General features: G+C 41.7%; 58 protein-coding genes and 1 pseudogene (1 of these 59 running past the window's edge). 29 read left to right on the top strand and 30 right to left on the bottom strand.

The annotated features are described in order from the left end of the window. Positions 1–185, top strand: partial view of a magnesium transporter gene (locus DS891_RS07955; protein ID WP_174169439.1) — the end only. Its footprint begins 1150 nt before the window's first position; the window shows 185 of its 1335 coding nt (coding positions 1151–1335); the start codon falls outside the window, past its left edge; its stop codon occupies positions 183–185. A 57-nt stretch (positions 186–242) separates the two neighbouring features. On the opposite strand, the gene DS891_RS07950 is transcribed toward DS891_RS07955, so the two are convergent. Beyond that, positions 243–455 (bottom strand): cold-shock protein, encoded by a 213-nt coding sequence (locus DS891_RS07950; RefSeq protein WP_010369631.1) that lies wholly within the window; start codon positions 453–455, stop codon positions 243–245. Between the two features lie 475 nt (positions 456–930). On the opposite strand from DS891_RS07950, the gene DS891_RS07945 reads away from it, so the two are divergent. From DS891_RS07945 to DS891_RS07900, 10 genes are all read left to right on the top strand, one after another. Then, positions 931–2010, top strand: coding sequence for a DUF4150 domain-containing protein (locus tag DS891_RS07945; protein ID WP_174169438.1), 1080 nt, complete (start codon positions 931–933; stop codon positions 2008–2010). A 3-nt stretch (positions 2011–2013) separates the two neighbouring features. Beyond that, entirely contained in the window at positions 2014–5109 is a 3096-nt protein-coding gene (locus tag DS891_RS07940; protein ID WP_174169437.1) for a hypothetical protein, read from the top strand. Positions 5110–5111: 2 nt separating this feature from the next. Then, on the top strand, positions 5112–6053 hold the full coding sequence (locus tag DS891_RS07935; protein ID WP_174169436.1) for a hypothetical protein: 942 nt from the start codon (positions 5112–5114) through the stop codon (positions 6051–6053). Further along, complete coding sequence (locus tag DS891_RS07930) at positions 6050–6304, top strand: hypothetical protein (protein WP_174169435.1); 255 nt, start codon at positions 6050–6052, stop codon at positions 6302–6304. Before DS891_RS07935 ends, DS891_RS07930 begins: the two co-directional genes overlap by 4 nt. A gap of 32 nt (positions 6305–6336) precedes the next feature. Then, positions 6337–7152: a hypothetical protein gene (locus tag DS891_RS07925; RefSeq protein ID WP_254605763.1), complete on the top strand. Its 816-nt coding sequence runs from the start codon at positions 6337–6339 to the stop codon at positions 7150–7152. A gap of 366 nt (positions 7153–7518) precedes the next feature. Further along, positions 7519–8481, top strand: a complete 963-nt coding sequence (locus tag DS891_RS07920) for a hypothetical protein (protein WP_174169434.1) — start codon at positions 7519–7521, stop codon at positions 8479–8481. An 87-nt stretch (positions 8482–8568) separates the two neighbouring features. Beyond that, positions 8569–9531, top strand: a complete 963-nt coding sequence (locus DS891_RS07915; protein WP_174169433.1) for a hypothetical protein — start codon at positions 8569–8571, stop codon at positions 9529–9531. An 18-nt stretch (positions 9532–9549) separates the two neighbouring features. Beyond that, positions 9550–10491 (top strand): hypothetical protein, encoded by a 942-nt coding sequence (locus DS891_RS07910; RefSeq protein WP_174169432.1) that lies wholly within the window; start codon positions 9550–9552, stop codon positions 10489–10491. After that, positions 10488–10742: a hypothetical protein gene (locus DS891_RS07905; protein WP_174169431.1), complete on the top strand. Its 255-nt coding sequence runs from the start codon at positions 10488–10490 to the stop codon at positions 10740–10742. Before DS891_RS07910 ends, DS891_RS07905 begins: the two co-directional genes overlap by 4 nt. 32 nt (positions 10743–10774) lie before the next feature. After that, positions 10775–11734, top strand: a complete 960-nt coding sequence (locus DS891_RS07900) for a hypothetical protein (RefSeq protein WP_174169430.1) — start codon at positions 10775–10777, stop codon at positions 11732–11734. A 47-nt stretch (positions 11735–11781) separates the two neighbouring features. Here DS891_RS07900 and DS891_RS07895 read toward each other — a convergent pair whose 3' ends face one another. The 6 genes from DS891_RS07895 to DS891_RS07870 all read right to left on the bottom strand — a co-directional run bounded on the left by DS891_RS07895 (position 11782) and on the right by DS891_RS07870 (position 15228). Continuing rightward, positions 11782–12363, bottom strand: coding sequence for a hypothetical protein (locus tag DS891_RS07895; RefSeq protein WP_174169429.1), 582 nt, complete (start codon positions 12361–12363; stop codon positions 11782–11784). Positions 12364–12422: 59 nt separating this feature from the next. Then, entirely contained in the window at positions 12423–12962 is a 540-nt protein-coding gene (locus DS891_RS24500; RefSeq protein ID WP_227387766.1) for a hypothetical protein, read from the bottom strand. A 2-nt stretch (positions 12963–12964) separates the two neighbouring features. Beyond that, positions 12965–13282, bottom strand: a complete 318-nt coding sequence (locus DS891_RS07885) for a hypothetical protein (RefSeq protein WP_174169428.1) — start codon at positions 13280–13282, stop codon at positions 12965–12967. Between the two features lie 128 nt (positions 13283–13410). After that, positions 13411–14103: a hypothetical protein gene (locus tag DS891_RS07880; RefSeq protein WP_174169427.1), complete on the bottom strand. Its 693-nt coding sequence runs from the start codon at positions 14101–14103 to the stop codon at positions 13411–13413. Between the two features lie 9 nt (positions 14104–14112). Further along, positions 14113–14778: a hypothetical protein gene (locus DS891_RS07875; protein WP_174169426.1), complete on the bottom strand. Its 666-nt coding sequence runs from the start codon at positions 14776–14778 to the stop codon at positions 14113–14115. A gap of 141 nt (positions 14779–14919) precedes the next feature. Next, entirely contained in the window at positions 14920–15228 is a 309-nt protein-coding gene (locus tag DS891_RS07870; RefSeq protein ID WP_174169425.1) for a helix-turn-helix transcriptional regulator, read from the bottom strand. A 283-nt stretch (positions 15229–15511) separates the two neighbouring features. On the opposite strand from DS891_RS07870, the gene DS891_RS07865 reads away from it, so the two are divergent. Next, entirely contained in the window at positions 15512–15745 is a 234-nt protein-coding gene (locus tag DS891_RS07865; protein ID WP_010604282.1) for a hypothetical protein, read from the top strand. 75 nt (positions 15746–15820) lie between these two features. On the opposite strand, the gene DS891_RS07860 is transcribed toward DS891_RS07865, so the two are convergent. From DS891_RS07860 to DS891_RS07830, 7 genes are all read right to left on the bottom strand, one after another. Beyond that, positions 15821–16696 (bottom strand): MBL fold metallo-hydrolase, encoded by an 876-nt coding sequence (locus DS891_RS07860; protein ID WP_174169424.1) that lies wholly within the window; start codon positions 16694–16696, stop codon positions 15821–15823. A 76-nt stretch (positions 16697–16772) separates the two neighbouring features. Continuing rightward, positions 16773–17570: an ABC transporter substrate-binding protein gene (locus DS891_RS07855; RefSeq protein WP_102058492.1), complete on the bottom strand. Its 798-nt coding sequence runs from the start codon at positions 17568–17570 to the stop codon at positions 16773–16775. Positions 17571–18103: 533 nt separating this feature from the next. After that, complete coding sequence (locus DS891_RS07850) at positions 18104–20272, bottom strand: S9 family peptidase (RefSeq protein ID WP_174169423.1); 2169 nt, start codon at positions 20270–20272, stop codon at positions 18104–18106. Positions 20273–20401: 129 nt separating this feature from the next. Then, complete coding sequence (locus DS891_RS07845; RefSeq protein WP_010604278.1) at positions 20402–22354, bottom strand: methyl-accepting chemotaxis protein; 1953 nt, start codon at positions 22352–22354, stop codon at positions 20402–20404. A 182-nt stretch (positions 22355–22536) separates the two neighbouring features. Next, a complete protein-coding gene (locus DS891_RS07840) occupies positions 22537–23865 on the bottom strand; it encodes a sigma-54 dependent transcriptional regulator (RefSeq protein ID WP_017217572.1) in 1329 nt (442 codons plus the stop codon). Continuing rightward, entirely contained in the window at positions 23862–24398 is a 537-nt protein-coding gene (locus tag DS891_RS07835; protein WP_010604276.1) for a hypothetical protein, read from the bottom strand. The genes DS891_RS07840 and DS891_RS07835 overlap by 4 nt, the downstream gene beginning before the upstream one ends. After that, positions 24395–25765 carry a sensor histidine kinase gene (locus DS891_RS07830; protein WP_174169422.1) on the bottom strand — a complete coding sequence of 457 codons (1371 nt, stop codon included), beginning with the start codon at positions 25763–25765 and terminating at the stop codon, positions 24395–24397. The genes DS891_RS07835 and DS891_RS07830 overlap by 4 nt, the downstream gene beginning before the upstream one ends. Before the next feature lie 373 nt (positions 25766–26138). Here DS891_RS07830 and DS891_RS07825 point away from each other — a divergent pair, with 373 nt between their 5' ends. From DS891_RS07825 to DS891_RS07800, 6 genes are all read left to right on the top strand, one after another. Next, entirely contained in the window at positions 26139–26360 is a 222-nt protein-coding gene (locus DS891_RS07825) for an EF-hand domain-containing protein (RefSeq protein WP_010369619.1), read from the top strand. Between the two features lie 43 nt (positions 26361–26403). Continuing rightward, on the top strand, positions 26404–26625 hold the full coding sequence (locus tag DS891_RS07820) for a calmodulin (protein ID WP_010604274.1): 222 nt from the start codon (positions 26404–26406) through the stop codon (positions 26623–26625). A 65-nt stretch (positions 26626–26690) separates the two neighbouring features. Then, a complete protein-coding gene (locus DS891_RS07815; RefSeq protein WP_102058496.1) occupies positions 26691–26912 on the top strand; it encodes a calmodulin in 222 nt (73 codons plus the stop codon). Positions 26913–26969: 57 nt separating this feature from the next. Further along, complete coding sequence (locus tag DS891_RS07810; protein ID WP_174169421.1) at positions 26970–27191, top strand: EF-hand domain-containing protein; 222 nt, start codon at positions 26970–26972, stop codon at positions 27189–27191. Between the two features lie 57 nt (positions 27192–27248). Beyond that, on the top strand, positions 27249–27470 hold the full coding sequence (locus DS891_RS07805) for an EF-hand domain-containing protein (RefSeq protein ID WP_017217565.1): 222 nt from the start codon (positions 27249–27251) through the stop codon (positions 27468–27470). A 57-nt stretch (positions 27471–27527) separates the two neighbouring features. Beyond that, positions 27528–27749 carry an EF-hand domain-containing protein gene (locus DS891_RS07800; RefSeq protein ID WP_017217565.1) on the top strand — a complete coding sequence of 74 codons (222 nt, stop codon included), beginning with the start codon at positions 27528–27530 and terminating at the stop codon, positions 27747–27749. A gap of 926 nt (positions 27750–28675) precedes the next feature. On the opposite strand, the gene DS891_RS07795 is transcribed toward DS891_RS07800, so the two are convergent. The 5 genes and pseudogenes from DS891_RS07795 to DS891_RS07775 all read right to left on the bottom strand — a co-directional run bounded on the left by DS891_RS07795 (position 28676) and on the right by DS891_RS07775 (position 30723). After that, the gene (locus DS891_RS07795; protein WP_010379331.1) at positions 28676–29122 is read right to left on the bottom strand and encodes an Hsp20 family protein; all 447 of its coding nucleotides are present in this window, start codon (positions 29120–29122) and stop codon (positions 28676–28678) included. Between the two features lie 256 nt (positions 29123–29378). Continuing rightward, a complete protein-coding gene (locus tag DS891_RS07790) occupies positions 29379–29591 on the bottom strand; it encodes a 4-oxalocrotonate tautomerase family protein (protein ID WP_010379330.1) in 213 nt (70 codons plus the stop codon). Between the two features lie 23 nt (positions 29592–29614). Beyond that, positions 29615–29722 (bottom strand): annotated as a pseudogene (locus DS891_RS07785) (4-oxalocrotonate tautomerase family protein); the annotation flags it as partial. 10 nt (positions 29723–29732) lie between these two features. After that, on the bottom strand, positions 29733–30101 hold the full coding sequence (locus tag DS891_RS07780) for a nuclear transport factor 2 family protein (protein WP_174169420.1): 369 nt from the start codon (positions 30099–30101) through the stop codon (positions 29733–29735). Between the two features lie 7 nt (positions 30102–30108). Then, positions 30109–30723 carry a glutathione S-transferase family protein gene (locus tag DS891_RS07775; protein WP_174169419.1) on the bottom strand — a complete coding sequence of 205 codons (615 nt, stop codon included), beginning with the start codon at positions 30721–30723 and terminating at the stop codon, positions 30109–30111. A 124-nt stretch (positions 30724–30847) separates the two neighbouring features. Here DS891_RS07775 and DS891_RS07770 point away from each other — a divergent pair, with 124 nt between their 5' ends. The 3 genes from DS891_RS07770 (at position 30848) to DS891_RS07760 (ending at position 32273) form a co-directional block, all read left to right on the top strand. Continuing rightward, complete coding sequence (locus tag DS891_RS07770) at positions 30848–31729, top strand: LysR family transcriptional regulator (RefSeq protein WP_174169418.1); 882 nt, start codon at positions 30848–30850, stop codon at positions 31727–31729. Between the two features lie 78 nt (positions 31730–31807). Beyond that, the gene (locus DS891_RS07765) at positions 31808–31966 is read left to right on the top strand and encodes a hypothetical protein (RefSeq protein ID WP_019647622.1); all 159 of its coding nucleotides are present in this window, start codon (positions 31808–31810) and stop codon (positions 31964–31966) included. Between the two features lie 55 nt (positions 31967–32021). After that, positions 32022–32273: a TIGR03643 family protein gene (locus tag DS891_RS07760; protein ID WP_010604266.1), complete on the top strand. Its 252-nt coding sequence runs from the start codon at positions 32022–32024 to the stop codon at positions 32271–32273. Positions 32274–32277: 4 nt separating this feature from the next. On the opposite strand, the gene DS891_RS07755 is transcribed toward DS891_RS07760, so the two are convergent. From DS891_RS07755 to DS891_RS07745, 3 genes are all read right to left on the bottom strand, one after another. Beyond that, entirely contained in the window at positions 32278–32856 is a 579-nt protein-coding gene (locus DS891_RS07755) for a GNAT family N-acetyltransferase (protein ID WP_174169417.1), read from the bottom strand. A 61-nt stretch (positions 32857–32917) separates the two neighbouring features. Further along, positions 32918–34972, bottom strand: a complete 2055-nt coding sequence (locus DS891_RS07750; protein WP_010604264.1) for a S9 family peptidase — start codon at positions 34970–34972, stop codon at positions 32918–32920. Positions 34973–35106: 134 nt separating this feature from the next. Then, entirely contained in the window at positions 35107–35412 is a 306-nt protein-coding gene (locus tag DS891_RS07745; RefSeq protein ID WP_010604263.1) for a hypothetical protein, read from the bottom strand. Positions 35413–35508: 96 nt separating this feature from the next. Here DS891_RS07745 and DS891_RS07740 point away from each other — a divergent pair, with 96 nt between their 5' ends. Beyond that, entirely contained in the window at positions 35509–36414 is a 906-nt protein-coding gene (locus DS891_RS07740) for a LysR family transcriptional regulator (RefSeq protein ID WP_174169416.1), read from the top strand. Here DS891_RS07740 and DS891_RS07735 read toward each other — a convergent pair. Then, positions 36397–38997 (bottom strand): TonB-dependent receptor, encoded by a 2601-nt coding sequence (locus tag DS891_RS07735; protein WP_174169415.1) that lies wholly within the window; start codon positions 38995–38997, stop codon positions 36397–36399. The two genes, DS891_RS07740 and DS891_RS07735, sit on opposite strands and share 18 nt — an antisense overlap. Before the next feature lie 99 nt (positions 38998–39096). Here DS891_RS07735 and DS891_RS07730 point away from each other — a divergent pair, with 99 nt between their 5' ends. Beyond that, entirely contained in the window at positions 39097–41202 is a 2106-nt protein-coding gene (locus DS891_RS07730; protein WP_174169414.1) for a winged helix-turn-helix domain-containing protein, read from the top strand. Positions 41203–41237: 35 nt separating this feature from the next. Here the strand turns inward: DS891_RS07730 and DS891_RS07725 are convergent, their stop codons facing one another. From DS891_RS07725 to DS891_RS07710, 4 genes are all read right to left on the bottom strand, one after another. Next, a complete protein-coding gene (locus DS891_RS07725) occupies positions 41238–42566 on the bottom strand; it encodes a TonB family protein (RefSeq protein WP_174169413.1) in 1329 nt (442 codons plus the stop codon). Between the two features lie 258 nt (positions 42567–42824). Continuing rightward, positions 42825–45401: a TonB-dependent receptor gene (locus DS891_RS07720; protein WP_174169412.1), complete on the bottom strand. Its 2577-nt coding sequence runs from the start codon at positions 45399–45401 to the stop codon at positions 42825–42827. Positions 45402–45672: 271 nt separating this feature from the next. Further along, entirely contained in the window at positions 45673–46899 is a 1227-nt protein-coding gene (locus DS891_RS07715; RefSeq protein WP_017217546.1) for a threonine/serine exporter ThrE family protein, read from the bottom strand. 339 nt (positions 46900–47238) lie between these two features. Then, positions 47239–48249 carry a LacI family DNA-binding transcriptional regulator gene (locus tag DS891_RS07710; protein WP_010379361.1) on the bottom strand — a complete coding sequence of 337 codons (1011 nt, stop codon included), beginning with the start codon at positions 48247–48249 and terminating at the stop codon, positions 47239–47241. 137 nt (positions 48250–48386) lie between these two features. Between DS891_RS07710 and DS891_RS07705 the strand changes: the two genes are divergently transcribed. Continuing rightward, positions 48387–50870, top strand: coding sequence for a prolyl oligopeptidase family serine peptidase (locus DS891_RS07705; protein WP_174169411.1), 2484 nt, complete (start codon positions 48387–48389; stop codon positions 50868–50870). Positions 50871–51150: 280 nt separating this feature from the next. Here DS891_RS07705 and DS891_RS07700 read toward each other — a convergent pair whose 3' ends face one another. From DS891_RS07700 to DS891_RS24495, 3 genes are all read right to left on the bottom strand, one after another. Further along, a complete protein-coding gene (locus DS891_RS07700) occupies positions 51151–51999 on the bottom strand; it encodes a DMT family transporter (RefSeq protein WP_010604254.1) in 849 nt (282 codons plus the stop codon). 186 nt (positions 52000–52185) lie between these two features. Beyond that, positions 52186–52968 carry a Rossmann-like fold-containing protein gene (locus tag DS891_RS07695; protein ID WP_174169410.1) on the bottom strand — a complete coding sequence of 261 codons (783 nt, stop codon included), beginning with the start codon at positions 52966–52968 and terminating at the stop codon, positions 52186–52188. A 478-nt stretch (positions 52969–53446) separates the two neighbouring features. Continuing rightward, a complete protein-coding gene (locus DS891_RS24495) occupies positions 53447–53620 on the bottom strand; it encodes a hypothetical protein (protein ID WP_254605761.1) in 174 nt (57 codons plus the stop codon). A gap of 281 nt (positions 53621–53901) precedes the next feature. Here DS891_RS24495 and DS891_RS07685 point away from each other — a divergent pair, with 281 nt between their 5' ends. The 5 genes from DS891_RS07685 to DS891_RS24490 all read left to right on the top strand — a co-directional run. Next, complete coding sequence (locus DS891_RS07685) at positions 53902–54156, top strand: helix-turn-helix transcriptional regulator (RefSeq protein ID WP_174169409.1); 255 nt, start codon at positions 53902–53904, stop codon at positions 54154–54156. A 63-nt stretch (positions 54157–54219) separates the two neighbouring features. Next, complete coding sequence (locus DS891_RS07680) at positions 54220–54537, top strand: hypothetical protein (protein ID WP_227387781.1); 318 nt, start codon at positions 54220–54222, stop codon at positions 54535–54537. Next, positions 54503–55075: a hypothetical protein gene (locus tag DS891_RS07675; protein WP_174169408.1), complete on the top strand. Its 573-nt coding sequence runs from the start codon at positions 54503–54505 to the stop codon at positions 55073–55075. The genes DS891_RS07680 and DS891_RS07675 overlap by 35 nt, the downstream gene beginning before the upstream one ends. Before the next feature lie 294 nt (positions 55076–55369). Continuing rightward, a complete protein-coding gene (locus tag DS891_RS07670; RefSeq protein ID WP_174169407.1) occupies positions 55370–55717 on the top strand; it encodes a hypothetical protein in 348 nt (115 codons plus the stop codon). Then, the coding region (locus tag DS891_RS24490) for a contractile injection system protein, VgrG/Pvc8 family (RefSeq protein ID WP_368032188.1) at positions 55675–57671 on the top strand (1997 nt) is incomplete at its 3' end. The genes DS891_RS07670 and DS891_RS24490, both read left to right, overlap by 43 nt.

The following is a 57671-nucleotide window of genomic DNA, read 5'->3' as shown; positions in this document are numbered from 1 at the left end:
CGATGATATCGTCTCTTGTCATTGCGGGAAGCTCAGGTGCCATTGTACCAATAGCATTGAAAAAATTTGGACTCGACCCTGCGCAATCTTCATCAATTGTACTTACGACAATTACAGATATAGCGGGTTTTATGTCATTTTTGGGGATTGCGTTGTTACTGTCAGATATGTTGCCGAAAGGCTAAGTGAGGAGTGGGGGAGTTCGTAGAGCTAGTGCAGGCACTAGCTCTGAGCAATACGTATTAGTTAACTACTACGTTGCTTGCTTGAGGACCTTTCTGGCCTTCTTCAACTGTGAAAGACACTGATTGGCCTTCAGTTAAAGTTTTGAAACCGTCAGAAACGATAGCACGGAAATGTACGAATACGTCTTTACCGCCGTTTTCTTGAGTGATGAAACCAAAACCTTTCTCTTCGTTGAACCACTTAACTGTGCCGTTTACTGTGTTAGACATAATTGAAACCTTTTTCAAAAAATTAAATATGTGGTGAAAATCACCGATAAAGCGATAGATAAAACTTAGCTAGTAACGCATTGGTATATCTATAAACGACTTTTTAAAAAAAAGAGTATCAAGAAAAAACAGTGCAGCAGTAGTAAGTGCTCTAAGTATCTAAAGCCTGCATATAGTATAGCGTTCTGACGGCGCTGTCCAATGAAGTTTGCAACTTTTTTGTTTAAAAAGTGAGCGAAAATGAATTTTGAGCGGATTTATTAGTGTAACTTTGATTGGAATGGACGAATTTAAGTTAAGTATGTGTTTGCCTGCCTAATCGAATAGAAGGACTTACTACATCATCTTTTAAAACATTACCAACTTTAATCTTACGTTAATTTTTGTACGTTTAGGCTTTTGATTCATTCTTGATTAAGGCAACGATTTTGTGTGCTACATCAGGAAACAAATAGAGACTAACAAGGAGTGTGTTATGAGCTTTATCGCGGCAGTAAAAGGTAAAGAACCAGATTCGATTCAGTACGATCAAGATGCAATGTCTGCAACGCTGAGAGTAGGTGGGAGTGTGTCGTGGCGACATAATAATCCTGCATTGTTAAAGCTTACTATCGCAGCGAAAAATAATGGTGCCATTGGCTGTGTAAATGGGATAGCCGTATTTCCTGACAAAGCCAGCGGTGAAAACGCATTTATAGACGAGATTGCGCGCGCTAAATATGGCGATATGATGCTGGGTGAAATGATAACCGAGTTTGTCAGTGACTATATTGTCCCACCGCCCAAGTGGAACGACGAAAAAAACGAGCCAATTTTACCTCATCAAGAGCCAGAAACTGGCATGGATATGCACATGCCCATTGACAACCCTCGGGCATTTTTAGATTTGGTTGAGCGCAAAATAGGATGGCAAGCTGGCACTGAGGAACAAATTGAAAAAGATGTAGATAGCGAAGCACAACAAGTCGGTATCGTAAGCGGCCAAAACGTATTAATTAATGGTCGCACTGCAGTCCATAAAGACAGTGGTGGCATGCTAAATACCATAGATGTGTGCTGGACTAAAATTGGTAAAGTTGTCGTGCCAATTCCTTATAGCAATCTCGCTAAGTCGGGTGATGCAGCGAGCACCGCAAGCTCAGTAAAAATTAATGGTAACCCTGCAGCCAATATAAAAAGTAACTTTTCAAAAAGCACAGGTGACCAACCCGGTAAAAAGAAAGGCATTGCCAGCGGTACAATCAAAGGCAAAGCAGAGTTTATTACCAGCTCTTTTGATGTGTATATCGAAGGAAAACCCGCCGTGCGCCAAGGAGATCTTATGATCTCTAACAGCAAAAATACGCCACCTTCTCCCTTGAATCAACCTGGTGGTGCGACCCCTAGCTCACTGTCAGTGGCGAAAAGAGATGCAACGGGTACTGAACAAGATCCAATCCAAAGTGCATTTGGTTTAAATAATCAAAGTAGCCGTAGTCTTATCTCACAGGGAAATTTCGTGACAAAGCAAGGCGCAAACAAACAACAAAAAAAACTAGAACAGGGAGGGCAATAAAGCATGGGCGCACATATTTTTAATACGGAACTCAACGACGAGCAAGCACCTTGTACGCTGGAATTGCAACTTCAAGGATTAAATGGCAAAGATTGTACAGTGCCACTTGGTTTTGCTGAAGTTCAACGAGCGTCATCACCAAAACCGGATGACCAAATTCCTTTTGTAGAGACGGTAGAGTTACGTGTATTCTCAGAAGTGTCGCTTGATATTAATAAAGCAAAGGCACCAGAATACGTGCCCATGTTTAAAGATCAAAAAGAATTTCAAGAAGATGAGCCGGTTGGTTACTACTACTTTTTTGTTAATGGTTATTTGTGGCGAGAAATAGCTGCCATTTCAGGTGGCATGCTCAGTGAAGTTGACCTTCGCGAATATCACGGTCAAAGCTTCAGGCCCAACAACGGCACGCACATGCCAAGACTCACACTACCAATTCGCGCAAAAGGCCTCTTCTCAGACGCAACTTCTGTTGAAACCATGACTTATCAAGTTGCCTTTTCACGCGTGCAATGGTCGTGGGATTACATCAGCGCACTGGGTGATATGAAGCCAGATGACAGCCGCTTTGATAAAAAGCCGATGACGTCAAAATGCCCAGACGAAGGTAAAGCCTCGACCTATCGTAGCGAGCGGATGCAAACCATCGATTTTTCATCAGCCCCCAATTGGGACAGTATTGAAAACCTAAAAGCCAACGAAGACGGCGAACCCTGTATCTATTTGCATGACGTTTTGGGGATAGCGCAAAAATATTATTTAGAAGGGGAAGCTGCATTACATAGCCTGAGAAATAGACAAACTGAGCTGTCTAAAAATGGGTTTCAAAAGTCAGCATTAATTGCTCATAAGCTCCTTTTTGATGAGTCACTCTATGAAATTGATTACACAAAAATGAGAAACAGACTCGCAACAAACTTATATGAACAGAATGACAGTACTTCTAAAGTGCTCAGAAAGGCAGCAGCCTTAGTATCTGAGGATAAGTTAGAGCAATATCTTCTAGGCGAAAAACCACAAGAAGTTGTTAACGAATTGCAGTCAATAATTGATGCTAGAAATAACTTGTATGATATCTACAATAGAAAAATTGAGGCTCAGAACACTACACTTTCTAATCTTTGTTCTAGAAATAATATTGCGAGCCCGCCGACCCAAAAATCTGTACTAATTGACTTTAGTACACTCGAACAATCGGCATTTGATGATGGACTAGGACTCACATCCGAACATTTTTTACTATTAACTATGCCAGATGATTCTATACCTTTATACATTGATTCAATGGTAAATAAAAAAGAGTTAACACGAATCAGAAAAGACTTACAGCTTCAACAAAGTAAAGCACTAGAGTTTGTATGGCAACATTTTGACAATGAGAGTAGCTTTTTTAATGTTCTATTTTGTGCTCACCCAGATGCTTACGGAGATATGCTCAAGAGTTCCATTTATGACGAAGAGTTGATTTCCTCTGAGCTTGGCGAATTCACACCGAAAAAGTTTAAAAGTGATATCCAAGGTAATCAGCACATCAATATGGGAGGATCCATTTTTAATATTGCTAAAGGAGGGGTTGATATTTCACTAAAGGGTGTACAAGAGTATGTTGCACTTCAGCAACAGTTAGCTGTACTGAAATTTGAGAAGATCCCACCTAGTGAAAGACTATTACATATTGTTGGTGCAACGATAAAAGCGAGGTCTCCAAGTTGGTTTGGTGAACTAGAGATTCACTCTTTAGGAGCGATACCAAACGATAGAGTCGCAATTACTAAAGAATTCGTTGATTTGCCTGTTTTGCAGAAACTTGTCACGGGCGAGGCAAAAAAACCTTTTCAGCGGATACTCAGACAGGCAAGTAACGGAAAGCAAGCAAATATAGCAAAAAGAGATCTTGAAGTTGTTGCTGGTGCATTAAAGCTAAAAATTAAAGGGCCTGGAAACAAACCTCACAATGCTGAAATGTTAAAAAAGACCAAAGAGGTTATTATAGCTTTAGCACTGAGAGTTTCAGATATTAAGGAGGTTCAAGACACTGTGCTCAGAGGTAAAAGTGCGCTTACCATGCCAAAAACGTCACTGTATAAAGGTGGATTCGCTTTTAATGTGGCACAAGAGTTAGGCGGAGACTATTCCATTAATGGAATATCCTCTACAAAAGCAAACTTAGGTGCTCAGCTTATAAATAAATCTGTTGCCCATATTGTTTTTATGTTGGTTTCTTACAGTACCTATCTTGCTTATTCTGATTATAAAAAAAATTTTGAAGGCAAAGGGGAGAGTTATGAGGTCGAAAAAAATGTCGCGATAATTGGGGCTCAAATAGCAGCATCCGCTTCTCTTTTTAATGCAATTAATCAGGTTAAAGAAGTTGAACATACTGCTAAACTGTGGCGTTTTAGATTGTTATACACGAAACTTAGGCTGTTCAGTGGAGTTGTCGGGTTTGTAGGAGCTGACATATTATTAAAAGACGCCTTGAAGCTTATAGAGAGAAATGACACTGTAGCGGGTACGACAATGTTGATAGCTTCTGGCGTGACATTTTCTTCGGCGATGTATGGTATATTTGCTGCTAAGATGGGTCCGGTAGGTTGGGCTTTACTTGTCGGAAGTATAATAACCACAATAGTAGCTGAGTCATTAATCGAGTCAAAGTTAGAAATTTGGGCTAAAAATGGTCCCTTCTCAAAGTCAGGTGAAAATCTACCAGCTTTTACAAATCCTGAAAAGTATCATAATTATGTTAACTCTATACTTTTTGAGCCGAAAGTCTCAATATCCAACTTAGGAGACAATGCTTATTTGGTAAAGGTGTTAACACCAAGGTTTGAGATTGGGGTGTCTGATTTGAGTCTAGTTGTTAATTATGAGTATCGACATAAAGTGACACTTAATAAGCATAAAGGAACATGGGTTTATGGAACTCAAGATTATAATCCTACTTTTTCTAAAGAAAATGAGCATGTTTCAGGTGACTTCTATTTCAAGATTCCAGATGATGTAACTAGCATTAGTATAAGTCCTAAGTTGATTTTAGATAATTATACGACTCTCCCTATAGATTATGAAAGTTATGAGAGCGGTGGAGGTTACTGAAAGTGAGAAGTACACGTTATAATGGTTTTTTCGAAGAGTACAATATATTGCACTTTATGGGGGAGAGAAAAAAAGGGTTGGCTTTATTTGACAGTGAAACGGATGGAGAGGATTTTCAAACGATCCAGCGGGAAATGTGGCGATTTCACTTAGTGTTAGATGAAGGGGGGTTTAAACGGTTTTTGATGTTTTTACCTCTAGGTTTATGCGGTGGACTATGGTTTCTCTTGTTATTTAATATTGTGTTGTATTTTTTTTCGGAAGATATCACTAATGAAGGGTTAATTGAACTTTTTTCTGGGCGATTTTTATTTAACTTAGTTATTTCGCTTTTTTTACTGAATATTTATCCATACTTTTTGAGAATGTTGGGGCATAAATATGCCTACTTCGATAGAGTTAAACAAACCGTTAGTTTTAGTTTTGATGTTGGCTCAGACGAGCTGGATGAGTTTGGCAATCAGTGTTTTCCATGGCTGGATATAGAAGCAGAAATTTTTGAGCAAATTGGCGATATGGGAGTCCCACGTTTTTTTGTCCGTTTAGTGCACAAAGATCGTGATAAATACCCAAAGGTAAACCTTTGTATGGATGTTGTGGGAATACAAAATTCAGCTATGTACTGCCATTTAAGGTGGGAGCTGATAATTCGACATATGGATAATACCAAACCATTACCAGATATTCCTATCTATGAGCTTGATAGAAGCAAAGATGATTTGACGAGGGAGTTTGATAAGCAAAACAATCGACCAAAGCTTTTTTGGGCTGGGTTTAGTTTGGGAGAGCAGAGTCGATTAAAACGACTTTATGAAGAAGACGCTGCAGATTTTAACTTCACTTACGGCCCTGAACGTGAGGAAATTGTAAAGCCTTGGTTAAAGTGGAAACCAGATCTGACTCAAGAGCAGGTCAATAAAAAGCAAGAAGCAAAGATGATTTGACGAGGGAGTTTGATAAGCAAAACAATCGACCAAAGCTTTTTTGGGCTGGGTTTAGTTTGGGAGAGCAGAGTCGATTAAAACGACTTTATGAAGAAGACGCTGCAGATTTTAACTTCACTTACGGCCCTGAACGTGAGGAAATTGTAAAGCCTTGGTTAAAGTGGAAACCAGATCTGACTCAAGAGCAGGTCAATAAAAAGCAAAGCTTTATAAAAGTCGCGTTAATACAGATTCTAACAGGGTTACCATAACGGTTGCTACAGCTTTTTCAGGGAGGAAAATAGTGAACACACTTCAGAAAAATAGTTTCTTTAATCGGTTTTATAGTGAGCATAGTTTTAAAGGTGGGCTAAGTAAAAATAGGCATGGTTTGGCAGTTTATAGAAAGTTCCATAAACCAAATGAAAGTAGCTACTTTAATTCAAAGCAAAGATATTTGTACATAGCAAATCCTCAAAGTTTAAGATTGATTCTGCTTCTTCTTCCTGCTTGGATTTCTGTCGCATTTTGGCTCTACCTATTTTTAAACTTATTGATTCTTATGGTCGAGGGTGAATCATTTTTTTGGGGTATACTGGTTGTCATACCAATGTATTCTATTTTAGTTCTAAATTTTACAGGTTTATTTTATGATCGAATAAAATATAAAGGAGCTTATTTCGATCGAGTAAATGGAATGGTGAGCTTTACATGGGATATAAGTAATGCTGAAGAATTTGATGGTTTTGGTAATCCAACATTCGATTTGGATAATATAGAATGCCGAATTAAAAATGAGTTTGGAGCGCTAGGTATTATGAAAGCGTTTATTGAAATCAGACATAAAAATTTAGATCTTTACCCTAATGCAAAACTTACAATAAATGCCTCTGGTGATACATCAAACCCAGTACGATGTTTTATGGAGTGGGAGTCGATTGTTAGGCACATGGAGCAAGATAAACCTTTACCCGATACACCGGAATACGAGCTGTATCGAGAGTTGGATCCAATCACTAATCTTTTGATGAAAGTAATGGTCGACCAAAAGGCTTTTGGACACAATTCAGCCTTGAACAGCAAAGAGAAATTGAAGAGCAAATATTTCGAGAGGCTTTAAAATTTGACTGGTCTGAGGGCAAAGTTCAACCAGAAATTACAAAACCGTGGGAAGTATGGACCCCTGACCCCAAACGGCCACCCAAGCCAAGAGGTATGTTCACCATGATAATGTTACAGCTAGTATTTTGCTATCCGGAATAGGGTTTATAGTTATAACTGGCTTCAGACTTGATGCCAATGACTGCCAAATTAATCGTATGGATGTATGGTAGGAATTAATCATAATAAGTGGTTCTTTGTTGACTAAAAAAGTTAAGAAAATTAAGGAATTAAAAATATAAGGATATTAAAAAATTAAAAATATAAGGATATTAAAGAATTAAAAATATAAGGACATTAAGGGATTAAAAATATAAGGAGATTTATGCTTGATTCTTTTAATTACAATTACTACTTAAATGTTAATACTTTTGGGTTTTATAAAAAGAGGGCTGGGATAAGTTTCACCGTAAATCTGATTGGCGGAAGGTATGCAAAGAGGTTTTTAAAGCCCTATAGGTATAAAAGTTATGGTAGTGGAGACTCAGTTGTCAGATTGATATTGTTGACACCTTTTTTAATATTGTCTCTTTGTATGTTTATTAATGTTTGGATTTTTATTGAAGAGCTATTTTTAGGAGGTGACTGGTTAAGTTATTTGAAAGTCATAGGTTGGCTTTTTTTGATCAATTTTCTGGTTGTAAATATGGTGCCGTATTTATCAACTTTAGTAAAAGGTAAATATGTTTATTTTGACAGAGAAAAACAAAAAGTATCGTTTACTTTTGAGATACCTCATTGTACTGAGCGAGATGAGTTCGGGAATTGTTGCTTTGATTACTCAGAGATAAACTTACGCTATCAACGTGTTTATACCAATGAATATGGTGCAATGACATACGCACCAATAATCAGCCATAAAGATGGACAGAAGTTCCCAAAAGCCAAAATTACCGCCATCATAAATGAAAATGGAAGGACGCCGATAGAATGCCTTATGTTATTTGAAGATATCCGCCGCTTTATGGATAAAAGTAAACCACTTCCTGAATCGCCAGAATATGAGGGGTTTAGGCATCTAGATCCAGTTACAGCGGAGCATGATAAAGTGATAGGAAGACCTGCGAGCTATTGGAGCGAGATGTCACTCGAACAGCAGTTAGAGATAGCGAATAAAATATATGAACCAATCTACGAGCTTAATGAGGAATTTCCTAAAAAGCCACTGCCAGAAATGAAAGAGCCGTGGAAGCACTGGAAATCAGATGGTAAAAAAGGAGAGGGTGAAGGGTTGAAGCATGAGATCCTACTAATCGCCATGCAATTATTTACAGCAAAACCAATGTAAAAACAGACTCAAGATCAGTTAAGCTGATGGTAGTCAAAAAAGTGTAGAAGTTAAAAACTTCAAGGAACAAAAAATACAAGGAGAGTTATGCTTGATTCTTTTCATTACAACTGCTACCTGAATGCAAATACATTTGGAGCTTACAACAAAAGGGCTGGCGTAAGCTTTACAGCAGGCATGATTGATACCATTTATGATAAGAGGTTCCATAAACCCCACCGTTTCAAAAGCTACATTAGCGGCAATTCTGTTGTTAGGCTAGTACTACTTGCTCCTTTTCTTTTATCTACAACCGCACTATTAGGTTCTTTAAGCACTATTATTGTTTGTTTATTTGAAGGTATACCGTGGATGGAATATTTAACGGTAATAGGCTGGTTAATGTTATTAAATTTTGCTCTGGTCAATCTTACTCCTTACCTGTCGACCTTTGTTGGAGAAAAATGCGTTTATTTTGACAGAGAAAAACAAAAAGTATCATTCACTTTTGATATACCTCATTGTACTGAGCGAGATGAGTTCGGAAATTGTTGCTTTGACTACTCAGAGGTAAACTTACGCTATCAACGTGTAACTACAGACCAATATGGTGCAACGACTTATGCACCAATAATCAGCCATAAAGATGGACAGAAGTTCCCTAAAGCGAAAATTACCGCCATCGTAAATGAAAATGGAAGAGTGCCGATAGAGTGCCTTATGTTATTTGAAGATATCCGCCGCTTTATGGATAAAAGTAAACCACTCCCTGAATCGCCAGAATATGAAGGGTTTAGGCATCTAGACCCAGTTACAGCGGAACATGATAAAGCGATAGGAAGGCCTGCGAGCTACTGGAGCGAGATGTCACTTGAACAACAATTTAAGGTAACAAATAAGATATATGAACCAATCTACGAGCTTAATGAGGAATTTCCTAAAAAGCCACTGCCGGAAATGAAAGAGCCATGGCTACACTGGAAACCAGATGGTAAAAAAGGAGAAGGGAAAGGGTTGAAGCATGAGATCCTACTAATCGCCATGCAATTATTTACAGCAAAGCCGATGTAAAAGTGGCTCGGTATTAGTATGAGAAGTACACGTTATAATGGTTTTTTTAGGACTTTCGACTTTAGGTTCTCTTCTAACAATGAAAACAATGGCTTGGCTTTTTTTAGTAACCCTGAGCCTGATAAGGTATATTCAAAAGTAGAATCTGAAAAGTGGCGGTATCATATTGTTTTAAAAGAAAATGATGGGAGGAAATTTTTTGATTTTCTTCCTCTTGCGTTGTGTCTCACTCTTTGGGGATATCTCGCATTCACCTTGATATTTAACATCTTTTCTTTTGAGGTTTCTAGAAAAGAGTACTTTGAAAGCTTCCTTCAACTTTTCTTCACTAATTTATTTTTTTCTCTCTTTTTCTTAAATGTTTACCCACTATTTTTAAATAAAATTGAACGTAGATACGCCTACTTCGATAGAGTTAAACAAACCGTTAGTTTTAGTTTTGATGTTGGCTCAGACGAGCTGGATGAGTTTGGCAATCAGTGTTTTCCATGGCTGGATATAGAAGCGGAAATTTTTGAGCAAATTGGCGATATGGGAGTTCCACGTTTTTTTGTCCGTTTAGTGCACAAAGATCGTGATAAATACCCAAAGGTAAACCTTTGTATGGATGTTGTGGGAATACAAAATTCAGCTATGTACTGCCATTTAAGGTGGGAGCTGATAATTCGACATATGGATAATACCAAACCACTACCAGATATTCCTATCTATGAGCTTGATAGAAGCAAAGATGATTTGACGAGGGAGTTTGATAAGCAAAACAATCGACCAAAGCTTTTTTGGGCTGGGTTTAGTTTGGGAGAGCAGAGTCGATTAAAACGACTTTATGAAGAAGACGCTGCAGATTTTAACTTCACTTACGGCCCTGAACGTGAGGAAATTGTAAAGCCTTGGTTAAAGTGGAAACCAGATCTGACTCAAGAGCAGGTCAATAAAAAGCAAGAAGCAAAGATGATTTGACGAGGGAGTTTGATAAGCAAAACAATCGACCAAAGCTTTTTTGGGCTGGGTTTAGTTTGGGAGAGCAGAGTCGATTAAAACGACTTTATGAAGAAGACGCTGCAGATTTTAACTTCACTTACGGCCCTGAACGTGAGGAAATTGTAAAGCCTTGGTTAAAGTGGAAACCAGATCTGACTCAAGAGCAGGTCAATAAAAAGCAAAGCTTTATAAAAGTCGCGTTAATACAGGTTCTAACAGGGTTACCATAACGGTTGCTACAGCTTTTTCAGGGAGGAAAATAGTGAACACACTTCAGAAAAATAGTTTCTTTAATCGGTTTTTTTGTGAAAATAGCTTTAAAGGTGGGCTAAGTAAAAATAGGCATGGTTTGGCAGTTTATAGAAAGTTTTACACTCCAAAATTGGATGTGTATTTAAATACTAATGAACGCTACTTTTATGAAGAAAAGCCTAGTAGCACAACCTTTTTTCTATTTTATTTACCATGCGGTATTTCCTTTGCTATTTGGGTCTTGCTACTTTTGAACTTTCTTGTTGTTATTTTTACTGACGGAAGTTTCTACTGGCCGATTCTATTGATAATTCCAATATACTCCTTTATAGCGGTTAATTTTTTAGGCTTAACATATGATCGTGTCAAGTTTAAAGGAGCTTATTTTGACCGCAAAGATCAAAAAGTCAGCTTTACGTGGAAGATAGAAAACGCTAGTGAATTTGATCGATTTGGTAATCCAACATTCGATTGGAAAGACATTGAATGTCACACTAAAAATGAATTTGCAACTTTAGGTATTATGAAAGGGTTTATTGAAATCAGACATAAAGACTTAGAGCGTTACCCGAATGCGAAACTAACAATAAATGCCTCTGGTGATACGTCGAAGCCTGTACGGTGTTTTTTGGAGTGGGAGTCGATTGTTAGGCACATGGAGCAAGATAAACCTTTACCAGATACACCGGAATACGAGCTGTATCGAGAGTTGGATCCAATCACTAAGTCTTTTGATGAAAGTAATGGTCGACCAAAAGGCTTTTGGACACAATTTAGCCTTGAACAGCAAAGAGAAATTGAAGAGCAAATATTTCAAGAGGCTTTAAAATTTGACTGGTCTGAGGGCAAAGTTCAACCAGAGATTACAAAGCCTTGGGAAGTATGGACCCCTGATCCCAAACCGCCACCCAAGCCAAGAGGTATGTTCACCATGATAATGTTACAGCTAGTATTTTGCTATCCGGAATAGGTGTTGTGGATAGCTTTTAACTTCTGATGCTTTTATCGAGCCTTTAACTACTTGTACCTGTTGATCTCGACCCGGATCACCCCATCTTCGGGCGTTGAATTAAAATAGAAGGGGTGATCTTGCCAGCGTTCATCACTCCCAAATATTTCACCAACAGCCGCTGCGGTTTCGATTGGTTCGTCTTTATTGATATATATATCCACTCTACAGGCCGTTTCACGGCAATCAATATTAGTTACGCGCAGCTTGTTTAGGATTTCGTTTTCCATGAAAAAATAATGAATTTGATCGGAAAATTCGAATGCCCAGGTTTCGTCTACAGATTGCTCGTTAAACCCTTTATCTTTTGAAGGCGTGATTGTTCTTTCGTCACTTTCTTTAGGTGTTTTAATTTCAGTATATTGGTTAGTGCTTTTCTCATCTGCAAACTTACCATTAGGCTTTGGCTTGCTGATAGCTACTTCTTCGAGGTGTGGCTTTACATTGTCGGAAGCCTTAATGTTGCTGGAGAGAGCTGCGATACGCTCCTCCAAATTATCTCGCTCAAGCTCTAAGTCTGAGATTACCGTATTCAGATAGATAGAGTAAGCAGCTAATAAAATAGTCCCTATTGCTGTAAGGTATCGCATAGTAAATCCTTGTTTATTTTTTAATTATTATATTTTTAATAGTTTTTTATATCATTCAGTCATGGTAAACGGAACTGAGCTAATAGTGTTTTAGCTTCTAAACTATCAAATTGCCCACCAATATGCAGTATGTGTTGGCTAGATTTGTTAAAGATAAAAAGCTCATCAAAACTACGAGTGTTGTTGGTCAGCGATACGGCCAGCCAGTCTCCAGTGTTAAATATGGCAATGTCGTTAGGTGATAGAAGCTCATGGACTTGATAGGCAATATTGTAATCAATGGCTGGCTTATCTTTGTTTTTCAATGCGATAAAATAAGACGCAAGATCAAGTTCATACTTGCTATGTAGACCACCGGTAATATTCTCAGCCGTTTGTAACTGAAAAATGAGTTCGCCATGCTCCGTTGTAACGGTGAACGAGGGTAACTCTGAATGAAGAATATTGAGATGAGTAACGTTTTGCTTGGGGATACAGAGCTTCACAGTACTAAATTCAAGCCAGTATGGTTCGTCTTGGCATTGTGGTTTAGGCCAGTTTTCTGCATAGCTAGAGGTGGGTAATAGCGCAAAAAGTACAATTGATAATAATAACTTCATTGTTACACTCCAAGAGAAGCTAGCTTCATTGGAGATTTATAATTTAATATCACCTTTTTCGCACACGAAAGCGATTGTTCTTCACTTAATTGACTAATAATACTTTGTGTAAAGCTTTTAGCGATCCAACCTATTGTTGCTTTAGCACCTGTTGGTTTAGGCACCCATTTTAAAGCGGTTGTGCACTGTCGCGTTTCTTCAATCATTTTGCCAAATATTTCAGCGACTTTAGGGTTTACTTCACCTGAAAATTTTAGGTCAACGCCTGCACCTTTATAAAAGGCATTAATGGCATCCTTGACTGATTTTTCTTCGTTCATTGGTCATCTCCTTTGTGAACCATATACATTCTTAAAGAAAACAGATAAGAGGTGAACTAATGCTGAACGAGGAGTTTGGGCTTAACGCTGGCAATAGATGATAACTAGATACCTAACAACAAAAGCCATTACGGCTTTTGTTGTTGATCTGTTTTATGTATTACTTCATCGCTGTCATCTTCATCATCATCTTCCTGTTCGGGCCGTTGATTCTCTACAAAAATGGTGGCGAGTAAGATAGTTACAACACAAGAAAGCAGAATACTTTTTGCGTAGGGGTAACTTTTGTAAACCCAATTCCAGCTCCAGAAGGGCTTAGCCGTTGCCTCTGAGACGCCAAAGATATAATCCATATTTCTCAGTAAGTGCTCACCTAAAACAAGTAAATCCACCACGATAAAAGCTAAGTAGACACCATATAAAAGGATATCTGCATGAGTGGTGTAAATGTATTGCCATTTCTTTGGTTGAAAACGTTTAACAAATTGAAGCGAAAATCGAACTCGGTATTTAAGAATTCTAAAAACTATGATGTCTAATACTAAATGGGTCGTAAGTAAGTACGAGTTCACGATATAAGGTGGTTCACCAGAGGAGAAGAAACTCGCCAAGAGCTTAAAGATTGCAGCCTCTACTATCAGTGATATTAAAATAAGAGAAATAATATGCTTCATATTTTCTTGATATTTTATGAGCAAAGAGACCAATAGTAGAGCGCCAATTAGGAGAGGATGTACTTGATCTACTAATTGAAGGTGTACAAATGACACTACACCTGAAAAAGTAATACAAAACAATAAAAAATAACTTGAAGTTGGCATCATCCGATCCTAATTCTCATCTGCATTATCGTATATGAGCGCAGACCTCGTGACTTCACTGTCTTGACCTTCTGCTCTGGGATCTTCGAAAATAACACCAGTACTTCCCCCTACAATTTTTGCTAGCTGTGTGGCATTTAACTCCGCACCATATACAAGTGAACTGGTAGCTCGGTCGGTTGAAGTCGCTGATGCAACTTGTTCTCCCTCCGCTCTTGGATCCTTTATCAGTGCACCAGTGCTTCCCCCTACAATTTTCGCCAGCTGCGTGGCATTTAAAGTATGTTGAGTCAATGCTGGAGCTGTTTTGCCGCGGATTAATTCCCCGTTTTTGTCGACTCTGCGTGGATCATCATAGTGATGCCCACCAGAGCCACCACTAACCTTATGCAGCTCTTGTACATTAAGATCTACCGTTACCGTATTGTTAATCTGTTTACCTCGTGGATCTTTATAATGGTCTAAACCCGAACCACCCACTATTCGGTACAGTTGTGACTCCGCCATAGTATTACCGTTGCGATGGCACTGCGTTGTTACAGCGCTTTGTTTGTTACGACTAGCGTGATTAAGTAAGCGCACGCGAGTGCCTTGTTTTATTTTACTCACAAATTGTTTTATCGTGATAAAGCAAAAGGTTAGTATGCCTGCTGTCACATTTTTGAATAGCTGCATGTTGATTTCCCTTCAGGATTATTTTCGGTGTTTTGGTTAGCACTACTCTATCGCGAAACGTCAAAAATGAGAATAACTTGTTGCTTATTTTGTAAACAAGTGAAACTAAAGATGTTGTATTAAAAGGTGGATGTTAACACACTAATCTTCCTGACCTTTTCGGTTTTTGCGCTTTTTTGCAGGAGAAGGGCTTTCTCGCCAGAGCTTTACGTCTTGCATCTTTGTGCGTAGGTCCATAAAGTAGTCTGTAATTGGATTAACATCCATACCACAGTATGTACTCCATTCTAAAAAGTACTCGAATGAAAATTTCCGAATACCTTTTTCATACTCTTCATAGGTTTGTCGCCGGATCCCTACTAAGTCAGCCATCTGCTGGGTGGTTTTATCAGCCGACATGCGCAGTCTTCGAAGATCATCACCTGTACACTTAAATCGGGTTCTGCCCACTCACTTAATCCTTTTTCACTCGGGCTCGCGGATATGCGAAAGTTAAATTTTAACGCCGTTACTGTTTCTATTTTGTAAAATTTGGATTGTAACCGCATGTACCAAATTTGCAAGCTTGTTTTGTTTTTATGTTGCTAAAATGATTTTATTAAAATGTAAGTTATTGAATGATGGTGTTTATTTAAATTTTTGTTGTGAATTTTTTTGTTCGACAGAATTTTCAGGCGAAGTTTTTGATAAGCTCAGCTTTATAGAATATCGGTTGGTGACAAAGGATTATTATATGGATTACTTACGTCAGTATAACGATCTTAATATTTATTATGAGGCGTTAAAAAAAGCAAGTAAGCAAGGCTCAGATGTGCCAGAGTCCACGGCTAAATGGTTAGCGTTAGTGGAAACCACACTATTTGAGCTACAAGAGCTTGCCTATATGGAGAAAGCATATATGCAAAAGTCTAAAACAATGAGTAATTTAGTCGACCTTGTTTATGCCAGTGCACCAACGATGGAGTAGTGTTTTTAAGCCAAGTATTTTCGGTGGAGGGGATGTGCATTACTGGCATCCCCTTTTTTAAAATAGGTTAGCAGTTTATTTTACTGGGGGCGATTTCAAACTGCGATAAAATAAAGTGGTAACGCGCTCTTCTGGTAGCCAATTAGCATAGTTAAGATTAAGTACTTGTAGCGGACGCGCGGCTACAACTTCTTCCAAGCTTGTATTATTTTTCATTGCATCTAGCATAATCGTTTTCGCTTTTTGTAATAGTGCCAGATAATCTTGTAAATTTTGTTTATCTGTTACAGGGCCATGGCCCGGTATGACGGTGGTCTTGTCGCCTATTTTCTCTATCACATCTTGTACTGCTGCAATTATCCCGTTTAAGGAGCCGCCGCTGTCGACATCGACAAAAGGTAAGCTGCCTAAATTAAAATAGATATCGCCCATATGTACGGCATTTGCTCGGTCAAAAAAGATCACTGCATCGCCATCGGTATGGGCGTGATGATAATGCCACAAGTGAGCATGCTCTTGGTTAAAGTGGAGCTTCATATCACTGCCAAATGTCAAGGTTGGCAAGTAGTCAGAACCGTTACCATGTTTTTGTTCTAACCGCTTGTATACATTGTGATGCGCGATAACATGGCTGCCCGCTTGTGCGAAATTTTCGTTGCCTCCTGTATGGTCGCCATGATGATGGGTATTAATAACAAACTCAGGTGCATTGGGTTGGATTGTTTTGATTTTTGCTTTAATTTGTTCACTGAGTTTAGCGAACTGATCATCGACGATATAAACGCCATCTGAGCCCGAACTTATGGCAATATTACCGCCTTGCCCAAATAGCACATGAAGGCCCCTTGCAACCTCTTGCAACTTAAACTCAACGTCATCAGCTTGTGCGTTTGAAATGTTTATCAATCCAAGCGCGATCGCAGTGAATGAATTTCTTACTAATTTAATCATGATCCATCCTTTTTGTTCTATTTTTTGTTTATTTCTATAAAGCAGTGGCTTAAGGTGTTTTATCATGCGTGCAGATTCATTCGTCTGCCGCTGCTGCGTTGTCTATTACCTGCCTCAATGCAGCATCCATCTTTAGGATAAAATCTTGTTTAAATGGATATTTTTCTTCAAACCCTTTCAAGTACCCAATGTGGGCAGTGCGACGCATTACTATTTTATCTTCAACAATATTACTGGTGTTTAAACTTGGTGTTATCTGCGACATTTTATTAATACCAAGTAAAGTGGAAAGTCGATCATTGACGTAACAATCAACGCGCCCACGTGCGAGCTTTTCGATATTTGAACGTGTGCTTTTGTTTTCCCAAAGTTGAATAAGTCCTTGTTTTTGCGCTTCCATTAGGCTTTCATCTAAGATGATATAACCGGCATTAATGCCAATATTAAGTACTCTTTCTGGTTTTACATGAGGCAAGTGCTTTAAGGTGATCCCTTGATTGCAAAAGGCAACCACCACCTCTTCTTGAAGGGGAATGGAATACGGCCAGATATAGGGGCGTTTTTTGATATGAATATAAGGTGGCATTAATGCCATTGCTTCGCCGGATGCCATTGAGGAAACGCCTCGCTTCCATGGTACCGCTTGCAAGTTAACTTGATATTCATGACTCAGCAAACGCGCTGCTTGCTTTACAATATCGACATAGATGCCATAAAGCTCGCCGTTAATTTGATAACTATAAGGCGGATAAGCATCGTCGACCAAAATGGTTACCTTGATAGGTGCTGAGTATTCAGGTTTATGGGGAACGGCGTTAGATAAGAGCGGCAGAAAAATACAGCAGCAAATAAAAACCAAGCGAAATAAATTCATTTTTCACTTATGTACGTAGTAGTCATTTTTTAAATATAGCCAACAAATAGCGAGTTTGTTAGGTGAAGGTACTAAACTTGTGTTATGAGAGCTTAGGCTATAAATGCCTAATATTTACTTATTTAATATGCTTCATTGTTGCTTGATTGAAGTACTTAGGTATTGACACTGCTAAAGTATATTTAACCTGAGCTGCGGATAATTAATGCCTTTCTAGCAGCCAGTTTTAGCGCTAACTGCGTTGAATTCACTTCCAATAGCCAGCTATTGGTGCGTAAATTCGCCTTGCCTACAGGATGTAGGTACCTTAGCGAGAGCAGGACGCGGAAGCGGTGTTTTCCCTAAAACTCTCTGGCTAGACAAGGAAAAAACTAAGTTGTGCTTTAGCAACAATGAGTTGGAACATTCCTTATCCAAACCTCAGGTTATTTAGATCTTTTTAGGGCAGATGTGTACTAAAGAAAGTTAGTTGAATAGTTTAGCAAGAGGTAGTCAAAGGAGGCTGAAGCCTCCTTGTATGATACGACCGATGATTACAGTTTATTTTCAGCGAGTGCGATAAAGAAACTATAACTTAATGCGACATCGTGGATACGCTTAAAGCGACCAGACGCACCACCGTGGCCGGCTTCCATATCAGTTTTTAGAAGCAGTAGATTATCATCTGTTTTGTATTCGCGTAGCTTAGCGACCCATTTCGCAGGCTCGAAGTACTGCACCTGAGAATCATGCAAACCCGTGGTTACAAGCAGGTTTGGATATGCTTGGGCTTTAACTTGATCGTAAGGTGAGTAAGACAGCATGTAATCAAAATACGTCTTCTCATTTGGGTTGCCCCATTCGTCGTACTCATTTGTGGTCAGCGGTAGCGTTTCGTCCAGCATGGTATTGATCACGTCAACAAATGGTACAGCTGCGTGTACACCATCATATAGTTCCGGCGCTTGGTTAATGACTGCACCCATTAATAGGCCACCTGCGCTGCCACCTCTGGCATAAATACGTGAAGCATCACCATATTTTTGCTCAACGAGTGCTTTTGTGACATCAACAAAGTCGTTAAAGGTGTTCTTTTTATTTAATTTTTTGCCGTTATCATACCAAGGACGGCCAAGCGTTTCTGAACCACGAATATGCGCAATAGCATAGACAAAACCACGATCTAAAAGGCTTAAACGGCTTATAGAGAAAGTTGGCTCAACATTAGAACCGTATGAACCATAACCGTATTGTAGTAGCGGGTTAGAACCATCTTGCTTAAACTTATCTTTACGATAAACAATTGAAACTGGTACTTTTATGCCGTCACGTGCGGTGACAAAAATACGTTCAGATTGGTAGTTTTCAGGTGCAAAGTCACCCAATACTTTGTCTTGCTTTAATAGTGTTTTGTCTAAACTAGCAAGGTCGACATCATACACAGAAGCCGGGGTCGTCATACTCTGATAACCAATTCTTACTGCGCCTGCGTCTAAATTTGCATTACCAGTTAAATACACTGCGTAAGCCGGGTCGTTAAAGGTTAAACGCTTGCTTTCGTTATTATCTAAATCTAATACGGTGATTTGGCTAAGGCCATTTTCACGCGTTTCGTAAACAAGGTGCTGATTAAATAGCTCAAAGCTATCTAGTTTTGCATCGGCATTGTGCGGTACAACGGTTTGCCATTTTGAAATATCACTTGCATCACTGGCTTTAACGCGCATCAGCTTAAAGTTTACGGCACCTTTGTTGGTGTGGATATAGTACCAGTCGCCAAGTTTAGCAATGCTATATTCATGACCACTTTCTCTTGGAATAAAGCGCTCAGGAGTTGCTTTTGCATTATCTGCGTCTAGTAAAGAAACGCCTGATGCCTCGGTGCTGGAATGGTGAATGTATATTTTGCTCTTGTCTTTACTCTTTGAGATATAGGTGTAATAGCTGTTATCTTTTTCTTCGTAAATCAGTTCATCTGTGCTTTGCGCTGTGCCTAGAGTATGACGGAATACTTGATAACCGAGCAAAGTAACCGGATCTTTTTTGATGTAATAGACGGTCTTGTTATCGTTCGCCCAAACGATAGGGCCTGACGCACCTTCGATTGTATCGTCCAGTAACTTACCTGTTGTTAAATCTTTGATTCGGATAGTATAAATTCGACGACTTACTGTATCTTCAGCAAAAGCTAATAGATTTTCGTTGGTTGAAACGGAAATACCACCAACACCGTAGTAGTTTTGACCTTCAGCGCGGATATTCGCATCAAAGATAGCTTCCGCATTTTTACCATCTTTGTGTTCACTGCGGTAATAAGTGAAGTATTCTTTGTCACCCTCAGTGGCACTAAAATAATAATAACTGCCGTTTAGTACCGGCACGCTGCGGTCATCTTTAACCACTTTGTTCTTTATTTCTTCAAATAAGGTTTGTTGTAGTTGCTCTGTGTTTACGAGCTTGCTGTCGGTATAGGCATTTTCTTTGGTTAAGTGTGACAGCACCTTTTCATCGCTTCTAGTATCGTCTCGTAGCCAGTGATAATTATCGACAAGTTCTTGACCGTGAATGGTCGTCTTGTGTGGGATCTTTTCTGCAACTGGTGCCACAACGGCTGCGGACTGTTCTGCTTTAACGTCAGATGTTGCGTTTTGAGATGGCGCTTCTTGACAACCAAGTACAGCAACCAAAGATGCTGCTACTAATGTAAATTTAAATTTCTTCATTTTTATTCTTCTGTAATAAATCAATCCATCCATCGAGTCTATCTAGTTCTTATTATAAGGACAACTAATTGAGACGATATTTTGTAACAATTGTAGAGACTGGGTTTAGCCATTCGAAACGTAAGCGACTTAATTAATATCAAAGCGGCCAACCAAACGCTCTAAGTCTTTGGCTAAGCTAACTAATTGGTCAGCACCTGCGTTTAATGCTGCCGTTTCTTCTCCGACTTGTCGTACGGAAACATCCACCGAGTCAATCAAACGTCTAGTGTGGCCTGCATTTTCTCCTTGTAATGAGGCTTGTGACGCTATATTTGAAACCGAAGTTTTAATTCTCGACACTGCCTGAGCGATATCAGTAAACGCTTGCTGAGCGCTTTGTGATTGTTTGATAGCTGTCTCAGACTCGCCTACGCTCGACGTCATTTGGGCCGATACCGTCCTCGTTTGTGCGATGAGGTTAGTTAACACTTGCTCTATTTCCTGTGTGGCGTCATGTGAGCGCTGCGCAAGCGTTCTTACCTCATCAGCAACCACTGCAAAGCCCCGACCTTGTTCACCTGCACGGGCAGCCTCAATCGCTGCATTTAATGCCAAAAGATTAGTTTGCTCTGCGATAGAACGGATCACCCCTAAAATATTAGTGATATCTTGGCTTTCACTTTCGAGTTGGTTCATGGCGTTGGCGGACTCAGCCAACGAATGATTAAGCCTCGCAACCTGCGATACGGTACTTTCTATTGTGCTGTTACCACGCTGAGCGTGATCGTCCGCAGTGACGACATCCTCTAAAGTATGACTGCAGCTTTCACTAATTTCGGTGGCAAGCTGCTCCACGGTTTCGGTAGTCGTAGTCGCGCTGGCGGAGTCTTCGGCCTGCGTATGGCATTGATTACGGATGTCGTTGATACTTTTTTGTGATCCTAACGCAGCATCATTCAATGTCGAGGCATTGCTTTGAATATCTTTTACGAGCGAGTTAATTGAGTCCAAAAATTTATTGAACCACGCGGCCAGCTCCCCAATTTCATCATGGGTGACGACTTTTAAACGTTTAGAAAGATTGCCTTCACCTTGTGCTATCTCTTTTAAGCCTTCAGACACCATTTCAATAGGTTCAACTATCTTATTGGCAAGCGTTATTGCAATGATAATAAACAGAATTACCATGATGAACGCGATAATAGTGATACTAATCGTCATATCGTAAGCTGAAGCCAAGATTTCATCTTCATCAATCACCGCGATAAATTGCCAGCCAAGAGTGTCGGAGCGATAAATCTTAGCGTCATAGGTTTTGTTATCAGTTTCAATGGTAAGGTAGGGTTCGTTTGTGGCGTTTCGTATAGCCTCGTAGAGTGGGCTAGTGAGATCTTTAATGTGTTTAAAGTTGTTATTTTTATTTTTAGGATCGGCAAGTACAGTGCCGTCGGCATCAAGGAGGATTAAATACCCAGACTCCCCAAGACGAATATTGCTAACAATATCGGTCAGTGTAGCGAGTGTTACATCTAATGATTGCACGCCAATCACTTTGCCATCATGCTTTATACCTGTGGCAACCGAGACCATGGCTTGCCCCGTTACCCCTTGATAAGGCTCGGTAAGGATAACTTTGCTTGGATCTTTTGAAGCATTTTGATACCAAGGGCGTTTTCTTGGATCGTAATCGCCAAGGGGCTCTGCAGGATACTGAATAAAACCACCGGAACCAGTGCCAAGATACACAAACAGTAATTCTTCATGGGTTTGCCCAAATGCGCGGTAAAGCTCAAAAATATTGGCTTCTGTTTGACCGTTTTGTAGCGGGGTCATGGGCTTCTCTGCACCAAAATAAGTAGTGGTATCTTGGCTTACTTGCTGCACGGCCTTAGACTCGGCGAGGAAGCGCGCATTTTTCTTCATCTGCTCAAAAAACAGTACAAAAGACTGTTCGGCTTGCCGTATCTCATTGCCGGATGCATCAAGAAATTTATCGAGAGAGTCACTTTTGGTCTGAGAAATGCTGACCACAGAAATCGCTAAAATAGGAATGATCACAGTGAGAACAAAGCTAATAATGAGCTTTTTGCGCATTTTCATACAGACAACCCTTAACTATCCGAGTGTTTTTATTATGCTCCTAGGAGGAGCGCATATTCTCAGGGCAAAATCTGAGCCACGGGGTGGCTCGTTCAAATCCGTATTATAAACACTTTGCAGTGGTAAATTTGACCAATCAACGCGCTTCAGAAATTAAAACTAATTTTACCCCTCTAATAGGTTTAGCATTGGATCTCATGTTTTTTAAGTAATTTGTAAAAATCAGAGCGATTACGTTGCGCAAGTTTTGCAGCTTCCGATACATTCCCTTCGCAAAGCGCCAGTACTTTTTGGATGTAGTCATACTCAAATTGGCGTTTTGCTTCATTTAACCCCGTAAACGCATTCTGCTCTTTATCCTTAGGCAGGGCTTTTTGTACGATATCTTCAGTGATCATTTTACCCGGAGTAATAGCAACACAGTGCTCTACGATATTATGGAGCTGACGGATGTTACCCGGCCAATGATAATTCAACAAATGCGTAATACTTTGTTGGTTAAATTGCTTTTCGCCATCGCTAAGTGCACTTAAGAAGCGTGATGCAAGTAGTGGAATATCTTCCAATCTCTCTCTTAGACTTGGGATTTCAACAGATACCACGTTTAAGCGATAGTATAAATCTTCACGAAATTGCTTTTCGGCAACGGCGCTTTGAATGTTCTTATGGCTTGCAGAGACAAAACGAACATTGACCTTGTGCTCGGTTTGGCCGCCCACAGGGCGAACGGTACGTTCTTGTAAAACACGCAGTAGCTTAACTTGTAAATCAAGCGGCATATCACCAATTTCGTCGAGGAATAGGGTGCCACCATCTGCTGCTTGTACTAAGCCTTCTTTGTCGCTCACCGCGCCGGTAAACGCGCCTTTTTTATGGCCGAATAGTTCAGACTCCAACAGGTGAGCGGGCATTGCGCCACAGTTAATTGCAATAAATGGGCCCTGCGCTTGGTTACTGGCCAAATGGATTGCTTTTGCTGTCACTTCTTTACCGGTACCGCTCTCGCCTTGGATAAGAATGTTTGCGTTGCTGCTGGCTAGCGCCTGAATTTGCTGTACCAATTGACGCATTGCGGCACTTTGGAATAACAATCCATGGAAGTTATTTGGATCCGAAGTTTGTGCGGTTCTTACTTTTCCTGCAAGCGCCTCATTGATGACATCGAGCATTTGCTGAGAGTCAATGGGCTTGGTTAAAAAGCTCACAAAGCCTTGTTGCATGGCGTCAACAGCGTCAGGAATAGAGCCGTGAGCGGTCATCATCACAACGGGCATGCCGGTATAATACTTCTTTATTTGCTCATTAAGTTCAAAGCCGTTCATGTGTGCCATCTTCAAATCGGTGATGACCAAGTCGATAGGCATTTGCTTGAGGATATTTAACGCTTGCGTACCGCGGTGCGCAACTTCAACTTCGTAGCCGTGACTTTCTAAACGCATGGCCAGTAGCTCAGTTAAAGATGTATCGTCATCCACTAAAAGTAACTTTGCGCCTTGTTGTGTTTGACTCATAGTGAATCCTCCTCAAGTGATGGGTTTTCAGAAAGATCGGTTTCTAAACGTTGTTTTTCTATGTCGGCAAGCTTTTGTTTCAGCTCGGCAAGCTGCTTTTGGGTTTGTAACAATTGCTCTTGGTGCTGTTGCGCCTTATTGTCAGAGTAATAATTACTGATTTTTTGCTCACGAAGGCTTTGGGTATGCCAAGCTAACGACTCAAACCAAATGTTGTAATCTTCTGGCCAGTAATCTTGTAGTTTTACTTCTTCAATGGCTTTAAGTTGCTTGGTTGTTGAGTCTGTACCGCAATAGGTGTGAATAAAGCCTTGTAAGTGCAGCGCACCTTTATAGTAATCGTTAAATGTCACGTTATGTTTTTTAGCGCACTGGCTGACTAAGGCTTTGATCACCTCAGCTAAAGGCACAAATTTAGCGCTGGTTTCTGTTTTTACAGGGCCAATAAACTGCTTTGTTTGCTCGACCTTTTGCTCTGTTGTGGCACAACCACTGAGCAAAAATAGCGTGATACTTAATGCGATGTATTTCATTTTGGATCCCTTTTTGGAAAGGCGACTTGAATACTGGCGCCAGATTCTACTGATAGCCATTTCACATCGCCTTTTAATTGCTTCACACACTCAGAGACAATGGCTAAACCTAAGCCACTGCCATTATTATTTTTATTTTTCTCACCACGAACAAACGGTTGGAATAATGAATCGGCCTCATTGACGTCGATGCCATCACCATCGTCACGGACTATCAACAATACATCACCATTTTGCTCTTCAATTGAAATAGTGACATTGCTTTTAGCATGATCGATGGCATTGCTCACTAACTGAGTTAACACTAATTTGCACGGAAGATAAGGCACTTTTAGCTCATCATGATTTTGCCAGTTCACTATCACATCAGTCTTTCCTAGCTTATCGCCAAGATGCTTAGAGACTTCCTCTTGGATAAGATTCATTTCGGCGTCGTGATGTAGACTATCTGGGTGACTGGCTGCACTATAGCTGAGCAAATCATCGATCAATGAGCCAAGCTTTGCAACAGAGTTTTCCATAATGATGAGAATACGTTGTTGTTTTGGATTAACATCTCCTAGCAATCCACTATTTAATAAGCTGCTTCCTTCGTTTAGCGATGCTAAAGGGGTTTTAAGCTCATGAGTAACATGGCGCAAGAAGGTTTCTTTTTGTTGTTGAATACGCTTAAGTTCGAGCCTTAACCAATTTAGCCTGTCACCCAATTGCTGCAATTCATGACTGCCAGAGAGTTCAACCGACTTATCAAAATTACCTTTACCTACCTCAGATACCGCAGATTCTACCTGATTAAGTTGCTGACAAATCCGGTTGATCAAAAAGATGCTGATCACGATAAGGGTGGGTAGCAAGATAACGAGACCAAACATAAACCATGTTTGCAGCTGCACGAAATGGGATTCTTGATCTGATAAGCGCTTATTAAGTGTTTGTTGAAAGCTTTCCTCGAATTGATTAAGCACCTTAACCAATTGTTGGAACTCTTCAGCTTTTGAAGTGGCATTGATTTCATCTGGCGCGAATTGTCGCCATTTAGCAACAAACAGCGAGTCGGGTAGATTTATTTTTAATAATTGAATGCGTTTTTTGGTATTTTGCCACTTCTGCTCGATGCTTTCTTGCAGTGTTTCACTTTGCAGCAGCTGATTATTTTGCAGTGCTTTTTCAAGCGCACTGATATCTGCTTTCACAAAATTGTATTCAAGAATAAGTTTTTGATTTTTATTATAAATATCCTGTGTTTTTTGTTGGTTTTTGGACAGTGCCTGGGCGTACCACAAAGTCAATGTGAGTATTGGAAGCACACCAATAAACATGGCAATAAGTGCCTGTTTTTGTAATGACTGAGAAAAAATTTTTTTCACGATGCTAAATCCTTTAAAAGGGTGCACAAATTTCAATCAAATGGTGTTGCGAGATTTGCAAAATTTTCTACCCAAAAATTTACCTGTTGCAAAGCTGCGACAATCTAACTTCAAGAAAAATAAAGACTTTTTATTTTTCGCTTTTTTAACTGTTGCCATTTAGCAACAGTCAGCCTTAATCCAACCTTAATCTTTTTAAGTGATTTAACTTAACTCATTGATAAACGGTATTTTTTCAATGTTGGCATCAAAGTTGGAATAGTTATCTCGAAAGCGAAAAACGAAACGCAAAAACAAATGCAAAATCAGTTTTAGCTTTAACAGCAAAATGTTTAACACAGAATTTAGTTTTTAATCTTACGAGGAAAGCACGATGAAAAATTTAGCAATCGCAGTATCAGCAGCAGTAATGACTTTGGCATCAGTAGGTGCACACGCAAACACGGATTTCGACAAATTAGACATGAATGGTGACGGTTACATCTCTATTGAAGAAGCAAAAGCAGATGAAGGCCTTCTTGCTCAATTCAACGAGCTAGACGCTGACCAAGACGGTCAACTAAGCCAAGCAGAATTTGATAACTACGAAGGTTAATTCGCCCAGTTATCGCATCACTTTAATCGTTTAGGAGAAGATCATGAAAAATTTACTAGCAGCACTTTCAATTACAGGTATGACATTAGTTTCAGCATCGGCAATGGCGATGGATGACTTCGAAAAGTACGACACAGATGGCAGCGGCACGATCAGCATGAGTGAGGCGCAGGTTAACCCTAAGTTAGCTGAGCAATTCAAGACACTTGATGTTGACGGTAACGGCGAGCTAAGCGAGTCAGAGTACGAGCACTTTGAAGGCTAATTTGAAAGTTTGGTATCGGTGAGTCTTCGGACTCTCCGCCAAGACTAAATTTTAAGGAGAATATGATGAAAAATCTACTAGTAGCAGTTTCCCTAGCGGGTCTATCAATGGCATCAGTTAATGCGATAGCTGGTGACGACTTTGCCAAATACGATGCCGATGGTAGTGGCACAATCAGCATGAGCGAAGCGAAAGTAAATCCCAATCTTGTTGAGCAATTTACTCAGCTAGACGGTAACGCTGACGGCGAGTTAAGTGAATCAGAATTCGCAAATTTTGAAGGCTAATCAATAGCCCTCCAATTTTATAAAACGAACAGTATTTAAATTTTTGAGGAATAAATGATGAAAAACGTACTAATTGCACTTTCAATCACAGGTTTATCTTTTGCTTCTGTTAATGCAATGGCGGGTGAAGACTTCTCAGCGCTAGATACAGATCAAAGCGGCACAATCAGCATGAGTGAAGCACAAGCACACACTGCACTTGCAGAGCAATTTAAAGCGCTAGACGCTGATGCAAATGGCGAGCTAAGCGAAACAGAATTCGCAAACTTTAAAGGCTAAACAGTAGCCCTCCAATTTTATAAAACGAACAGTATTTAAATTTTTGAGGAATAAATGATGAAAAACGTACTAATTGCACTTTCAATCACAGGTTTATCTTTCGCGTCTGTTAATGCAATGGCGGGTGAAGACTTCGCAGCGCTAGATACAGACCAAAGCGGCACAATCAGCATGAGTGAAGCACAAGCACACACTGCACTTGCAGAGCAATTTAAAGCGCTAGACGTTGATGCAAACGGCGAGCTAAGCGAAACAGAATTCGCAAACTTTAAAGGCTAAACAGTAGCCCTCCAATTTTATAAAACGAACAGTATTTAAATTTTTGAGGAATAAATGATGAAAAACGTACTAATTGCACTTTCAATCACAGGTTTATCTTTTGCTTCTGTTAATGCAATGGCGGGTGAAGACTTCGCAGCGCTAGATACAGATCAAAGCGGCACAATCAGCATGAGTGAAGCACAAGCACACACTGCACTTGCAGAGCAATTTAAAGCGCTAGACGTTGATGCAAACGGCGAGCTAAGCGAAACAGAATTCGCAAACTTTAAAGGCTAATTAGAGCTGGAGAAGTAGATTTACCTGCGCAAGGGAGTGACAGAGGAAAAGGAACTGATGTCAGGGAGCAGGGAATAGAGTTCAAAGATTATGATTATTGTTGAGTTATTTGGCAACATTACTGATTTGTTCAACTAAGCGCCTTTTTCGGGCAAGTTTAAACAAACTGGTATAAAGGAATACTTACAGCGAGGCATCGCTATCAGAATCTTTGAGCTCCAAATTGAGAGTTTGGATGTCATTAGGGAAGTAAAGTGAAGGATCATAGTCGGTAAGAGTAAGGCGGTTATTCGCACCGCACCCAAAGCTTGGCTTAATAGCCAAGCTTTTTTTGTTTTTCGTTATTTTTTTATGCTCAGCGAGCCGCAAACGCCCATTAAGACGGCGAGTATTAATATAGAGTGAAACTTGATTGAATAGATAAACATTAAGTCACGCTTAGATATTCTTTTTCCCCTAATCGAAAGTCTGATAAACCTGCTTTAGCCATGTAAAAAAGAGTAACATTGGCTAGACGAGGAAGCGGTTTAAGAACTGCAATAAAGGTTGTTAAAGCAATCGACAGAGCTAGTAATCAAGCTGCTCGTGAAGCTCAACGTAGAGAGAAAGCTAGGCGACACTCCTCTTCCGGTTGCTGTCAGTATAAATGGTGCTCTACATAAAAATCACACCTCAATCTACCCAGCAAGTCGCTTTTACTTATCGAAACTCCATGCCAATTAAAGTGCTACCTTTAAAAATCTAGCACTGCGAAGTAGGAGATGCTTTACGCAGCGATCTTTGTGTTTTTATGTTTGATGGTTAGTCCTAAGTCGCCAATTAGGTAGTATAGATATATACGCTGCTAACTCAAAACAAAAAAGTCGCCCGAGGGCGACTTAGAAACGTGACATCATGTAAAAACAGGGGGAAGTGATCTCAATCGATTATTTATTTTCGATGAGATTGCCTTTGCCAATTTCAATCTTTCTCGGCTTGAGTGCTTCTGGAATTTCGCGCTCAAGGTCAATAACTAACAGGCCGTTTTCAAGTCCTGCGCCAATCACCTTGACGTGATCGCCAAGTTGGAATTTACGCTCAAAGTTACGCTCTGCGATGCCTTGATGGATAAATTTACGCTCAGCTTTGTCTTCTTTGTTTTGCTTTTCGCCTTTGACTGTCAGAGTATTGTTTTCTGACTCAAGGCTAAGCTCTTGCTCGGTAAATCCGGCAACAGCCATGGTAATTTGGTACTTGTCTTCACCGGTGGCTTCAATGTTATATGGTGGAAAGCTTGGTTGCTTTTCGTTGCGTGATGCTGCATCCATTAGCTGTGCTAAATGGTCAAAACCGATGAATGAACGATAAAGTGGAGATAGGTCTACTGTACGCATAATTTGTATCCTCATAAAGCGATAATTAAGCTATTTATTGCTTCAATTAAAGCCAATAAATAGCATATAAAACATTTACTTAGTTTGGGTTGGGACCCTGTCGGCGTCCTCACAATACTATCTATGGACGAGGCAAATATTTTTCAAGAAACTTTTTTAAAAAAGTTTTTATTTACCTGAATTTTATAAGATTCTTTTTCAAGAAAATTGTCTTTGCAGGTAAAGAAGCACCATCTGATGCCTCTTTTTTATTGCGTCATTTAGGACTTAAGTTTTGCTGTCTCAACATAGAGACTTGATCAAACCCTATTCCCCAGTCGTCAGTTTCAACTTCTTCTATGACAACAAAAGTAACTTGTGGCGCTTTATCAAGGACATCCACCATAAGCTGAGTTGCACCTTTTATTAAGGCTTGCTTCTGAGCAGGTGTAACGCCTTCCTTAGTGATTTTAATATTGATGATTGGCACAGGTTACCTCCTACAGATCATCGCGCTTTATCAAGGACATCCACCATAAGCTGAGTTGCACCTTTTATTAAGGCTTGCTTCTGAGCAGGTGTAACGCCTTCCTTCGTGATTTTAATATTGATGATTGGCATTGGTTATCTCCTACAGATCATCATACATTTTGTTGACGATACGCCATTGTCCATCTTCTTTAAGTAAACCAATAAAGTCGATATAGTGATGTTCAAACAGTGGGCAATACAGCTTGACCATTGCTTGATGGTTTACAACATCCACCGACAAAATACGGTAATTAAAAGCAGCGCTTTGGCTTTCGGGCGTTTGTCGAGATGAAACCAAATCTAGCCACTGTGATTTGGTGCGCCTCATTCCAGGAGCTTTGAGTACCGCGTCAACGTGGAAAACTGCATCCAACTTTTTAATATCTCCTTGGTGTAGCCCGTCAAAATATTGTTGAATAACCGCAGTTACTTTGTCTAAATCCTGTAGTTTGAAAATAGGCTTAGTCATATTAAGCTCATGCGTCTGTACTGTGTGCTTGTTCAGCTGCTATCGAGGCGATAAAGCTGGGCCTTGCCTCAACTGCAGCTAACATTTTGCTGACTTTTTCTGGAATGATAATGTCGACTGGAAAATAGGCGCCCCAACGCGCATATACAGCCAGCATGATATCCGCAGTGGAAACCTGATCGCCGCCTAAAAATGATTGCTGCGCTAACTTTTTCTCGACTAACACCCATAATTCGTTGATGGCAACCGCTGCCGCTTCTAAAAATGGCTGGCGTGCATGCTCAACAGCGATTGCGCCTGTGGCAAAAAACAGACGATTGTAAGCCGGGTGCATAGTAGCATTGGCAAACAGAATGTTTTCTATCGCTTGTTGCTTTTGAAGAACATCAGCTTGAGGAAGAAGGTTATTTTCGTGTTTATTGAGTAGATAAAGTAGGATTGCAGCGCCTTCTACTAAGCAGTTTTCGCCATCGTTAAGAACCGGGATTTTACCTGTTGGGTTAATGGCTACAAAGTTATCAACACCGCGTTTGTCAACCAGTTCGAAGGGTTGTTTTAATTCTCTTAATATGACTTGCGTTGCTAGCGCACAAGCACCTGGTAAGTAATATAACGTATACATAATGGTTTTCCTCATTTGCTTCTTGGCTAAAAGACAAGCTCAGTGTATAAACTAGATGTTGTTTGATATATAGCTACAATGAGAACCAAGAGTTCACATAGTGGAAACAATAATCAAGGAAAGTATGAATAAGCTACGAGCGATAGAAATGTTTGTAAAACTGGCTGAGGTACGCAGTTTTACTCGTGTTGCAGAGCAATATAATACATCCAAATCCATGATCAGTAAGGAGATCAGCCGACTAGAAGCTGAGCTTGGTGCGCGGCTTATACATCGCACCACGCGCAATTTGCAGCTCACGCATGTGGGAGAAGGCTATTTGCAGCGTGCTAAGGATATTCTCAATAAGTTAGAGGATGCAGACACCTTCATACAAGAGTCGCAGCAAGCACCAAAAGGTAAGCTAAAGGTGAATGTGCCAATGGTGCTTGGGATCACTGACTTGGCAGCAATGTTCGCCGATTTTATGCAAGCGTATCCCGATGTCGACCTTGAAATACATTTAGGAGATGAGGATATCGACTTAGTAGAACAGGGATTCGATTTAGGTTTTCGGGCTTCCAGTCGCCCGTTTGACTCAAGTTATATAGGAAAAGAAATTACTCAATTTAGCTATCATGTATGCGCCTCACCACAATATTTAGCGAGTCACCCTGCTATCGAATCAGCACAAGATTTAATTCATCATAATTGTTTTGAATACAGCTATTCAAAACGCAGGAACTTATGGCCATTAGACGAAGGTGTGCGAATAAAAGGCTCCCTTAAAGTGAACAATGTCCTTTTTATGTTGCAGGCAATTAAAAGCCATTTGGGAATAGGGGTTTTACCTGAATTTGCCTGTAGAGAAGCACTTGAAAAGGGTGAGATAGTCAGTATTTTGCAGCACGCTGACAAGCCAACGCTAGCCTTATACGCACTGTATCCCGCACGCCAATTTGTGCCAGCCGCGGTACTTCAATGTATCGAGTTTTTACAGGCTTGGTTTAAGCGTGACGGGCACTGATTGTTAAGCAAATAAGGTGGTTTACATTTCTTCATTACTTTGCCACATTAACTACTGGCTTAAATGATGGAACAATCAATGAAATGTGATAAACAAAATGCCAATCGAAAAATAGGTCTGGGGCTGGCTATCGGCGCAGGAATTGGCACAGCCGTGGGCGTTGCATCTGGGCAAATCATGTACACCTTACCTATCGGCATTGCGATGGGAATATTGATTGGACGTAAGTATTTTTAATCTAATGAGCTACTCGCTACGTATCTTTGCTTTTAATTAGGGGAAGGTTAAGCAAGTGCAATTTAGTGACTCAGAAATTTCCAGGATCATTGAAATGGCGTGGGAGGATAGGACACCATTTGAAGCTATCGAACGACAGTTTGAGCTCAGTGAACCTGAAGTGATCAAATTGATGCGTTGTAGCCTAAAACCCAGCAGTTTTAGGCTATGGCGGCAACGAGTAAATGGCCGTAACACTAAGCATATTAAACTTAGAAGCAAAGCGGTCAATCGCGGATATTGCAAAACCCAATACAAACAAAGGTAACGCGTTATCTAGACCTTTGGGTATTAGTCTTTGCTTTATATTGAAGGTCGCTTGCAAGTAAGCCGAATAGTGCAGAGTCTGAGACTTCACCAGCAATTTCCCAGCGAGCACGTAAGTGACCTTCTTTAGTAAATCCAAGTTTTGTTAGCACTTTGGCTGAGCCGATATTAGCGGGATCAATTTCAGCTTCAATACGCCTCAACTGCAGTGTTGAAAAAGCATAGTTAATGAGTGCAGAGCCCGCTTCTTGAATGACACCTTGCCCCCAGTGAGATTTGGCAATACCAAAGCCAATTTCGGCGCGACGTGACTCTTTATCCCAGCTAAAAAGTAAACATTTACCAATTAATATTTCATCACTTTTCGAAACAATGGCCAGTGTGATCGCTTGTTGCGTAGTCAAATCTTCATGTGATTGCTTGATAAATTGCGTTGCATCCTCAAGGCATTCCCAAGGTGGCGTGTTCCAATAGCGCATGACGTCTGCGTCTGAGAATATGGCAAATAGCGCTTCGGCGTCTTGTGAGGTTAGGGGTCTAAGTGTGAATCGCTCGGTGTCGAGTTTGATTGTAGTTAATTGCAATATCTTTTTCCCTGATAAAAAAGGGCGCAAATTCGCGCCCCCAAACAATAAGCTGGCTTACTTATTTATTCGCGTCTTTAACGGCTTTTAGCTTCGCCGCGTGGTCAATTTCATAATCTGGCATGTCTTTTTTGCCTTCGATTAGGTAGTTGTCCATCCAGCGCATCAAGCGCAAGCTGTAATCGTATTGAGCCGCAGCTTTGCGGTTACCGTGGCCTTCGCCTGGATAGTAAACTAGACGTACGTCTTTACCTTGCACTTTCATATAGCGATATAGCTCCATAGACTGTGCTGGGTGTACTCGCGGGTCATCTTTACCATGCATAATGAGTAATGGCGTCTTTGATTGACCAGCCCAGTAAATCGGACTGCGCTCTAGGTACCACTGCCACTTATCCCAAGGGTAAGAGCGAGCGTGCACTAAGTACATTTCGTTTGAGATATCGGTAGTACCAAACTTAGATAGTTGGTTCGTTACCCCAACAAACATCACGCTTGCTGCAAAGTGTTCGGTTAGTTTTGTAGCACCCCAAGCTGAGGCATAACCGCCGTAAGAGCCACCAGTAATACCAACACGCTTAGTGTCTACTAAACCGGTATTGACTAGGTATTCTTTCATATCTACTAAGTCGTCAAACTCTTTACCTGCGTAGTCGCCTTGGCCAAGTTTTGAGTAATCAACGCCTTTACCTGTCGAACCACGGTAGTTTGGATAGAATACCGCATAGCCGCGTGCTGCGCCCATTTGACCCGGATCTGAATAGCTCGTGAGCCAGCCATTCTTATCGTGGCTTTCAGGGCCACCGTGCACCGACATGATCAGTGGATAACGTGTACCTTCTTGGTAATCAAGTGGATAAATTAATACGCCACCAATTTCAACGCCATCGCGGGCTTTGAAGTTAATAGCCTCTTGTTTTGCAAAACGTTTGTTGTCTAACCACGGGTTTGAGTTTGATAGACGAGTTGCCTTGCTTGAGCGGATCACAAACACTTCATTTGGGTGCTTAGCGGTATTTGCACGTAGGGCAATGGTTTTGTCTGAGTCAGAGATAGATAGGTTCGATGCGATAAACTTACCTTCTTTGATAAGCTTCTTGTATTTGTTTGAGCCAACTTTAATTTGGCCAACAAAACTCTCAGCGCCGACGTTTGCGACAAAAGTCAGCTGGTTTTTGCGGTTTGACCACTCAAAATCACCGATGTGACCCATAAAGTTTGGGATCCACTCTTCTACTTTGCCGCTTTGTGCATCGGCAAGGTATAAGCGACCAGTTGCCGGGTCATGCTTGTCTTCAGCGCCTAAAATCGCGATGTATTTACCATCGTGAGAAAACTCTGCGGTACCAAGCTTACCTTCTGTTTTGAACGAAGTGGTAATTTGTTGTGTTTTTGCATCAAGTACATGCCATTGTGACTTCATATACTTGTCATCAATAAGCGCTGTAGGCTGGGTTTTTACCAGTAATTTAGAGGCATCGTCAGCCCAGTTTATTTCACTAACATAACCTTCGATGTTTAGTGCCGCTGGGGTCAATGGTTTTTCTGACGCTGCAAGATCAATGATATGAAGCTGTTTGTTTTTTAAACCCAGTTCATACACTTCAGCCATAAAACCAAGCTTTTTCAGCTCTTTTTCTGACTTATCGGCAGCTGGCATTGCAAGGATTGCAACCTGTTTGCCATCAGGGCTTAGACTATAAGCCGAGATCCCAGTTCCTTTTAGTGAAAGCACTTTCTGTGCTTCCCCACCGTTTACCGCGATGCGATAAAGGGCGCGTTGCTTGTCTTCTTTTTTCTTGGTTAGGAAATAAATGAACTGACCGTCGGCCGACCAAGAGATGCTTGAGATGCTCACTTTACCGGTGATAAATGGGCGCTCTACACCTTCGTCGTCAACCACATAAAGTTCACTGTAATTAGAACCATTTTGGTCAACGTAAAGCTCGCGCGGTACCGAGCGAGTAAAAGCAACGAGTTCGCCGTCAGGACTCACCGACGTTGAGCTTACCGATTGGATCTTTGGGATGTCTTCAATAGTGATGGTATCGCTTGCGAGGCTTGCAGCACTGGTGAAGCCCATTGCTAAAGCCAAAGCAGACTTAAGTAGTTTCATTATTTATCCTAAATTTTCATTCACTTGTTGTAACTTCAAGATGAAGTTTTTAGGCATTCTACTTGTCACCAGAATAAAAACCAATGTTTGCGATTAATTGTCGGTTAAGTCTGATAAAGCAAAACCGTTATCTTTTATAGGCCAAAATTCAGCGCGCCTGAATAATCAGCCTGAAACGGCATTAGATGATTAAGTGCATACGAAATGTTGCCTTTGTCATCCATGATGTAGATAGAAGCACCACAGTGTTTGCAAAAACCATGCTCTTGGATGGTTTGAGCTTTCGAATGCGGCACCACAAATCGTTCGAGAGATTTACAAGGATTTTCGATCAGACCGTGAGCCTGAATAAACTGCACACCAGTGCATATTTCGTTGGCTGTTGTCGTGGTGAAAATACGATAGTGGATCTGGCCGCAGTGGCACGACGTGGTGATCATGTTGATGTCCTTTGTTTTCTTTTTAGTTAAGTTTACTTTTTATTTTTAGTTAATATATATTCATTTGGTGTAAAGACTTTTTCCCAAGAGGAAATAATGAGAAAGGAATACGATAAACTTCACTTACTTAAAATATTATGTTGTGTCGCTGAGCAGCACTCCTTCAGCCGAGCTGCAGAGCAGCTCGGTACCACGACATCCGCGGTGAGTAAATCGATAGCTCAGCTAGAGTCATCTTATGGACAAGTACTTTTAAATCGAACAACCCGTAAACTCGCCTTGTCTGATGCCGGTAAGTTGGTTTATGAAAAAGGGAAAAAGATCCTTCGCGCGCTACGCGATTTGGAAGAGGAAGTTGAACAAGTTGGTGTGCATCAATCCGGGCATCTAAAAATAACCTTTCCAAATACGATAGGGCGTATGCTACTGAGCCAAATTTGTATCGATTTTCAAAAGCGCTATCCACAAATAAAGTTAGAGCTGATGTTTACTGCAGCAAATCAGGATTTAATCGAAGATGAGATTGATGTCGCTTTTAGGCTCTCTGCTGCACTTAAAGACAGTCAATTTTATGTCTTGAAATTAATCAATATAAACTCGACTTTTGTTGCAGCTCCCTGTTATTTGGCGGCGCATGGGAAGCCCGAGCAATTGGACGAACTGAGTAGGCATAACATGTTGTTATCAAAACTTAATCATGTTGAAGATAGTTGGCATGACGGAACTCGAAGTTATGCTTTGCAAGGTAATTTGATAGCGAACAGTCGCTTTCACATTCGAGAGGCGGTGTTGGCAGGATTGGGGATTGCCATGCTACCGTCTTATTTCTGCCAACGGGATATTGATTCGGGCGCTTTGGTTGAGCTGTTTCCCGAGCAAAATAGGCCTGAAGTTACTTTGCATGCCATATATAAAGTGAAACGAGAGCACTCTGCAAAGCTAGATTTATTCTTAGGGTTTGTACAGGCGCAATTATCATGCAAATCAGAATTGGTACCTTAGCCCCGCGTAGTAGCGCCGACCATTCACATATACCCCTGTTGGTGCGTACTCATTGCGGTCATAGGTATAGATTTGTTCGTCGGTTAAATTAATAAACTCAAATTGTGCATCAAGGTTATCACTTAATTTCACCGTGAGGCTGCCGTCTAACTGACCGTAGTTATCCATCATGGTCTCGCCTACACCGGTGGCAAACTGGGTTCGATAATTATAGCTAAGCCGTGCGCTAAATTGGTGGTTCTCGTAGTAAGCGGTGAGGTTAGCGCTGTGTTTTGAGGTGCCTGGCACTTTGTTCTGTAAGCCAACGTCAGCGTTGTCACGTTCTCCATCAACATAGGTGTAATTGGCGATTAACCCAAATCCGTACGCAAGTGTCTGCTGGTAGCTTAGTTCAACGCCACGGATACTGCCGCCAGGGCCATTACTGGGCCTATCGATAGACATCAAAATGCTTTCATGACGCTCAAGCTTTCGCTCAAACTCAATAAAAGACTCCACATCTTTGTTAAATAAGGCGATTGAGGCGAGTCCTGCATCGTCAAAGTACCACTCAAGGCTGGCATCAAACTGCGCCGCTCTATATGGATCTAAGCTGGCGTTACCACCTTGTCCTTGAGCTTGGGTCACGTTGTAATTGGTTGAGGGCATAAGGTGGTGAAATTGCGCTCGTGACATGACGCGCGCAACGGAAAAACGGCCAACCAGACTTTCGCTTAAATCAAACTTGATATTGGCGCTGGGTAGAATATCGATGTAATCCCGAGATTCTTCATGCCAAACATAGCTATCGGGCGCTTCGATGGGGGAGGCGACACGTTTAAATGCGGCAGAGTCTTGAAAGGTTTTGACCACCCGTACCCCAATGTTGGCTGCATAGGATTCACCAGCGAGTTGCATTTGACCGTAAGCGGCGGCGGTTTTTTCTGTAATATGAAAACGACTGGCTTTTTCTATCTCTTGTTCAAAATTGAGCGTATCGAAGTCTTTGGCGAGCAGTGTAATATCGGCATAACTGTAGTTTTTTAAGGTGTTTGCACTACCTACGCCGCGCAAATAATCATCCACAAAAGTGCCCGGATAGGCGGCCAGTGTAGTGCCAAGCTCGCCGGCTAGACCATCAAGCCCTCCATCTTTTGAGCGATAGCGCAAAAAGTCCCGTTGATGGTCCTTGAGTTTAATGCCAAACTTAATCGCGTCGACCTGTTTAAAGTCGATATCGTACGCAAAATCGGCTTGTGCGAAGTATGATTTATCTTTGCCATCTTGGCTGTCATTTCGAGCTTCGGTGATAAACCAACTCGCCGCATCTAACGGAGAAGTTCCATAACTTGCGATAATGTTTTTTCGCATTGACGTATCAACATGAAAACGGGTGTTAGCAGAAAACTGTGATGTGACGTCTTCTTTGGTGCCACCTGAGCCGTGGCTTAGACCCACTTGAAATTGGCTCGACCAATAAATACCGTCATAGGCTAAGTCTAGATGAGCACTTTTAGTGCTGATCTGCGAGTCTCGCCAAATGGCTTCCATGCTGGTATTGAACGGCGCTGCTGTGGGTAAATAGTGGGCGCTCACCAAAGTACCATCTTGTACTTGTAAATCGGTTACCCCGCCGCCTAGGTCAATAGACTTTGCACTTTGCCAGAGAAAGTTTTGATTGTTGTTGTCTGCGTTTAGATGAGAGTAAAGTAAGTGACTATTTAACCTAAGCCGTGGGGAAAGCTGAAATGCGGCATTGACTGTATAAGCTTGTAACTCTCTTTGCTGCTGAAAAATCGCGGAACCCCCACCTCCTGGAAACCATAACGTCTGGCTTTTGTCTTGTGGGGTCTGCTGGGTGGCATACCAAGTATCACCTTCACCTTGGTATAATGTTCTATCGTGCCACCCCCACGATTCTAGGCCGTCGCGTCTGAGGCTGCGATCTCGTCGTGTTGCGGTAAAAAGTACAGCATAGTCGCCACTTTCGCTATGGTAGTTATAAATTGCAGATAATTGTGGGTCGAGTTTATCGCTCAAGTCACTGTATTGGAACTGGGCCGTTACAACGCCATAGCCTGAAGGCGTAAGCAGAGGGTCGCGGGTTTTTATATTGATTGCACCACCTAATGACCCTTCATCCTGCATAGCTTGTGGTGTTTTGAACACCTCAAGGCTAGAGACGATTTCACTGGGTAATAAGGTAAAATTAAAGCCTCGGCTTGGCTGACTTGAGATCCACCAATCAGCGGAGGCGAGATATTGACCATTCAAATAAGTTCTATTTTGCTCGGGGGTTGTGCCTCGCACGCCGATCCGCTCACCTTCACCTTGTGCTCGAGAGAGTGAAATACCGGTGATCCGTTGCAGCGCCTCTGCGACGTTTTTATCTGGAAACTTACCTATGTCTTCAGCACTGATCGTATCTGAAACTTGTTGATTGTGACGTTTATTACTGAGAGACTTGACAACGCTGTCATGGAAGGCACGGATTTCGATGCGTTCTATGGTATTTTCAGCTGTCTGATTTTGCTCAACGGCATAACTTGCAGCTGTGATAAAGAATGCGCTACAAGAAACTGTTCGGATGAGAAATTCTGACATTGTGCTCAACTTATAATACGAGTAAGTTACCTTTAGTTGATACTCATAATACGCTTTTATTACGAGCCTAACCATAGTTTTACAAATTTTTAGTAGTTGATGGTTGAAAACCTAGAAAAACGTTTTTTAATCAATGAGATACTTGTCGACCTGAGCAATTTATCTGTGTGTGTTGACGGTTCTTGGAGAAGCATCGAAGCGAAACATGCTGCATTATTACGTCTATTGATTGCTAACAAGGGACAGGTTGTTACCAGAGATGCCATCTTAGATATCGTATGGCCCGGTACTATCGTCAGTGATAACTCTGTTAGCCAGCTGGTGGTACAGCTACGTAAGCTGCTTGGTGACAGTTCAAACGAGCCAAAAATAATTAAAACGGTACCACGCCTAGGTTATCAATGTATTGCACAAATTGAAAAAGCCCCGACGCTACTTGAGCAAGTAGAGGAGTTGTCTCGTGGGCGTGGCGCACAATTTGCGCTGCTCGGGTTTTTTATGGGTCTTGTGGTGACTTTGCTTGGCGTTTTTATTACCAAGCAGTGGCAAAGTGACTTGCAACAGCAGCCCGTCACTGCAACTCGGATCACGTCCTCACCGGGTGCTGAAGTCTTTGTGCGCTTTTCTCCAAATGGTAACTATTTAGCCTACAGTTATTTAGCTGAGGGAGCCGATCAATTTGATTTGGCGGTCTATGATCTTGAGACTAAAACAACCCATACGATAAAAAGCAGCGGTTATAGTGAAGAGTCAGCAAGTTGGTCTTTAGATGGTAACTGGCTGATTTATTCGCGCTCGGATCCGGTTTCCTGTGAAGTACGGGCGTTACACGTTAAAGGTCCAATAGAAATGTGGCGACTAGCGCGCGATAGCGTGCTTGGCAGCTGTAATAGTGCACAAGACTCAGCGCCTTGGCTAGAATATCGAGCGGGCCATTTTATCACTAAGTCTTGGGATAAAGCTGGGACCTATTTGCAATCTGTAGCGGTCACTTTTGCGGATAATCAACCTAAAGTGCTCAACACCACGGCGTTGCCTATTCGCGATGTAACACATTATCAAGTTAACCAACAAACGCTGTTGTATCAGGTAAAAGAGCAGGGCGTTTATCGGCTTAATCTGGGGCAACTTGGGGACCTTGAAAGCCAAACCACCACACTCTCCAAGCAGTCTTTTTCGGCATTGAGTCATGGTTATGAGGACGATACGGTTATTATCGCCAAACAAAACTTGAGTGTACTTAAAGGTCGTGAGCAACAGTTATTATACTCCGGATTTGGTGCGATATCTGAGATTGATGTCAATGCGAACTTGCGTGCTTCGGCGCACACTGAGGGCGTGGCTGAAATTAACTTTTATCAGCTTGCTGTAGACGCACAAAGCGAAGCACAGCAAAAGCAGTTGACGTCGCCCGCTCGAATGGACCTACTTGCCGCATTGTCTGATGATGGCGCACATTTTGTGTATGCCTCGGTGACAACCAAAAATAACGATGCGCCACAATTTGAGCTGTGGCATAAACATGCTTTTCGGCCAACGTCGAGTTTGCTTGGTACGATGCCGCTGGGAGAAGTGCCTATTTTGCTATTGCTGTCGCCTAATAACGAATATCTCGCCGTATTATCAAAGTCGCACAAAGTGTATTTAATAAGCTCTTTTACTAAAGAGGTGAAAAAAGTAGTTGATAACTTTGCCGAAATTGCCGACTTGCATTGGTCACAGGATGGTAGAAACCTGTATTATCGAGCGAAGCTCTCGGCGGAAGCAAAATGGCAGGCATGGCAATTTACCGTATCTCAAGGGCGCAGTGAGCAACAACCTCTGGTAACGCACTCACCTGATTTACCTCTTACTCAAAAGAACCCTAGCTTTGTGGGGTATAAAGAACAAGTTAGGGAATACCTAATTACTGCGCTCACTGAGACATTTGATGTAGAGCAGTTACGTGGGTCTTTATCTCTTTATCAGCCTGCAGTATATAGAGATGGGGTTTACTTTGTACTGAAAAGAGGCCACCAATTGGTGCTTTATCGTTATTTAAGTAGTGAAAACAAGGTCGAAGAAGTTCAACCAATTGGGTTACACCTTTACGCGGGGTTTACCGAGTTACAGGTATTATCAAGCTTTGATGGCAGTCAGGTAGTATTCAATCGGATCAACAACTATGAAAGTGACATAGTATTACTGGAGTACGGTGACCGATGAAGACATCAATGTTACGAAGCCCAGGTTGAGTACAGTTAGTTAGCTAGCTTTTGCTGGAATAAGCGTATTGCTTTACTACTCCAATTGCGCTGTGATGCCGACTTCAATGCTTGTGAGGCAAGCTTCTTGGCCTCTGCCTGATTATCTGTAAGCTTGGCAGACAGTAGCAGCAGTTCAGGGTGTTCGGGATCGATGGTGAGACCATGACGCAGCCAAGCCTTTGCCTGAGTTTTGTCGTTGAGACGAGTTAAATAAGTGTTTGCTAATAGAAGTGTGGAGCGCAAATGGCCGTTGTTCGAAGCTTCGGTAAGTACTTGTAACGCACGTTGAGTATTTTGCAGCTCTGTGTTTGTAAGTAGTGATCGTGCTAAGCGATATTTTGCGATATCCATGGTTTGTGCTGCGTGTTCAAGCCAAAGTACACTAAGTCGATGCTCTCCCACATTGATAAGTTGAGTTGCTAAGCGATATTGTGCCAAGTCCAAGCCATTTTTGGCTGCAGCTAAATATAATTCATTTTCTGGTTCTTCAGCGCGCCAGTGATAGCGCAGCAGCTGATACGCGTTGTAATCTTTCATACTCAACCAGTTAGCAATATAGTATTGTACTTGCGCCACACCACGTTCTGCAGCGTCGATATTCTGCTTTAGCTGTTTTTCGTAGGCCTTCTTTTGAATGGCTAAGGTTTCGCGATATTGCTCGCCTTTATATGTCGCAAAATGGTAAATCAGCGTGTGTGCTTGCTTTGGTCCACTATATCGCCACTTCTCTACAGCATTTAACAGGCTAGCGGTGAATATATGCTTGGGGTAGCTATCTACGACCTCAATATTGGTTGCCTTACCGCTTTGGTCGATATCAAACTCTAACCAAACCCAGCCCTCAACCCCTTGTCGTACGGCCTCATCAGGATAGTCAGGTAATACATCGTGAGTTTTACTCGGCGTAGAAACGATATTGGGTTGTTTGAGCCGGGCAAGTGTTGAATCAAGTAAGTAGGTGTCTGCCAAACGATTTTTTTGAAGTGTTACGAAATCTTTTAGGCCACTTTGGTCGTCGGACTGCTGCAAAACGAGTTGCGCAGTTTGAAAGGCTTCAGCAATACCGAACTCTTTAGCCAATGAAAACCAAGCAAAGGCATTTGCGGCACTTTGTTCGGTTCCTTGACCGTACAAATACATCACCCCAAGATTATACATGGCGTCTGCATTACCTAACTGAGCTAGGCGATTGAATTCAGAAAATGCAAGAGTGAATTCTTCATTCTGATAGGCGAGGGTAGCATCATAAAGATCGGCTTTTGTCTGCCAACTTATACTCAGAAAAAATGAAAAAATAAGCCCAGAAATGAGATTGTTGCGCATTTTATTGATTACTCATCCTCGGGCTGCTCTTTGGGGTTGCTGTGGCCATTTTTAATAGGCTATATAACCACAATATAAGGGAAATTTAAATAATAAAAGCTGATAGCAAACGCTATCAGCTTTTTGGAACTCCGGGCAGGGAGTTTACTAAGTCGAACCTGTGTTAGCTTGGAAGCGACTTAATTCGAGTCATGAAACTATTTCCTTACGACTAATAAGACCAGATTTAGCGGTAAAAGTTTCATTCGCTATTCGGTGTTAGAAGTTAAATCTAACCCCCGCGCTAAAACGCCTTCCATCGGCATAGACACCCGTTAGTGCTTGCTCAACTCCCTTTTCCTGATAGCTAAATGTATGTTCATCCGTCAAGTTGATGGCCTCAAGAATAAATGCCACATTCTCATTGTAGTTATAGGTAAGGTTGGCATCTACTTGACCATAATCGTCAATGTATCCTGGCCAGTCGCGACCTGTATCATACCCTGTTCTGAAGTTGTATGAGATACGGGCACTAATGAATTCGTTTTCATAATAAGAACTCAAGTTAACAGTATGCTCAGAGTTGCCTGGGATGGTGATGTCGTTACCTTCATCATCTTTGGCTTCACCATCTACATAGGTATAGTTAGCTGCAACGCCAAAACCTTCGTATAATTCTTGTTGATAACCGACTTCTAGGCCTTGAATGCGGCCTGCTTTCCCATTAACAGGGCGGCTGATCAGCACTTCTTTACCTTCGTGAGTTTCAAGTGCTGGTTGGCTCTCGATAAACGACTGAATATCTTTGTAGAAAAATACCGCAGAAAAAAGACCTGCGTCGCTAAAGTACCACTCGATACCGGTATCAAACTGCGTCGCTCGATATGGGTCGATGTCAGGGTTACCGCCAGTGCCTGTTTGTGTTTCTAGGTTGTATGAGGTTGATGCTGTCATATCGGCGTAATCTGGGCGAGACATAACTCGTGCCGCAGAAAAACGCATTAATAAATCGTCATCTAAGTCAATTGCCAAGTTAATGCTTGGAAGAATGTCGAAGTAGTCCTTTTCTTCCGTTGTCCATACCTCAGCACCGGACTCACCTGCAAACGCGGATGAGGTTTGTTTGGTATTTACAAGCCTTACGCCTAAATTACCGCGTAGACCATCTGCATCCAGATTCGCTTTAATGTAGCCTGCGGTAATTTTTTCATTGATATCGAAAGTACTGGCCTTCAATACTCGGTAATTCCAACCCAGCGCATCACCTTCTTGGCGTATTTTATCTGAATCAGTGATTGCATAGCTGCGCGTTGTGCCTGCTGAGCCTATGCCTGAAAGGTAATCAGAAGGCATGGCTTTAGAGTAATCAGCTAGACTCCAGTTTAAGTCGGTACGATTATCCGTTGTGTGTTTGGTATTAAAACGACTGTGATCACGATATTTAAAGCCTACTTTGATCTGGTTAAAGATAGCGACATCAATTGGGCGTTTAAAATCGGCTTGAAAATAAGTTTCATCATCTTTCGCATCATTGCTGTCATAACGTAAAAAGCCTAAATTCCATTTATCACCATCGTTTGGATCGGCAGCATAACTGGTCTTTACGTCTTCCTCTTGTGACGCATCAAAGCTGTGAACATAGTTGCCTTCCCAACCAACGGAGCGATCCGCTTGTGAACCACCCGAACCTTCTGTGTAACCTAAGTGATATGAAGATTCCCAAAGTTGCCCTTGATGTTCAACTTTTAAGTCGTACGATTTGGTTTTGAGCTCAGAGTTACGTACTTTGGTCTCATCCAGAATGTTATTACCATCTGGTGATAAGCCAAGCGTCCCGCCGACGGCCATCTTTCCAACTACGGGGTGGTCGATAACGGTAATGTCAGTATATTGTGAGCCGCCGTAACCGGGTAACCACAGGAAGTTTTGGTTTTCATTGTCGGCTTCAAGTGTAGAGTCTAACGCATTGAATACAATGTCCATATTTTCATTTGGACGATATTGCAAGGCGAGGTTTATACCCGTGCGCACGCGCTGCTGTGAGAACATTGCTGAGCCGCCACCGCCAGGGCTGTAGACATTGTCGACGACGGTACCGTCTTCAAGTGTGATATCACGATAGGTCCAAGACCACGCTTCAATACCATCACGACGTAAGTTGCGCTCTTGGCGCACGACAGAAATTAAGGCGCCAAAAGATTCATCATCGGTCTTAAAGTTGTACATAGCGGAAAGTTGCGGGTCGGTTTCACCTGACACTTCGCTGTGCTGTGCGATAATTGAACCTGCAATTTTATTTGCTTCTAAATCAAGCGGCTTACGTGTTCTAACAATCACGGTTCCACCAATAGAGCCTTCGTCAATATCGGCTTCTGGTGATTTGTAAACTTCAAGCCCAGAAATGATTTCAGAGGGTAACATTGTGTAGTTAAATCCACGGCTCGCCGCTGAGTTAGTCCACCAGTCCGCTGAGCCAACAGCTTGACCATTTAATAAGGTCCGGTTTTGGCTTTCACCTGTGCCTCGAATGCTAACGCGTTCACCTTCACCAAAACTACGCGTGATTGAAACACCGGTAATTCGTTGTAATGATTCGGCAACGTTTTGATCTGGAAATTTGCCAATGTCTTCGGCGGTTACTGCATCAACAATGGCGTCTGAGTATCTTTTTGTATTGAGTGATTGAACAACGCTGCCACGGATCCCTCTGACTTGAATAACTTCAACTTCACCATTTTTAGCTGCTTCTTGATTGTTGTTTTCTTCAGCGAGAGCTAGACCCGGTGCAAAAAGTACCGAGCCGAGCAAAGATTGGCTGATTAATACAGCCAGTTTTTTCTTGTTATTGCGAAACATAAATTCCCCTTGAGTGCTTACTTGTGGTTGACCTCGAGAAAGATTAAACACCAGCGGGGTTTGTTAAATCTTGAATTGAAATGAATAGTTATGAATTTGGTGGTTTTTGCTTTAATTTTTCTTATTTTATTGAAATATATGGTTATAAAATAATTTTTTCTGGATTTTGTGCTGTTTAAATTAAGTTTACTAGAGTGATTTCGCTTTGTTTTTTGTTAACATTCATAACTACAAAGAACTGGAAAGTCGCCTTTCCAGTTCTTTTTGCGCGTTATAAGCTCTTTTTAGGTGGCAGTACAACGTTTGAGAAGATAAGGCCAGCGATAAGAGACATAAATATTAAAAAGGTTTGTTGGCCAATATGGTCTGCATGAACAAAGCTTTGGCCTTCAATTAAAGAATTAAGTCCAATATAGGTTTTAGAACCAGGGACCAACACAATCAAACCTTGCATTGCAACAATGGACGCAGGGGCATTTACCACACGGTTAAAGATATTACTAAAGACACCCACTGCAAATGCACCTACAAAAGTACCAAGTGCATAATCAAAGTAAACCGCAGAGCTGATACTGGCTGCGTAGGCGATAAAGCCTGATGCGAGTGACCAACTTGCATGGCGTAACTTTGTTCTAAAGATAATAACTAGGCTGCTACAAAGTAATAGCACTGCAAGCCAAGCCGTCCAACGTGGTAATGGTGATGGTTGTATAAAATCAACTTGTCCAAAAAACGCAAACCCTAAACTGATCCCCAAAAATGCACCGAAGTAGAGCTTAAAGAGCAACATAATAGAGTCCATGACTCTAGCGGTGCCTGACACTAGATGACGAGCCGATAATTCCGCAAACCCAAGCGCCAGCGCCAAGCCAGGTATAAACACGATAATGGCCGAAAGTACCACCAAACGGATGTTGACCTGCGGGTCAATGTACACAGACACAGCGCAGGCAGCAACCGCTGATACGATGGCGACCAAAGGCTCAAGCATATGTGTTACGCGTTTGGAAATACTTGCCCAAAGCACGAATATGTAGACCACAAGCGATATTAGCGCCGACCACCAAACGTCATTCCAGCTAGTTCCCATCAGCATCGCAAATGCGCCACTTGAGGTTGCAAATGCAAGACCCGTCATTAACTTATTATAAGGGGGCTTAGCGTGCAAAATGGCTTCAAGGCATTGTTCAGCTTCTTGGATTGAAAGCTCACCAGATAACACGCGTGTTGCGACGTCATCCGTATCTGCCAATGAACCTAAATCATGATCGCCGGGATCAACTCGCGCCACATGGGTATATTCTTCTTCATGACCTTCGGTCCAAATTACAAAAGTGACAGATGTCGGAGACATGACAAAGGAAGACTTTAGCCCTAGGTGAGTGGCTATTTCCATTAAATGTGCTTCGAGTCGATAGGCAGGGGTACCGTATTTGTGAAGCATTTTGCCTAACTTCACAATAAAGCGGCGTTTCTCTGTAAAGGTTGCGTTATTCAACGAAAGAGAACCTTAAATATGTAATGCCAATTCTACTGAATGAAGCGAATTGGCGAAAATGTTAAAAAAGTATGGTGTTTGAAATTAAAAAAATCAAACTGAGCTCATCATGGGTACGCGCTGCTAGTAAGGTACATATCATTGCTTTTACTAGATTTTAGTTATGTTTTTGCACACGAATTTGATATTCGCAACAGACTATTTGCATAGGTAAATTTGGCGGCCAAGATTGCTGCGAATTCTATCCAGATTCTCAGTAATGTCTATAGTTTTGGCCGCAAATATTTGCATTTTTTATAAGCAGGTATCAGCGCTACATTTATTGCTAAGCGCTAAGAGTTACGATGATTCTCTGATCTGCAATGACACATCCACTAGGGTTCTAACGGCAGGTTGCGATTTGTTTAAAATTTCGGATAACGTATGGCATGTCCGCTTACCGATGTCGTCGGCATCAATTCTAACGCTCGTTAATGCGGGCTTCATCAGCTGGGAGTCTTGCAAGTCATCAAAACCGACAACCTTGATGTCTTCACCAGGTACTAGTCCGTGTTCGCGCATGGCTTCAATTGCACCGTATGCAATGACGTCACTAAAGCAAACGATAGCTTTTATCTCTTTATGGTCAGCGATGAGGGTGTTAAACGCTTCTCGGCCCCCTTGGCGATTGGTTGGAGCAGCGATCGCAGGTTGCGCTTCATTTAATCCATTGAGCTTTAGAGCGCTTTGGAAACCAGACAGTCGCTCATGGTAATCTGAAATTTCGGGAGTACCACCCAGAAAAGCAATGTCTTTTATGCCTTGCTCAATGAGGTGAGTCGTTGCTAGGTGAGTCCCTTTTTTATTGTCAGGTAGAATACAGGGGGCTTTCGCGAAGGCCACTTCACGCATAATGGTAATAACTGGAAATCCAGAGTCAGCCAATTGGTCCAGCCACTCTCGTGGAGTACTTGGTGCAGGCACCATAACAAAAGCACAAACGTTGTATTCTTTAAGTGTGTTAACCACTTGGCGTTGGCGATTAAAGTCTTCGCCTGTATTTACCAGCATAGGCACCATACCTAATGCGTAAATATGCTTTTCTAATCCAACAGCAAGCTGAGCAGAGTACGGGTTAGTTAAGTCGTTGATAACAACCGCAACAAGATTAGACTTTTTACTACGTAGCGCTGCTGCGTCGCGATTATAAACATACCCCAGCTTTTCGATGGCTTTTAGTACTTTCTCTTTGCTTTTATCGCTGACTTTATCGCTATGCGTTAGGACAAGGGATACTGTTGATTTAGAAACTTGTGCCTCTTCGGCAACATCAAAAATGGTAACCTTAGCGAGTTTTTTATCGTTGTTCATGCTAATTCGTATCAATTATGGCTGGTTAAGTGACTAAGTGTACATCAAGTTTTCATCGCATTAAATCGCAAATCTCTGCACATTTCCCGATAATCGTTATATGATCACCTGCTAAACGCCGAAGATAGGTAAATACAGTGAAATTATTAAAACAAATCACATTTATCATATTAATGACTACCGTATCATATACGGTATGTGCACAAGAGCAAGGCTACATGACACCTTCTCCAGAGCTGGCAAAGCTTGTTGATGCACCATTGATCCCAACCTCTAAATTGAGTGCAAATGGTAATTGGTTGGCATTGTTACAGCGCAATAGGGTACTCACGCTCGAAGAGCTTGGACAGCCAGAGCAAGCGCTTGCGGGGATAAAGTTCAATCCGCAAACCTTTATGCGGACCTCCAGCCGCCAATATAGCTCTATTGAGTTTAAACATGTCGCAACCGGTGCCTTAATTAAGGTGACAGGTCTACCTAAAGGCAAGATCAAGTCTCCAAGCTGGAGTGCAGATAGCCGCTATCTTGCGTTTATTCTTGAACAAGAAAATAGTGCTACGCTTTGGGCTTACGATATTGAGCAGCGCAATCTTAAACAGCTTACTCAATCAACATTAAATGGCGTGGTGACTTCAACACCATACCAGTGGTTGCCAGACAGTACTGCAATTATCGCGAATATTGCTATTAATCATGGCAAACAGCCAAGCGCAAAAGATAAATCCAGCCTAACGCCAATAATACAAACCACATCTGGCAAAAAAGCATCAACACGCACTTATCAGAATTTATTGTCTAGTCCCTATGATATTCAGCTATTTAAGTTTTATTCTGAGGGGCAGTTAATTAAGCTAAATCTGAATGCCAGCGCGCAGCAAATTGGTAATCCAACGTATCTTAAACATTTCTCTGTTTCGCCAGACTCTACCAATCTAGTGGTTGGTATGATGGCAGATCCCTTCTCATTCCAAGTGCCTTACAGCCGTTTTCCAGCGGTATGGCAAGTGTGGGGAATGCGTGGCTATCCATTATTTGAAGTTGCAAGACAACCACTAGCCGACGCACTGCCTGCGGGCTTTGATAGCGTGAGAGAAGGGCCTCGAAAGATCCAATGGCGTGACGACCATGGCGCGACACTGATATGGGCCGAAGCGCAAGATGGTGGGGATATGAGTGTGGAGGTTGACTACCATGACCACCTTTATACGATTAGTTCGCCATTCAAAAAGGAACCTGAACTTTTCGCAAAAGTAGAGCGTCGTTTTTCAAGTATTGAATGGGCTGATAACAATGTTGCGATTTTGAATGAATGGCGCTTTGCCGATCGCAGTATTCGTTCTTCTGTATTTTCTCCGCGTAATCCAGAGCAAAATCGCATGGTGTTTTCAGAGCGCAGTTATAATGATGCATACAAAGATCCTGGCAACTTTGTATATGAAAATAGTGATTTAGGTTCAAGAGTATTGAAGTTAGTTGGAGGCAGGTATTTGTTTTTAACGGGCAACGGTGCATCTGAGAAAGGTAATATTCCTTTTTTAGATCGTTTTGACGTAAAAACCAATACTTCAACTCGTATTTGGCAGTCGAGCGAACCTTATTACGAAAGAGTGCGTGCAATGTTAGATGACGAAGGTATGCGCTTTATTACCGTGCGTGAGTCACGCCAAGAACAACCCAACTTTTTTGTCCGTGACTTACAGTTTGATACTTTGGAGCAGCTAACTAAGTTTGCGCACCCTTATCCTGCATTTAAAGGTGTTGTAAAAGAGCAAATCAAGTACAAACGTGATGATGGCGTTGAGCTATCCGGTAATCTTTATCTTCCTACAGATTATGACCCATCAAAAGGCCGTATACCTGTGTTGATGTGGGCTTATCCGCTCGAGTTTAAAGATAAAGCCGTTGCTTCGCAGGTGCGTGAATCGCCTTATCAATTCCCATATATTGGCTATTGGGGGCCAATGCCGTATTTAGCAAAAGGTATTGCTGTTTTTGATGATCCGACGATGCCGATTGTCGGGGCAGGCGACACACAACCAAATGATACATTTAGGCAGCAATTGGTTGCGAGTGCGAAAGCTGCTGTTGATACCTTAGTAGAAAAAGGTATAGCAGATCCTAAGCGCATTGCGATTGCAGGGCATTCTTATGGAGCATTTATGGTGGCTAACTTACTCGCCCATAGTGACTTGTTTGCCACTGGCATTGCACGAAGCGGGGCTTATAATCGCACCTTGACGCCATTTGGTTTCCAAGGTGAGCCGCGTAACTTCTGGGAAGCGCAAAACGTCTATGCCAGCATGTCGCCTTTCTTCCACGCGGAAAAAATCAATGAACCTATGTTGATGATCCATGGAGAGGAAGATCCAAACTCAGGTACTTTTCCTATGCAGTCTAAACGTATGTTTGCTGCAATGAATGGTTTAGGTGCCAATGCAAGGCTGGTGATGTTGCCAGAAGAAGGCCATGGGTATAAAGCACGAGAAAGTATTTTACATGTGCTTTGGGAGCAAGAGCAGTGGCTCGACAAGTATCTGTTTTCTGAGAAGGAAGACGCTGTTCTTGAAGGCGCATCAACAGAAGAAGTGATACCGCTCGTAACGGAAGCGACAGTTAACTAACATAAATCGATTCAATAGAGGGAGTAGTAGATCTACTCCCTCCATTTACCCTATTTCAGTAATACGAAAATTAAGTTAACCTGAGGTTTGGATAAGGAGTGAGCTAATTCATTGCTTTTAACATTACATTAAACTATTTCCTTATCTAGCCAGAGAGTTTTGGGGATAACAAGGCGAATTTACGTACTAATAGCTGGCTATTGGAAGTGAATTCAACGCTGTTAGCGCAAAAACTGGCTGCTAGAAAGGCATTAATTATCCTAAGCTCAGGTTAAACTACCTACTCTTTACTAGACACCGAACTGCCGACGGAAGCGGTAATTACCATAAAAATAGCAAGCCATTGCCAAACAGTCAGTAACTCTCCAAGAATTAAAAAGCCAGCCAACGCCGCAACCGCAGGTTCAACGCTCATTAAAATACTAAACCCTTGTGCGGGCATTTTTCGAAGCGCTACCATTTCTAGGCTATAAGGCAGGGCGCTGGATAACAAACCAATTGCGATACCCAATGGAATAAGTGACCAATTAAGGAGGGCTACACCTTGAGACATCACGCCAAACGGTACGATAGTAAGCGCGGCAACCGTCATGCCGATTGCCACAGTCACCCCGCCGGAGCTTTCGTTGCCTGAGCGCTTACCATAGAGAATATATCCTGCCCAACAAGCGCCAGCAACCAAGGCTAAAGCAACACCTACTGGGTCCAAACCATTGACATCGCCAAGATCTGGTAACAACAGCAAAATTCCTAAAATAGCAAATGCAACCCACAAATAATCACGTTTCCGTTTAGATGAAAATAGCGCTACGGCGAGTGGCCCGGTAAACTCTAAGGCCACACCAATGCCAATAGGGATACGTTCAATGGCATAGTAAAAGGTGATATTCATGCCGCCCAAACATAGGCCATAGACGATGAGTGGTCGCCAGTTTGTCGGTAAATGACGCCAAGGCTTGAACACCAAGCACAAAATAAGAGCTGAAAATCCTAGGCGATATGCTGTGGTGCCCTCAGGCCCAACAAATGGAAATAACTGCTTGGCAATAGAGGCTCCAGATTGGATGGTGATCATAGCGCAAAGCAGGCATAAAATCGCAATGACAAAGTCGCGGCTAAGTAGTGACATTGAGACCCCAACAAGATAAATAACAAGCTTAAAAGATGGCGATATAAGGCTAGTCTAATCGTGTCTAAATAATGGCTCAATTACTTTTGTATATTTTATGCCTTTATTGGTTTTTGAAATGGTTATTTGTTGATTTATTTACTTTTAATTTTCAGTATTTTCTTTTTGTTATTGTTCCAATTGTGCTTACGTATTCAGGTAGTTAAGCCAAGCACTTTCATGTCTTTGCATATTTTTATGCTTTTTCGAATTAAAGTGTGCAAGCCTATCGCGGTCATTGATAAAAGGGCCAGCCCTACAAATAGTACAGTAGTTATCACCCAAATAATCAGGTACTTTGAGTTTTTCTTTTATGGCGTGAGCTGGGTTAACAGACCAGTAATAGCTAATGCCGCTGGTGTCTTTTACATGTTTATCACGGTCGACATTGCGAATTTGATACTCTGGGAACTGTGAAATCTCAAACTGAGACTGACCGAGGTAATATTGTTCAAGTCCGTTGATCAGGCTGCCTTCTAGATCCCACTCTATATAAGGTTTTACGTCCTTAGAGGTAATGATCCCTAGCTGAGCGCCTTTAGGATCAAGTGCATGAGCCGCTGCGTTTATTAAGAATTCTCGCAGCAATTTCCGATTGAGGCTGTTAACGCTCAAAGTCTGGTTTTTGAAGCTTTCAAGCGAGTCAAACGCAGGAATGAGAGGAAACTGAAAAATTACCGCATCAAAGGCATGCGACGGCACTTTTTGCCAACAATGTGCCTCTGTGACATCAAATTGAGTCACTACATCAATCCCTAGAGTATGTAGTTTATCAAATGCATTATCTTGATATTTATGCTTAAGTTCACCTTCACTGTCGTAAACACTGGCAGTAAGATGGGCTGGAGCAAAGTACTTTGCTAATGAATATGAGAAGCTTAAATCGCCGTCACCAACGGTAAGAATACGCCAGTTTTTATCGAGTATCATGGAACTGTCTAAATCAGTAAAACGAGGAGTTTATCAAACTAGGCAGTTATCTTGTAGCAATTGGCTCTTTTATTAGTTTAAAACCAACTAGACAAAATACACCCGCCAAAAACCAAATGCTCCCAGCCAAAATTGCAAAACTGGTGGTTTTTTCAGGGAAAACTATAGCTAGCGGCAGTGTAATTGCTCCCCTTACTAAACATAAGGTTGAAATAGTAAAGATGGCAGGGCGAAGCATAGGTAATGGTTTGATCCACTTGAGGCCCGAAAGTGCGTAGACGGTCAAACGTACGCAAAGTCACTCTAAATATTTCCCCCAGTCTTGTGCCTGCCATAGCATTTTGTGCGGTTTGGATAGTTGGTTTATCTGTCCGTTTGCTTGTCAGCTATAAGTTTTCGTTGTGTACCTTTTTGCTCACGTTGGCGATACGCTAACGCACATAATGGGCACTTAGTATCTTGATGCAGTCCAGAGAGGCTAAAAAAAAGAACACTTTCCAGATAAAATATAGATGAGTAATCGGAAGGATGTAATTTCGATTGCGTCTTGAGTCTCAACACGTAGCTTCATGGTGCTTAAATCAGTTGAATTATCTGGCTCACCAATTTGCGTCATGCTTGTTTCAAACGTTTCAGTCTTACGTTTTCTCATGTTGCTGTCCTTTTTAATATGCTGAAAATGCCAAAAAGGAACGTGATGTGCGTAACGCATTGCTTTTTCAGTGTGCGTTACTTCAAGTACAGCGCCTTACTGTTCCTTCTAGTGTCAGATCTTACAAAGGTACGAGTCCAAAAGCTTAGACTGTTTCATATTTTCACACTTGACCGTTTCATTTGTTTAACACAAAATACACAAACAAGGCTCAGGCAGGACTATAGCGTTGTCATTGTTAGTAAAAGAATATTAATGGAGTACCCTAAGGGAAAAGATAAATGACAATTAAAGCAAGCAGTTTAGTACAGCAACTGAGGTTTGCCGCAGGATACTCTGTAATTCAGTTTGCAAAGAAGATGGGCGTTTCGAAACAAACCATCTACAACTGGGAGAGCGGCCTGACAACACCGGATTTAAACCAAGTAATTAGAATGTACATTGTTTGTGGATTGAACCCCAAGTCTTTACTACCAAAGCGAAAAAAAGCAGTAATGATGAACTTGGTGATACCGATACCAACCTCGATTAAATAGCGCAATTTGCAATCAAGATTGTTACACTATGCATACAAATGTTATTAACATAAGGAATACAAAGTGTATAAAAAAGAACCTAATTACATCTCAAAGCAACTACTTCCTGATGAACACTTAGGCAGTATTATCGGTTCGGGTGGTGTGGTCGGTGATTGCGCTCAAATTAACCGTAGGCAAGTAAGAGACAATATAGCGACCTCTGTAGTACAAGTCATTTCTCACAAGTACTTGCGACTAATTACGGGCTCTGGCGGTGTAGCTGGTGGTGGAGGCGGTCAAGTTGATCCTCAACAAGTGGAAGGTGCGATACAACGCCTTACTTTAAATCTAGCAACGAGAAATCATGAGTACGTTATATCAAGTCATAATGGAAAATAACCACCTAATCAATATTTCGATTTGGGTGGTTTTGATAATTTCAGTCTTTCTAAGTAAAGACAGCCCTAATGTTCAATGGTTAGCAGTCAATATTTTATTTGCACGCACATTAGACATTGCACTGTATGAACCTGCTTTAAAGCTGGGCGGATGGTTTTACTTTATAATGGCGACGCAAAATTTGCTTTTGATGGCGCTCATCATAAAACGCAAACAGATTGCAAACTATATAGCGCAGTTCAATTTAAGCTTTATCAGTCGCTTTGCACAAAAAAGCGCAAAAGACTTTTCCCTAACACCAAATGAGCTCACTTACATACTCATTTTAGCAAGTGCTGCTCTCATTCAAACTGCGTCCCTTATCGAGCGAGGGTTTAGAAAGCTAACTGACTTTAACCCAATGTTTATCTATAACGCGTACCCAAGCTTGATGCACATACTCACTATTCTTTCCGTGCTGGTTGTATTTTCATTAGTCATTGATGCTTATCGTGGTTTCTATACTCGTCGTGACTCTACAAGCCGCAGCTCAATGTGAGAGCATGGCTCGGAGTAAATTAGCTTTGTACTATCACATAACGTGCAGAGGTTACTTTTATTAAAATTGGAGAATTCTCATGATATTGTTACCCAATGATATAGCTAAAAAAATAACAGGAGCAGCAGGCGGTGGAGTAACTAGTCCTGACCTACCTGAGAGAAAAGAGTAAAGTTTGGGTGTAGATTGATTTATATACATGATAAAGTATTAGAAGTAGCCTATTACGTGTTCTAAGGAAATAGTACCGCGTATTGGTGGAACGGCTTTAACCAACAACAGTGGACATAAAAAATGCAAACAAGGATTGTGGTGTATGGTACTAACCATCCTGTACATGTCGTCGATTTTGAACTCACGACCTGTATCAATAGCGGCTTTTTACTCAAAGCGAACCTAGAATCCCAATTTGACCTGGCTGATGAATTACTTGTCGGCAATATGCTCACGTTTGAAATTGAGTCACCAGATGCAATATCGACGTATTTCACTGGGACTTTGTTTGATATCCAATCTGGTTTTGTGTCTGAGCACACCTGTGGTGCAGAGGTGGTCTTAAAGCCTCGCCTTGAGTTACTTAAGCAAACAGAAAAAGCCAAATCTTTGTACAAGCCAATGTCCAGTCTGTCCTCAATAAGCTGATACAAAAAGCCGGCTATTCACAAGACCGGATAAAATGGCGAGTCACTAAAGATTTACCCACGCTACCGCAGTGCGTACAAGCGCTAGAAAACGACTACACCTTTTTCACCCGACTCTTAGCAAAGTACGGTTTAATTTATTGGTTTGAATGCCATGATTTTATTGAATCGATAGTGATTGCCGAGGGGAATCTTGCAAGCCCCTATATTGAGCGAGGCTTGCTGTCGGTAACGGATAAAGATGGTCTGGTTCACGAGCATGAAACTGGCTTTGTTGGGTTTACGCAGTGCCAAAGCCGCCATCGTTTTAGAATGGGTGGCTCACAAGTGCATGTAAATGCCCATCCGCCTACCTCCGTCAGCTCGGCGCAGCGCAGCTATTTTGAACCTGCTGCACACAATCCCGCTGAGCAATTTGAGCGCACAGGTAATCTAGAGCTTGCCTATCAACAAGGTAAAAATGAAGTCACGCTATTAGGAAACGTAGCCGAAGCCAATGCCGGTTATTCGTTTTCGTTAAATGGTAAATTGGGCACAGCGAAAGGTGGCGATTATACCTGTATTCGCAGTAAACAGGTGTATAAGCAAGGCAGTGCCAATGACCCTAAGCAAGTTGCGCATCATAGCGAGTCGGTGTGTGTACCACGGGGTGAGCCAATACGTATCGCGCTCCCAGAGCATAGTCCTAAGCCGATGGTGTTTACCGCCACGGTACGTTCACTGTCGGGGTCAAAGACCAATCCTCATCTAGATACCCAAGGGCAATATGCCACGCAAGTACATTTTGATAGTCAGGTGACTGAATCGGTAAAGCGCCTCACACAATAYGCCTGTCGTGGTCAAAAGCAACCGACAGGGTTACACTTTCCACTGCTGCCAGACAGTAATGTGCTCATCGGTTGTATGAACAACGACCCTGACCAAAGTTACYTGTTAGGGTTTGCGCTTAATGACACGCAACCATCTGTTGTTACTAGCGCCAATAACGCCCAAAACGTGTTGTGCTCTCGCGGCCAAAACCTGTTGATGTTTGATGACACCCCAAAAACCCCGCATATTGTGTTGCAAACCYTAGCGGGCAAYCAGCACTTGGTGTTACATGGKGATAAAAAGCAGCCTTATATYCACTGGCTTGCGCAACTTGGCGCRATGAATATTTTTGCAGCCAAAGACATACAACTTGGCAGTGTTAAAAGYGCAATTCGACTACTCACCAATAAAACCTTTATTGCCAGCGCCAAACAACAACTGGCACTGGAGAGTAAAAAGTCRGTSATTGCCGATGCAGCAACCAACCTAGACGTCACCGCCAATCAAATTGACGYCAGCGCCAARCAARATWTSACCCTTAAGGCGGGTCGCAGYCATCGCAGTGTTATCCAAARTGATATCAACCTCAAGGCAGACAAYAAYCTYACCATCACCGCCCCGGCGGGAAGTCAAATCATTCAAAGCCAAGGCAATATCACGATTAAAGGTAGTGGCTCTGGCAACCTCACCCTTGCCAATGGCGGCAGTGAAATCAGCATTGACTCAAGTGGTAACGTCAACATCTTTGCAGACAAGCTACTGACCTTAAAAGGCAAAGCCATGACCGTGTTTGACGGCAGCATGGAGCAAGATATTGGTGGTAAACAAAGCGCCACGATGCCGAGTGTACCGCAAATTCAAGCGCTCTCTGAGAATGCTCGACTCTCACTTGCCGCCGATGGCATTGCCACCATGATGAGCAGTACCATTGAGTTGTCTTATACTTATCAAGATGGCAGCCCAATTATGGGCGCACCTTATACCATTCGATTTGCAAACGGCACAGAGYTGACCGGTTACTTAGACGACAGCGGTAAAGCAAAAATTGAGAATGCACCGCCTGGTCAATACACCGTGCAATATGGTGAGGATAAACGCGATTACCTGCCAGAAGATAATCGCCCTAAAAATCCACTGTATGGAAA

Source organism: Pseudoalteromonas sp. JC28 (assembly GCF_013319255.1).
In the GTDB taxonomy this organism is placed as follows: domain Bacteria; phylum Pseudomonadota; class Gammaproteobacteria; order Enterobacterales; family Alteromonadaceae; genus Pseudoalteromonas.
The sequence above is the reverse complement of the archived record's forward strand: the minus strand, read 5'-3'. Positions and strand labels throughout refer to the sequence as shown.

Coding starts and splice junctions, on each gene's coding strand:
- DS891_RS07810 (WP_174169421.1), top strand. CDS start 26,970: ATGAAAAACGTACTAATTGCACTTTCAATCACAGGTTTATCTTTTGCT.
- DS891_RS07840 (WP_017217572.1), bottom strand. CDS start 23,865: ATGAGTCAAACACAACAAGGCGCAAAGTTACTTTTAGTGGATGACGAT.
- DS891_RS07875 (WP_174169426.1), bottom strand. CDS start 14,778: ATGCAGCTATTCAAAAATGTGACAGCAGGCATACTAACCTTTTGCTTT.
- DS891_RS07725 (WP_174169413.1), bottom strand. CDS start 42,566: ATGCGCAACAATCTCATTTCTGGGCTTATTTTTTCATTTTTTCTGAGT.
- DS891_RS07740 (WP_174169416.1), top strand. CDS start 35,509: ATGAGAAAGGAATACGATAAACTTCACTTACTTAAAATATTATGTTGT.
- DS891_RS07835 (WP_010604276.1), bottom strand. CDS start 24,398: ATGAAATACATCGCATTAAGTATCACGCTATTTTTGCTCAGTGGTTGT.
- DS891_RS07710 (WP_010379361.1), bottom strand. CDS start 48,249: ATGAACAACGATAAAAAACTCGCTAAGGTTACCATTTTTGATGTTGCC.
- DS891_RS07850 (WP_174169423.1), bottom strand. CDS start 20,272: ATGAAGAAATTTAAATTTACATTAGTAGCAGCATCTTTGGTTGCTGTA.
- DS891_RS07685 (WP_174169409.1), top strand. CDS start 53,902: ATGACAATTAAAGCAAGCAGTTTAGTACAGCAACTGAGGTTTGCCGCA.
- DS891_RS07920 (WP_174169434.1), top strand. CDS start 7,519: ATGCTTGATTCTTTTAATTACAATTACTACTTAAATGTTAATACTTTT.
- DS891_RS07845 (WP_010604278.1), bottom strand. CDS start 22,354: ATGAAAATGCGCAAAAAGCTCATTATTAGCTTTGTTCTCACTGTGATC.
- DS891_RS07670 (WP_174169407.1), top strand. CDS start 55,370: ATGCAAACAAGGATTGTGGTGTATGGTACTAACCATCCTGTACATGTC.
- DS891_RS07765 (WP_019647622.1), top strand. CDS start 31,808: ATGAAATGTGATAAACAAAATGCCAATCGAAAAATAGGTCTGGGGCTG.
- DS891_RS07825 (WP_010369619.1), top strand. CDS start 26,139: ATGAAAAATTTAGCAATCGCAGTATCAGCAGCAGTAATGACTTTGGCA.
- DS891_RS07860 (WP_174169424.1), bottom strand. CDS start 16,696: ATGATTAAATTAGTAAGAAATTCATTCACTGCGATCGCGCTTGGATTG.
- DS891_RS07770 (WP_174169418.1), top strand. CDS start 30,848: ATGAATAAGCTACGAGCGATAGAAATGTTTGTAAAACTGGCTGAGGTA.
- DS891_RS07915 (WP_174169433.1), top strand. CDS start 8,569: ATGCTTGATTCTTTTCATTACAACTGCTACCTGAATGCAAATACATTT.
- DS891_RS07745 (WP_010604263.1), bottom strand. CDS start 35,412: ATGATCACCACGTCGTGCCACTGCGGCCAGATCCACTATCGTATTTTC.
- DS891_RS07700 (WP_010604254.1), bottom strand. CDS start 51,999: ATGTCACTACTTAGCCGCGACTTTGTCATTGCGATTTTATGCCTGCTT.
- DS891_RS07910 (WP_174169432.1), top strand. CDS start 9,550: ATGAGAAGTACACGTTATAATGGTTTTTTTAGGACTTTCGACTTTAGG.
- DS891_RS07675 (WP_174169408.1), top strand. CDS start 54,503: ATGAGTACGTTATATCAAGTCATAATGGAAAATAACCACCTAATCAAT.
- DS891_RS07820 (WP_010604274.1), top strand. CDS start 26,404: ATGAAAAATTTACTAGCAGCACTTTCAATTACAGGTATGACATTAGTT.
- DS891_RS07730 (WP_174169414.1), top strand. CDS start 39,097: ATGGTTGAAAACCTAGAAAAACGTTTTTTAATCAATGAGATACTTGTC.
- DS891_RS07885 (WP_174169428.1), bottom strand. CDS start 13,282: ATGAACGAAGAAAAATCAGTCAAGGATGCCATTAATGCCTTTTATAAA.
- DS891_RS07780 (WP_174169420.1), bottom strand. CDS start 30,101: ATGACTAAGCCTATTTTCAAACTACAGGATTTAGACAAAGTAACTGCG.
- DS891_RS07865 (WP_010604282.1), top strand. CDS start 15,512: ATGGATTACTTACGTCAGTATAACGATCTTAATATTTATTATGAGGCG.
- DS891_RS07800 (WP_017217565.1), top strand. CDS start 27,528: ATGAAAAACGTACTAATTGCACTTTCAATCACAGGTTTATCTTTTGCT.
- DS891_RS07950 (WP_010369631.1), bottom strand. CDS start 455: ATGTCTAACACAGTAAACGGCACAGTTAAGTGGTTCAACGAAGAGAAA.
- DS891_RS07750 (WP_010604264.1), bottom strand. CDS start 34,972: ATGAAACTACTTAAGTCTGCTTTGGCTTTAGCAATGGGCTTCACCAGT.
- DS891_RS07940 (WP_174169437.1), top strand. CDS start 2,014: ATGGGCGCACATATTTTTAATACGGAACTCAACGACGAGCAAGCACCT.
- DS891_RS07795 (WP_010379331.1), bottom strand. CDS start 29,122: ATGCGTACAGTAGACCTATCTCCACTTTATCGTTCATTCATCGGTTTT.
- DS891_RS07735 (WP_174169415.1), bottom strand. CDS start 38,997: ATGTCAGAATTTCTCATCCGAACAGTTTCTTGTAGCGCATTCTTTATC.
- DS891_RS07895 (WP_174169429.1), bottom strand. CDS start 12,363: ATGCGATACCTTACAGCAATAGGGACTATTTTATTAGCTGCTTACTCT.
- DS891_RS07775 (WP_174169419.1), bottom strand. CDS start 30,723: ATGTATACGTTATATTACTTACCAGGTGCTTGTGCGCTAGCAACGCAA.
- DS891_RS07880 (WP_174169427.1), bottom strand. CDS start 14,103: ATGCCAACTTCAAGTTATTTTTTATTGTTTTGTATTACTTTTTCAGGT.
- DS891_RS07805 (WP_017217565.1), top strand. CDS start 27,249: ATGAAAAACGTACTAATTGCACTTTCAATCACAGGTTTATCTTTCGCG.
- DS891_RS07720 (WP_174169412.1), bottom strand. CDS start 45,401: ATGTTTCGCAATAACAAGAAAAAACTGGCTGTATTAATCAGCCAATCT.
- DS891_RS24500 (WP_227387766.1), bottom strand. CDS start 12,962: ATGAAGTTATTATTATCAATTGTACTTTTTGCGCTATTACCCACCTCT.
- DS891_RS07855 (WP_102058492.1), bottom strand. CDS start 17,570: ATGAATTTATTTCGCTTGGTTTTTATTTGCTGCTGTATTTTTCTGCCG.
- DS891_RS07815 (WP_102058496.1), top strand. CDS start 26,691: ATGAAAAATCTACTAGTAGCAGTTTCCCTAGCGGGTCTATCAATGGCA.
- DS891_RS24495 (WP_254605761.1), bottom strand. CDS start 53,620: ATGAGAAAACGTAAGACTGAAACGTTTGAAACAAGCATGACGCAAATT.
- DS891_RS07695 (WP_174169410.1), bottom strand. CDS start 52,968: ATGATACTCGATAAAAACTGGCGTATTCTTACCGTTGGTGACGGCGAT.
- DS891_RS07945 (WP_174169438.1), top strand. CDS start 931: ATGAGCTTTATCGCGGCAGTAAAAGGTAAAGAACCAGATTCGATTCAG.